Source organism: Enterobacter sp. ku-bf2 (assembly GCF_001742765.1).
Taxonomy (GTDB): domain Bacteria; phylum Pseudomonadota; class Gammaproteobacteria; order Enterobacterales; family Enterobacteriaceae; genus Enterobacter; species Enterobacter quasiroggenkampii.
In genome coordinates this window covers 913,959-970,063 of record NZ_MDVW01000001.1, presented here as the reverse complement: position 1 = coordinate 970,063, position 56,105 = coordinate 913,959, and the positions used below count along the sequence as shown (strand labels likewise).

55 protein-coding genes (2 of these 55 cut by a window edge) are annotated in these 56,105 nt (G+C 57.1%); 23 read left to right on the top strand and 32 right to left on the bottom strand.

Features of this window, described 5'->3' with window-relative positions; genetic code table 11:
- A protein-coding gene (locus BFG58_RS04595; protein WP_069719356.1) for an SDR family oxidoreductase crosses the window boundary here: on the top strand, positions 1-1,036 show its 3' portion. Its footprint begins 20 nt before the window's first position; only the last 1,036 of its 1,056 coding nucleotides appear in the window; its start codon lies off the left edge, out of view; the stop codon is at positions 1,034-1,036.
- A gap of 75 nt (positions 1,037-1,111) precedes the next feature.
- Positions 1,112-1,558 carry a hypothetical protein gene (locus BFG58_RS04590; RefSeq protein WP_063621482.1) on the top strand — a complete coding sequence of 149 codons (447 nt, stop codon included), beginning with the start codon at positions 1,112-1,114 and terminating at the stop codon, positions 1,556-1,558.
- A gap of 66 nt (positions 1,559-1,624) precedes the next feature.
- Here the strand turns inward: BFG58_RS04590 and BFG58_RS04585 are convergent, their stop codons facing one another.
- Positions 1,625-2,605: a nitronate monooxygenase family protein gene (locus BFG58_RS04585; RefSeq protein ID WP_063621483.1), complete on the bottom strand. Its 981-nt coding sequence runs from the start codon at positions 2,603-2,605 to the stop codon at positions 1,625-1,627.
- A gap of 134 nt (positions 2,606-2,739) precedes the next feature.
- On the opposite strand from BFG58_RS04585, the gene BFG58_RS04580 reads away from it, so the two are divergent.
- A complete protein-coding gene (locus tag BFG58_RS04580) occupies positions 2,740-3,624 on the top strand; it encodes a LysR family transcriptional regulator (RefSeq protein WP_069719355.1) in 885 nt (294 codons plus the stop codon).
- Here the strand turns inward: BFG58_RS04580 and BFG58_RS04575 are convergent.
- Entirely contained in the window at positions 3,596-5,050 is a 1,455-nt protein-coding gene (locus BFG58_RS04575) for a PLP-dependent aminotransferase family protein (protein ID WP_069719354.1), read from the bottom strand. The genes BFG58_RS04580 and BFG58_RS04575 overlap by 29 nt on opposite strands.
- Positions 5,051-5,146: 96 nt before the next feature.
- On the opposite strand from BFG58_RS04575, the gene BFG58_RS04570 reads away from it, so the two are divergent.
- Complete coding sequence (locus BFG58_RS04570) at positions 5,147-5,914, top strand: arylamine N-acetyltransferase (protein ID WP_069719353.1); 768 nt, start codon at positions 5,147-5,149, stop codon at positions 5,912-5,914.
- 18 nt (positions 5,915-5,932) lie between these two features.
- Here the strand turns inward: BFG58_RS04570 and BFG58_RS04565 are convergent, their stop codons facing one another.
- From BFG58_RS04565 to BFG58_RS04550, 4 genes are all read right to left on the bottom strand, one after another.
- Entirely contained in the window at positions 5,933-9,010 is a 3,078-nt protein-coding gene (locus tag BFG58_RS04565; protein ID WP_069719352.1) for an efflux RND transporter permease subunit, read from the bottom strand.
- Positions 9,007-10,155 (bottom strand): efflux RND transporter periplasmic adaptor subunit, encoded by a 1,149-nt coding sequence (locus BFG58_RS04560; RefSeq protein ID WP_069719351.1) that lies wholly within the window; start codon positions 10,153-10,155, stop codon positions 9,007-9,009. Before BFG58_RS04560 ends, BFG58_RS04565 begins: the two co-directional genes overlap by 4 nt.
- Positions 10,156-10,233: 78 nt before the next feature.
- Positions 10,234-11,430 (bottom strand): cell wall metabolism sensor histidine kinase WalK, encoded by a 1,197-nt coding sequence (locus tag BFG58_RS04555; protein ID WP_045910367.1) that lies wholly within the window; start codon positions 11,428-11,430, stop codon positions 10,234-10,236.
- Positions 11,427-12,122 carry a response regulator gene (locus BFG58_RS04550; RefSeq protein ID WP_045910368.1) on the bottom strand — a complete coding sequence of 232 codons (696 nt, stop codon included), beginning with the start codon at positions 12,120-12,122 and terminating at the stop codon, positions 11,427-11,429. The genes BFG58_RS04555 and BFG58_RS04550 overlap by 4 nt, the downstream gene beginning before the upstream one ends.
- A 124-nt stretch (positions 12,123-12,246) precedes the next feature.
- Between BFG58_RS04550 and BFG58_RS04545 the strand changes: the two genes are divergently transcribed.
- The gene (locus tag BFG58_RS04545; RefSeq protein WP_069719350.1) at positions 12,247-13,032 is read left to right on the top strand and encodes a MipA/OmpV family protein; all 786 of its coding nucleotides are present in this window, start codon (positions 12,247-12,249) and stop codon (positions 13,030-13,032) included.
- Positions 13,033-13,069: 37 nt separating this feature from the next.
- Here the strand turns inward: BFG58_RS04545 and yajD are convergent, their stop codons facing one another.
- Both yajD and BFG58_RS04535 read right to left on the bottom strand, forming a co-directional pair.
- On the bottom strand, positions 13,070-13,417 hold the full coding sequence (gene yajD / locus BFG58_RS04540) for an HNH nuclease YajD (protein ID WP_003857471.1): 348 nt from the start codon (positions 13,415-13,417) through the stop codon (positions 13,070-13,072).
- A gap of 77 nt (positions 13,418-13,494) precedes the next feature.
- Positions 13,495-14,388 (bottom strand): PhzF family phenazine biosynthesis protein, encoded by an 894-nt coding sequence (locus BFG58_RS04535; RefSeq protein WP_069719349.1) that lies wholly within the window; start codon positions 14,386-14,388, stop codon positions 13,495-13,497.
- A 196-nt stretch (positions 14,389-14,584) separates the two neighbouring features.
- Here BFG58_RS04535 and BFG58_RS04530 point away from each other — a divergent pair, with 196 nt between their 5' ends.
- Positions 14,585-15,610: an LLM class flavin-dependent oxidoreductase gene (locus tag BFG58_RS04530; RefSeq protein ID WP_069719348.1), complete on the top strand. Its 1,026-nt coding sequence runs from the start codon at positions 14,585-14,587 to the stop codon at positions 15,608-15,610.
- A 25-nt stretch (positions 15,611-15,635) separates the two neighbouring features.
- On the top strand, positions 15,636-16,583 hold the full coding sequence (locus BFG58_RS04525; protein ID WP_069719347.1) for a zinc-dependent alcohol dehydrogenase family protein: 948 nt from the start codon (positions 15,636-15,638) through the stop codon (positions 16,581-16,583).
- Positions 16,584-16,586: 3 nt separating this feature from the next.
- On the opposite strand, the gene BFG58_RS04520 is transcribed toward BFG58_RS04525, so the two are convergent.
- On the bottom strand, positions 16,587-17,621 hold the full coding sequence (locus BFG58_RS04520; protein ID WP_032651092.1) for an AI-2E family transporter: 1,035 nt from the start codon (positions 17,619-17,621) through the stop codon (positions 16,587-16,589).
- A 421-nt stretch (positions 17,622-18,042) separates the two neighbouring features.
- Here BFG58_RS04520 and mdtJ point away from each other — a divergent pair, with 421 nt between their 5' ends.
- The 3 genes from mdtJ (at position 18,043) to BFG58_RS04505 (ending at position 20,968) form a co-directional block, all read left to right on the top strand.
- Positions 18,043-18,405, top strand: a complete 363-nt coding sequence (gene mdtJ, locus BFG58_RS04515; protein ID WP_008502463.1) for a multidrug/spermidine efflux SMR transporter subunit MdtJ — start codon at positions 18,043-18,045, stop codon at positions 18,403-18,405.
- The gene (gene mdtI, locus BFG58_RS04510; protein ID WP_045910373.1) at positions 18,392-18,721 is read left to right on the top strand and encodes a multidrug/spermidine efflux SMR transporter subunit MdtI; all 330 of its coding nucleotides are present in this window, start codon (positions 18,392-18,394) and stop codon (positions 18,719-18,721) included. Before mdtJ ends, mdtI begins: the two co-directional genes overlap by 14 nt.
- An 84-nt stretch (positions 18,722-18,805) precedes the next feature.
- Complete coding sequence (locus BFG58_RS04505) at positions 18,806-20,968, top strand: bifunctional diguanylate cyclase/phosphodiesterase (protein WP_069719346.1); 2,163 nt, start codon at positions 18,806-18,808, stop codon at positions 20,966-20,968.
- Between the two features lies 1 nt (position 20,969).
- On the opposite strand, the gene BFG58_RS04500 is transcribed toward BFG58_RS04505, so the two are convergent.
- The 8 genes from BFG58_RS04500 to puuD all read right to left on the bottom strand — a co-directional run bounded on the left by BFG58_RS04500 (position 20,970) and on the right by puuD (position 30,305).
- Entirely contained in the window at positions 20,970-21,791 is an 822-nt protein-coding gene (locus BFG58_RS04500; RefSeq protein WP_045910375.1) for a serine protease, read from the bottom strand.
- Between the two features lie 279 nt (positions 21,792-22,070).
- A complete protein-coding gene (gene asr, locus BFG58_RS04495; protein ID WP_045910376.1) occupies positions 22,071-22,541 on the bottom strand; it encodes an acid resistance repetitive basic protein Asr in 471 nt (156 codons plus the stop codon).
- A gap of 552 nt (positions 22,542-23,093) precedes the next feature.
- Positions 23,094-24,581 carry a carboxypeptidase M32 gene (locus BFG58_RS04490; RefSeq protein WP_069719345.1) on the bottom strand — a complete coding sequence of 496 codons (1,488 nt, stop codon included), beginning with the start codon at positions 24,579-24,581 and terminating at the stop codon, positions 23,094-23,096.
- A gap of 150 nt (positions 24,582-24,731) precedes the next feature.
- Complete coding sequence (puuE, locus tag BFG58_RS04485) at positions 24,732-26,003, bottom strand: 4-aminobutyrate transaminase (RefSeq protein ID WP_069719344.1); 1,272 nt, start codon at positions 26,001-26,003, stop codon at positions 24,732-24,734.
- 26 nt (positions 26,004-26,029) lie between these two features.
- Complete coding sequence (locus BFG58_RS04480) at positions 26,030-27,310, bottom strand: FAD-binding oxidoreductase (protein ID WP_069719343.1); 1,281 nt, start codon at positions 27,308-27,310, stop codon at positions 26,030-26,032.
- A complete protein-coding gene (puuC, locus tag BFG58_RS04475; RefSeq protein ID WP_069719342.1) occupies positions 27,307-28,800 on the bottom strand; it encodes an aldehyde dehydrogenase PuuC in 1,494 nt (497 codons plus the stop codon). Before puuC ends, BFG58_RS04480 begins: the two co-directional genes overlap by 4 nt.
- A gap of 157 nt (positions 28,801-28,957) precedes the next feature.
- Entirely contained in the window at positions 28,958-29,515 is a 558-nt protein-coding gene (puuR, locus tag BFG58_RS04470; RefSeq protein ID WP_008502454.1) for an HTH-type transcriptional regulator PuuR, read from the bottom strand.
- A 25-nt stretch (positions 29,516-29,540) separates the two neighbouring features.
- Complete coding sequence (gene puuD / locus BFG58_RS04465) at positions 29,541-30,305, bottom strand: gamma-glutamyl-gamma-aminobutyrate hydrolase (RefSeq protein WP_045910614.1); 765 nt, start codon at positions 30,303-30,305, stop codon at positions 29,541-29,543.
- 213 nt (positions 30,306-30,518) lie between these two features.
- On the opposite strand from puuD, the gene BFG58_RS04460 reads away from it, so the two are divergent.
- Positions 30,519-31,937 (top strand): glutamine synthetase family protein, encoded by a 1,419-nt coding sequence (locus BFG58_RS04460; protein WP_069719341.1) that lies wholly within the window; start codon positions 30,519-30,521, stop codon positions 31,935-31,937.
- Positions 31,938-32,293: 356 nt separating this feature from the next.
- The gene (locus BFG58_RS04450; protein WP_008502450.1) at positions 32,294-33,685 is read left to right on the top strand and encodes an APC family permease; all 1,392 of its coding nucleotides are present in this window, start codon (positions 32,294-32,296) and stop codon (positions 33,683-33,685) included.
- A 64-nt stretch (positions 33,686-33,749) separates the two neighbouring features.
- On the opposite strand, the gene BFG58_RS04445 is transcribed toward BFG58_RS04450, so the two are convergent.
- Entirely contained in the window at positions 33,750-35,003 is a 1,254-nt protein-coding gene (locus BFG58_RS04445) for an MFS transporter (RefSeq protein ID WP_048030688.1), read from the bottom strand.
- A 121-nt stretch (positions 35,004-35,124) separates the two neighbouring features.
- Between BFG58_RS04445 and BFG58_RS04440 the strand changes: the two genes are divergently transcribed.
- The 3 genes from BFG58_RS04440 (at position 35,125) to bioD (ending at position 38,198) form a co-directional block, all read left to right on the top strand.
- On the top strand, positions 35,125-36,057 hold the full coding sequence (locus tag BFG58_RS04440; protein ID WP_045910383.1) for a LysR family transcriptional regulator: 933 nt from the start codon (positions 35,125-35,127) through the stop codon (positions 36,055-36,057).
- A 94-nt stretch (positions 36,058-36,151) separates the two neighbouring features.
- Positions 36,152-37,372: a sugar metabolism global transcriptional regulator Mlc gene (gene mlc, locus BFG58_RS04435; RefSeq protein WP_069719339.1), complete on the top strand. Its 1,221-nt coding sequence runs from the start codon at positions 36,152-36,154 to the stop codon at positions 37,370-37,372.
- Between the two features lie 130 nt (positions 37,373-37,502).
- Positions 37,503-38,198 (top strand): dethiobiotin synthase, encoded by a 696-nt coding sequence (gene bioD, locus BFG58_RS04430; protein ID WP_045910385.1) that lies wholly within the window; start codon positions 37,503-37,505, stop codon positions 38,196-38,198.
- Here bioD and clcB read toward each other — a convergent pair.
- The 6 genes from clcB to BFG58_RS04400 all read right to left on the bottom strand — a co-directional run bounded on the left by clcB (position 38,133) and on the right by BFG58_RS04400 (position 44,202).
- Complete coding sequence (gene clcB / locus BFG58_RS04425; RefSeq protein WP_069719338.1) at positions 38,133-39,443, bottom strand: voltage-gated ClC-type chloride channel ClcB; 1,311 nt, start codon at positions 39,441-39,443, stop codon at positions 38,133-38,135. The two genes, bioD and clcB, sit on opposite strands and share 66 nt — an antisense overlap.
- A 102-nt stretch (positions 39,444-39,545) precedes the next feature.
- Entirely contained in the window at positions 39,546-40,694 is a 1,149-nt protein-coding gene (gene osmV / locus BFG58_RS04420) for an osmoprotectant ABC transporter ATP-binding protein OsmV (protein ID WP_069719337.1), read from the bottom strand.
- Complete coding sequence (gene osmW / locus BFG58_RS04415) at positions 40,694-41,341, bottom strand: osmoprotectant ABC transporter permease OsmW (RefSeq protein WP_014169860.1); 648 nt, start codon at positions 41,339-41,341, stop codon at positions 40,694-40,696. The genes osmV and osmW overlap by 1 nt, the downstream gene beginning before the upstream one ends.
- Positions 41,342-41,349: 8 nt before the next feature.
- The gene (gene osmX / locus BFG58_RS04410; protein ID WP_045910387.1) at positions 41,350-42,249 is read right to left on the bottom strand and encodes an osmoprotectant ABC transporter substrate-binding protein OsmX; all 900 of its coding nucleotides are present in this window, start codon (positions 42,247-42,249) and stop codon (positions 41,350-41,352) included.
- An 18-nt stretch (positions 42,250-42,267) separates the two neighbouring features.
- The gene (gene osmY / locus BFG58_RS04405) at positions 42,268-42,978 is read right to left on the bottom strand and encodes an osmoprotectant ABC transporter permease OsmY (RefSeq protein ID WP_025911451.1); all 711 of its coding nucleotides are present in this window, start codon (positions 42,976-42,978) and stop codon (positions 42,268-42,270) included.
- Between the two features lie 276 nt (positions 42,979-43,254).
- The gene (locus tag BFG58_RS04400) at positions 43,255-44,202 is read right to left on the bottom strand and encodes an NAD-dependent epimerase/dehydratase family protein (protein WP_069719336.1); all 948 of its coding nucleotides are present in this window, start codon (positions 44,200-44,202) and stop codon (positions 43,255-43,257) included.
- A gap of 91 nt (positions 44,203-44,293) precedes the next feature.
- Here BFG58_RS04400 and BFG58_RS22995 point away from each other — a divergent pair, with 91 nt between their 5' ends.
- On the top strand, positions 44,294-44,743 hold the full coding sequence (locus tag BFG58_RS22995) for a MerR family transcriptional regulator (protein ID WP_083261456.1): 450 nt from the start codon (positions 44,294-44,296) through the stop codon (positions 44,741-44,743).
- On the opposite strand, the gene BFG58_RS04390 is transcribed toward BFG58_RS22995, so the two are convergent.
- The 4 genes from BFG58_RS04390 to BFG58_RS04375 all read right to left on the bottom strand — a co-directional run bounded on the left by BFG58_RS04390 (position 44,693) and on the right by BFG58_RS04375 (position 48,658).
- Positions 44,693-45,430, bottom strand: coding sequence for a YoaK family protein (locus tag BFG58_RS04390; protein ID WP_048222910.1), 738 nt, complete (start codon positions 45,428-45,430; stop codon positions 44,693-44,695). The two genes, BFG58_RS22995 and BFG58_RS04390, sit on opposite strands and share 51 nt — an antisense overlap.
- Positions 45,431-45,588: 158 nt before the next feature.
- On the bottom strand, positions 45,589-46,212 hold the full coding sequence (locus BFG58_RS04385) for a glutathione S-transferase family protein (RefSeq protein ID WP_045910392.1): 624 nt from the start codon (positions 46,210-46,212) through the stop codon (positions 45,589-45,591).
- 84 nt (positions 46,213-46,296) lie between these two features.
- Positions 46,297-47,481: an MFS transporter gene (locus BFG58_RS04380; protein WP_069719334.1), complete on the bottom strand. Its 1,185-nt coding sequence runs from the start codon at positions 47,479-47,481 to the stop codon at positions 46,297-46,299.
- 49 nt (positions 47,482-47,530) lie between these two features.
- Complete coding sequence (locus BFG58_RS04375; protein WP_069719333.1) at positions 47,531-48,658, bottom strand: alpha/beta hydrolase; 1,128 nt, start codon at positions 48,656-48,658, stop codon at positions 47,531-47,533.
- A 114-nt stretch (positions 48,659-48,772) separates the two neighbouring features.
- On the opposite strand from BFG58_RS04375, the gene BFG58_RS04370 reads away from it, so the two are divergent.
- Positions 48,773-49,657 (top strand): LysR family transcriptional regulator, encoded by an 885-nt coding sequence (locus tag BFG58_RS04370; protein ID WP_023311521.1) that lies wholly within the window; start codon positions 48,773-48,775, stop codon positions 49,655-49,657.
- Between the two features lie 65 nt (positions 49,658-49,722).
- Here the strand turns inward: BFG58_RS04370 and BFG58_RS04365 are convergent, their stop codons facing one another.
- Positions 49,723-49,959 carry a tautomerase family protein gene (locus BFG58_RS04365; RefSeq protein ID WP_032674674.1) on the bottom strand — a complete coding sequence of 79 codons (237 nt, stop codon included), beginning with the start codon at positions 49,957-49,959 and terminating at the stop codon, positions 49,723-49,725.
- A gap of 61 nt (positions 49,960-50,020) precedes the next feature.
- Between BFG58_RS04365 and BFG58_RS04360 the strand changes: the two genes are divergently transcribed.
- Together BFG58_RS04360 and BFG58_RS04355 are read left to right on the top strand one after the other, a co-directional pair.
- Positions 50,021-50,524 carry a helix-turn-helix domain-containing protein gene (locus tag BFG58_RS04360; protein WP_023311523.1) on the top strand — a complete coding sequence of 168 codons (504 nt, stop codon included), beginning with the start codon at positions 50,021-50,023 and terminating at the stop codon, positions 50,522-50,524.
- A 398-nt stretch (positions 50,525-50,922) separates the two neighbouring features.
- A complete protein-coding gene (locus BFG58_RS04355) occupies positions 50,923-51,378 on the top strand; it encodes a hypothetical protein (RefSeq protein ID WP_069719332.1) in 456 nt (151 codons plus the stop codon).
- Between the two features lie 43 nt (positions 51,379-51,421).
- Here the strand turns inward: BFG58_RS04355 and BFG58_RS04350 are convergent, their stop codons facing one another.
- A complete protein-coding gene (locus BFG58_RS04350) occupies positions 51,422-51,832 on the bottom strand; it encodes an SgcJ/EcaC family oxidoreductase (RefSeq protein WP_069719331.1) in 411 nt (136 codons plus the stop codon).
- Positions 51,833-52,116: 284 nt separating this feature from the next.
- On the opposite strand from BFG58_RS04350, the gene BFG58_RS04345 reads away from it, so the two are divergent.
- Both BFG58_RS04345 and BFG58_RS04340 read left to right on the top strand, forming a co-directional pair.
- The gene (locus BFG58_RS04345; RefSeq protein ID WP_254665190.1) at positions 52,117-52,452 is read left to right on the top strand and encodes a hypothetical protein; all 336 of its coding nucleotides are present in this window, start codon (positions 52,117-52,119) and stop codon (positions 52,450-52,452) included.
- A 138-nt stretch (positions 52,453-52,590) separates the two neighbouring features.
- Positions 52,591-53,301, top strand: coding sequence for a YnfC family lipoprotein (locus BFG58_RS04340; protein ID WP_069719330.1), 711 nt, complete (start codon positions 52,591-52,593; stop codon positions 53,299-53,301).
- A 218-nt stretch (positions 53,302-53,519) separates the two neighbouring features.
- Here BFG58_RS04340 and BFG58_RS04335 read toward each other — a convergent pair whose 3' ends face one another.
- Positions 53,520-53,837: a YebG family protein gene (locus BFG58_RS04335; protein ID WP_045335983.1), complete on the bottom strand. Its 318-nt coding sequence runs from the start codon at positions 53,835-53,837 to the stop codon at positions 53,520-53,522.
- 70 nt (positions 53,838-53,907) lie between these two features.
- Complete coding sequence (locus tag BFG58_RS04330) at positions 53,908-54,261, bottom strand: helix-turn-helix domain-containing protein (protein ID WP_025911432.1); 354 nt, start codon at positions 54,259-54,261, stop codon at positions 53,908-53,910.
- 337 nt (positions 54,262-54,598) lie between these two features.
- Here BFG58_RS04330 and BFG58_RS04325 point away from each other — a divergent pair, with 337 nt between their 5' ends.
- Positions 54,599-55,774 (top strand): efflux RND transporter periplasmic adaptor subunit, encoded by a 1,176-nt coding sequence (locus BFG58_RS04325; protein ID WP_023292563.1) that lies wholly within the window; start codon positions 54,599-54,601, stop codon positions 55,772-55,774.
- Between the two features lie 24 nt (positions 55,775-55,798).
- On the top strand, positions 55,799-56,105 hold the beginning of the coding sequence (gene oqxB, locus BFG58_RS04320) for a multidrug efflux RND transporter permease subunit OqxB (protein ID WP_021241210.1). It continues 2,849 nt past the right edge of the window; only the first 307 of its 3,156 coding nucleotides appear in the window; the start codon lies at positions 55,799-55,801; its stop codon lies off the right edge, out of view.

The window sequence follows — 56,105 nt, the reverse complement described above, 5'->3', positions numbered from 1 at the left end:
CAACGTCGCCCTGGTCGCGGGCGCCAGCGGCATTGTCGGCAGACAGATGGTCAACACGCTCCTGCACCATCAGTGGCAGGTGATCGGCCTTAGCCGCCATGCCGGGTCGCATCCTGACGGCATTCCGATGGTCAAGATCGATTTACTGGATGAAAAGGACAGCGCCCGGGCGCTGCGCTCCCTGGACGGTACCACCCATCTCTTTTACAGCGCCTGGGCGAACGCGGCGAACTGGGAAGACATGGTTGAGCCGAACGTCACCATGCTGCGTAATCTGGTCAGCATCCTCGAAAAAACGGCACCTTTGCAGACGGTAAGCCTGATGCAGGGGTACAAGGTCTACGGCGCGCATCTGGGGCCGTTTAAAACCCCGGCGCGCGAAAGCGATCCCGGCGTACCGGGTGCCGAATTTAACGCCGCGCAGCTTGCGTGGCTCAGCCAGTTTCAGCGGGGAAAGCGCTGGCACTGGAATGCCATCAGGCCGGGCGTGGTAGGGAGTGCGGTACCGGGCAATGCCATGAACCTTGCGCTGAGCATTGCCCTGTACGCCTCCCTGTGCAAGGCGCTGGGTTTACCGTTGCGTTTTCCCGGTTCGGAACAGACCTGGCACAGTATCGTTGACCATATCGACGCCGGGCTGCTGGCCGACGCCACTCTGTGGGCCGCCGCGTCACCTGCGGCACAGAATCAGGCGTTCAACGTGAATAATGGCGATATCTGGCGCTGGAGCGAGCTCTGGCCGCGCATCGCACGCTGGTTTGACCTGGACTCTGCACCGCCGGTGAGGCTGTCATTTCATCAGCTGTTTACGGACTATCGCGGCGTATGGCGCGAGCTTGCCGGAGAGCGGCTGGTGGAAGCGGATATTCTGCAGTTGAGCGACGGGCGGTTTGCCGATTTTGTCTTTAGCTGGAACTACGACATGTTTGGTGACGGGAGCAAGCTGCGCAGGGCGGGCTTTACGCAAATGCAGGCGACGGATGAGATGTTTTTCCACCTGTTCGCGCAGTTGAGAGCCGCGCGGATTATTCCCTGACCGTAAGGGTTGTTGTCATCAACGATCGGCGCGTTATACTCACGCGTTAAAATGAATGTATTGTGGGGCAGGGATATGCACGAAAGTCTAAAAATGATATCAGTTGCTCTGCCCCTCATTGCGCTTCTCATTCTGTTAAGCTTTTTGGTCAGACGCATTCGCCAGGCAAAACGCATCATTACAGACCGTAACGGGATGAAAAAGATCTCTGCCAGTCCCTCAATATTTGGCGGGAATGGAGGTAAAACCTGGTTTTATGATGACCAGTTTTTATATGAAGTTAAAAACAACGCCACCCGTAAAATTGCGCTGGCTAATATCATTAAAATCGGGCCGGGGAATACCGAGATAAACAGCAGACGGGTCTGGATTGTTATTTACCGTGATGGTGCAAATGAAAAGCAGGTGCAGTTTTATAACAATCTTACCCTCTGGAATCATAACTTCACGGCTTTTCTGGTAGCGGTAAAACGTGCCAATCCTGACGCTGTGGTTAAAGAACGCGCAATCCTCAATGTGTGAAAAAGAACCGCAGACGGTTTGCGGACGCTGCTCCTGTGCAGCGCCCATAGCATCAGGGTTAAGGGCTTACTCAACCGTTAACGCATCGACAACCTCGGCCACGCTTTTCACGCTGTGGATATTCCCGATCCCCGTGCCGAGCGCGATATACCCTTCATCGGTATTATTTTCCAGCATGCCCAGGCGCAGGCCCCGTAATCCGCCCATCGCCTTGCCCAGCGCTTCGTTGCTTGCGCCCGCTTTATCCATCGCCGCCAGTTTTTCCGCCAGCTTGCCGGGAAGAGAACGATAGTAGTGGGGGACGGTACGGAAAAGCAGCAGGTCCAGGCCGTTGGCGGCAACAATTTTCTCTTTGACCCCCTGCGGCACGCGGCTTTCTTCGGTACTGATAAAGACCGAACCGGCAAACACGCCTTCCGCCCCCAATGCATGCGCCGCTCTGGCGGTGCGATTATCGGTAATACCGCCCGCGGCCATCACCGGGACGTGCTTCACGGCGTCGGCAATCAGCGGCACGATGGAAAAGGTCCCCAGCGCCGTCGCGGGTAACGTCCCACCCTCGTCAAAACCGGTGGCGACGATGATGTCTGCCCCCATCTCTTCAGCCAGAAGGGTGTTTTCCGGCGTGGGATTGATGTCGCGGTAGATAATGGCGATACCTGCCTCTTTTAACTCATTGAACAGCGCGGGAATAATGCTGCCTTCCCCATAGCCCGTATACACCACGGCCCTGACGCCTTCCTCTTTTACCACCTTAAGAATTGGCCCGGTCCAGACGTCATTAACGGCGGTGGGGATCAGGTTGACGCCGAAGGGTTTTTCGGTCAGCCGTTTGGTTTTACGAATTTCTTCCCGCATTTTTTCAGCGGTTGCTTCCGGCGTGGAGACCGCGGTATCGGCGGTTAACCCAGCGTTGGGGCCCAGCACGCCGAGTCCTCCGGCATTGCTGACCGCGGCCACTAAACGGGCATCAGTAAGCCAGGATAACGGTCCCTGAATAACGGGCTTTTCGATACCCAGGATCTGACAGATACGGTTATTTTTCATAGCAGACTCTCCCTTACGTTTGAATGAGGGAGAGTGTAGAGAGTAAGATTGTTAGGAAAAATAGCCAGAAAGATTCATCACTGTTATAAAATCAATAACAATCATTTTCTCCCGCTCGCGGTAAGACATCCCTTATGCAAATAAACCTCTTTGAATCTATTCGGATTTTTATTGAAATTGTCGACTCGGGGAGCCTTACCCAGGCGGCAGAGAATCTGCAGGTCCATCGACCGGCAGTGACCAAAGCGCTGCAGCTTCTGGAACAACACAGTTGCACGCGGCTCCTGCAGCGCACAACGCGTCGGATTAGCCTGACGCCGGATGGGGAAGCGTTTTATCGCCGCAGTAAACCCCTGCTGGCGCAGGCGGATGAATTAGTGGAGTCGTTTGGTTCGGACCGTGCAATACACGGCCAGCTGCGAGTCGATATGCCTGTCTCTTTTGCAACGCTGCGGGTGATACCCAATCTGCCTGATTTTTATCGTCAGCATCCCGAGATCGAGATCATTCTGAGCAGCTCTGACCGCCGTCGGGATATGCTGCGGGATGGCCTGGACTGCGTGCTGCGGGTGGGCGAGCTGGACGACGGCGATTATATCGCGCGTAAAGTCGGGAACATTAAAATCACGACCTGTGCCAGCCCGGCCTGGCTGGCAAAACACGGTACGCCAGAAACGCTGGAGGATTTACGCAAGCATCAGGCCATCAACTGGATTAACAACAGCAGCAGGCACATTCAGCCGTGGACGTTTACCACGCCAGAGGGCGTCGCGGAGATCGCGCTACCCGGTAAGCTGGTGGTGGATAACTCCGAGGCCTACATCGCGGCAGGCCTGGCCGGGCTGGGGGTAATGCAGGGGATGAATCTCTTTCTTCAGCCTTACATTGACCGCGGCCTGCTGGTTGAGGTCTTGCCAGCCTGTCGCTCGCCGGACCGCAAACTGTCACTGCTCTACCCACACCGTCATCTCTCCCGCAAGGTGCGGGTATTTACCGAGTGGCTGGAGAGTCTGGTGTGAAAGCGGCCAGCTCATGGCATAGCGCACCAATCTGCTCCACGGCATTGAGCAGGCGGGGCGTCGGTTCGTTTGCACAGTTTAGCCGCAGAAAGTGCGTGAGTTCTGCGCCAGGAGAAAACAGGGGACCGGGGCTGACGCCAATACCCCGCGCCAGCGCGCGACGATGCACCTCCAGCGCGTTGACCTGCGGAGGAAGTTCGACCCACAACAGAAAGCCAGCTGCGGGCACGTTTACGCGGGTACCGGGGGGAAAACTGGCCCCGACCTGCGCCACGACGGCGGCGATTCCCTCAGCGGTCCGCCGCTTTAGCCGACGCAGGTGACGGTCGTAGTCGCCGCTTGCCAGCATCTCGCTCGTCGCGGCTTCCAGCAGCGGCGCACCTGCCCACTCTCCGGCCATGCGGGCCTGCAAGACCTGCGTGTAATAGCGTCCGGCGGCAATCCAGCCGATTCGCCACCCCGGCGCAAGCGTTTTAGACAGGGAGCTGCAGTAAATCACATTCCCGCTCTGGTCGAAGGCTTTGCAGGCCGGAGGACGTTGCCCGTCACCGACCAGGTCACCGTAAACGTCGTCCTCAATTAGAGGAATACCGGCTTCTTCAAGCAGAGCAACCAGTTCCTGCTTGCGCGCGACGGGCATGCTGGCACCCAATGGGTTTTGCACGGTGGGCGAGGCCAGAACGGCCGCAGGACGGTGGCAGCGGATGGCGTCAGCCAGCGGTTCCAGTAACAGGCCTTCAGCAGGATCGGTGGGGATTTCTAAGGCCTTCAGGCCTAAATCCTCCAGCAGCAGGAGCGTGCCGAAGTAGGCGGGCTGCTCAATCGCCACCACATCACCTGGCTGACACACGGCCCGCAGGGCCAGGCGCAGCGCCTGCGTCGCGCCCGCGGTGATAATAAGATCGTCCGCGCCGAAACGGGCTCCCCACTGCGCAGCGCGCGCGGCAATCTTACTTCGCAAGTCTGCTCTTCCCGGAGGCAGGCTGTAGCTCTGCCCATGCGCGTCCAGACGACGGCCCGCGGAGTGCAACGCCCGCTGCAGCGCCTCCCCGGGCAGCCACGCGGGATCGGGCAGGGCGGCGCCCAGCGGGACAAGACGGGCTTCTGCACTGCTGAACAGCGACCGGGCCACGGCGGACAGGGTGACGGGGACCGGGCCAGCCGGGGAACGCGCGGGCTCCGCACGCTGAGGCTGGCTGATCTGGCGAATGTAGTAACCCGAACGCGGACGCGCAACGATCAGCCCCTCGGCCTCAAGGCAGCGAAGGGCCTCCAGCGCCGTCGGAAGGCTAACGTGCTCGCGCTCGGCCAGTTTTCGCGCGGAGATCATCCGGTCACCGGCTCGCAATGCGCCTGAAGAGAGCGTGAGGCGTAGACTCTCAGCAATCCGGCGATAGTGTGGTGAGGAGGTAGACGGGGCAGACATGGGTATCTGTTCAGGCTAATTTTCGATAAAACTGACTATACAGCCAATGATGCGCGCCATCTATAGTGTCCGGCATGTTCAGGACAAGGAGGCATTATGCACAGCGATAATTTCGACATTTCCTCGTATTTCAAACGCATAAACTACACCGGACCGGCGGCGGCCGATACTACTACCCTGCGTGCGCTGATGCGTCATCAGCTCTTTTCCGTTCCCTTTGAAAATCTGGACGTGCAAGCGGGTAAAATTGTCTCGCTGGCGCCAGACGACATTGCCGATAAGGTGTTAAAGAAAGGACGCGGCGGCTACTGCTATGAGGTGAACGGGCTTTTTGCCATGGCGATGGAGGCACTTGGTATTCCTTACCGTTTCGTGGCGGCGCGTCCGATGTTCTACCCTGCACGGCGGCCAAAAACCCATATGGCGTTAATCGCTGAAGTGGAGAGCAGGCAGTGGCTTTGCGATCTCGGGTTCGGCAGCTACGGCATCCGCGCGCCAATGGCGCTGGACACGCTTGACGTGGATATCCCCCAGGATTTCGACACGTTTCGCCTGAGCCGCAGCGCAGAGGGTGAGTATCTGCTCGAGGCGAAGGTGGAAGGCGAATGGGCCCGACAATACGGCTTCGATCTCACGCCTCAGGAGTGGATTGATTTCGTCCCGGCCAACTACCTGAACTCCACGCACCCGGATGCGATCTTTGTGCAGAAGCGGGTGGTGGTGCAGCACAGCCCGGAAGGACGCCAGATTTTACTGGGCGATATGCTGAAAACCATCACGGCGAACGGCACTGAAACGCGGCAGCTGGCGGAGGATGAAATCCGCCATGTCCTGACAGACCGTTTTGCGCTCACCGCCGCGTAATCGGAGAAAAATGGAGACTCAGCCCGGCCCGTCGGCTGTGGCTTTGCGCTGAGCCCCCCACTGTAACAGCAGGCTAAACGACGCGGGTAACACGGTCAGCGTCACCAGCGTCGCAGCCAGCAGCCCGCCGATGATGGCATAGGCCATTGGGCCCCAGAAGACCTGGTGAGAGATGGGGATCATCCCCAGAATGGCGGCACAGGCAGTCAGACAGATGGGTCTGGCCCTGTGCTCCGCGGCCGCCATAATCGCGGCATCATTTGCCATCCCCTGAGCAAGATTGCTGTCAACCTCGCTAATCAATATTACCGCGTTACGCACGATCATCCCCGCCAGGGCGATGACGCCCAGCAGCGCGACAAACCCCATCGGCGTTCCGCCAGGCAGCATAGCCAGCACGATCCCCGGTAAACCAAACGGGGCCATCAGGAGCGCCAGCAGCATCCGGGAATATCGCCGCAGCTGAAGCATCAGCAGCAACAGCATGATGACCAGCGTTACCGGAAGAACGGTAAATACGGAGCTGTTCCCCTTATTCGATTCGGCAACCGCGCCGCCTTCTTCAATGCTGTAACCTGCGGGCAGGTTCGCGCACAGTTTATCCACCGTCGGACGCAGCGCGGCGGATACCGCTTCAGCCCTCAGCCCCGGGGCGAGGTCGGTTTGCACCGTGATAAAGGGCACACGCTGCCGACGCCAGATGACCGGATCGTCCACGCCCCAAACCGGCGTTGCGACGGCGCTGAGCGGAATTTTTTTACCGTCATTCCCCTGAATCGTGAGTGAGGAGAGGGTGGCGGTGCTCTGGCGCGCGCTGTCCTTGGCCCTGAGCACCACGTCGACAAGGCGGTCATTATCTCTGATGGACGTGACAACGCTGCCGGACCAGACGGTATTCAGCGTGCGGGCGAGGCTTTCTGACGATATTCCCGCCGCTCTGGCCGCCGTCTGATTTACCTCAAGGGTAATGACTCTCTCCGGCTCTCCGGCCGTCTGGTTAACGTCGCGTGAGAACGGGGAGCGGCCAATCGCGTCCGTGAGACGGTTCGCAAACGCCCGGACCTGCAGATAATCCGGCCCGCTCACCCGGTATTTGATGGGCCAGCCGACGGGAGGCCCCAGCTCAAGGGGCGACACGCGCGTGATGATGTCGCTAAATTGCGTCGCCAGGATCGTGTTGAGCTGTGCGTGCAGACGATCCCGCGCCGCAAGATCCTTCGCGACCACAACCATCTGGGCGATATTTTCATTTTCCAGCAGCACGTCCATCGGCAGGTAAAAACGGATGGCGCCTGAGCCAACGTACGTCGAAAAGCGATCGATATTGCTATTGTCGGCCAGCGCTTTTTCCAGCTTTTCCACCTCTCTGAGCGTTTCCGGCTGCGACGCGTTGGCCGGAAGCGTCAGGCTGACCAGCAGCTCGGGCCGGTCCGAGGCGGGGAAAAACTCGCCTTGCATAAACGTCGTGCCGTACGCTGACAGCCCCAGCGCGGCAAGCGCAATCAGTACGGTAGCGAGCCGGTGGCGGAGCGCCAGGCGTAAAAGCCGTCCATACCCGCGCGCGATCCTTCCCGGTCCTGCCGCGTGATGTCTGACTTTTTCCGGCAGCAGCCACGTGCCTGTTAGCGGCGAAAACAGGATCGCGACGGCCCAGGAACAGAGCAGGGCGATGAGCACCACCGCAAACAGAGAGAAGCAGTATTCACCGGCGCTGGAGGCCGCAAAACCAACGGGAATAAAACCGGCAATCATGACCAGAGTACCGGTGAGCATCGGGAAGGCCGTCGTTTTGAATGCATAGGTGGCCGCGTGTCGACGGGAATCCCCGGCTTCCAGCCGGGAGACCATCGTTTCGACGGCGATCATGGCGTCATCCACCAGCAGGCCCAGGGCAATGATCAGCGCCCCGAGCGAGATACGCTGAAGGCCAATACCGGCGAGCATCATGCCGACAAACGTCATGGCAAGCACCAGCGGAATGGCCGTCGCCACCACCAGTCCGGCCCGCAAACCCAGCGAGACAAATGAAACCGCCAGCACGATAACAACGGCTTCGATAAGTACCCGGATAAACCCGCTTACCGCGTCACTGACCACCGCTGACTGATCGGCGACTTTCACCATCTCGATACCGTGCGGCAGCCCGGCGCTGAGGGTCGCCATTTTTGCGTTCAGCGCAGCACCGAAACGCAGCATGTTGCCTGTCGGCGCCATCGACACCGCCAGCCCGATAGCCGGTTTGCCGTTCACCCGGTAGGCCGGGGCCGGTGGCTCAGCGATTTCCCGGGTGACGGTGGCAATGTCGGTCAGCGGAATATAGCGATTGTTAACGTGCAGCGTGACGGCGCGTAAACTCGCTTCGGTGGTGAGCGCTCCGCTGACCTTTATCGCCATGTTCTCCTGCCCGGTACGCATCGTTCCTGCCGGGACAACGGCGTTTTGCGCCCGGAGGGCGTCGGTAACCTCCTGAATATCCAGCCCCATACCGGCCAGGCGCGCCGGAGAAAAGGCGAGAACCCACTGCTCCTGCTGTTCGCCCAGCAGGGTGGTTTTACCCATATCCGGCAGAGACATGAGCTCGCGCCGTATTGTCTCTGCGCGATCCCGCACCTCCCGCAGCGTAAAACCTTCGGGAATAAAGGCGTAAATTGTGCCGAACGTGTCGTCAAACTCGTCATCCACGGCAGGACCCTGCACCCCTTCGGGCAGGGACGGCGCGATGTCCTGCATTTTTTTGCGAACCTGATACCAGATATCGGGCACGCTTTGCGGGGGCGTATCATCACGGAGGTTGACGTGGATAACGGTGCGTCCGGCACGGGTTTCACTTTCGAGATAGTCCAGCCAGGGCGTTTCCTGCAGCTTTTTTTCAAGCGTATCGGTCAGCAGGCGGGTGGTATCCGTCACGGAGGCTCCCGGCCACTGTGCGGAGACGACGGCCGTTTTAATGGTGAATGCCGGATCTTCATTACGCGGCAGCTTTTCATAGCAGAACACGCCCATCGCAATTACCAGCAGCATGAAAAAGCTGACCATCTGATGGTTCTTCAGCGCCCAGGCGGAGAGGTTAAATTTGGTTTCCGATTCTGTGTTCATGGCTGAACCTCTCCGGCCATCACCGCCTCGCAGGATCGTAATGTGCTCACGCCCGCCGTAATCACCCGATCGCCTGGCTCAAGGCCGGAGGCAATCATGACGGAGGAGGCTGTATAGCCGACGGGCACCACCACGCGCAGCTGCGCCTGCGACCGCGGGGTAATGACGAAAACGGCCGGTTTGTCGCCGACGCGGGTCAGCGCCGACGCGGGAAGCGCGTACCCGTGCGGGGCGTCGGAGGGCAACGTCACAGTGACGCTGGCGCCGAGCGCCATGGCCTCCGGCGGGTTTTGCAGGGTAGCTCTGACGCGCCACGTGCGGGTCTGAGGATCGGCCTGCGGGGTGATATCCCGCAGTACGGCAGACGCCTGCACCGACGGGTCGCTGAGGAGGGAAACCTGCAAAATCGCTTTATCCAGAGACGGGATCGCATCGGGCGCGGCAATGTCAAACGCCACGTCGCGGGCTTCCCCGGTCGCCAGCGTCAGCACGGACTGGCCGTCGCTGACAACCTGTCCCGCAGAGGCGCTCACGGCCGTGATGACGCCCGCTTGCGGCGCGATCAGGTGCGTCCAGCCGAGACTTTCGCGGGCATTTCGCCATGCGGCCTCGCTGCTTTTTAAGCGCGCGCGAGCGACAAGCCAGTCAGCCCGGGCGCTGTCGAGCTGCGTGCGGGCTATCGCGCCTGTTGGCATAAGCTTTTGCATGCGACTGACGTTAAGCGCGGCGACCTGGGCTGAGGCTTTGGCGCCTTCATAGTCGGCCGCGGCGCTGTCGAGCTGGTTTTGCCCGGTCGTATTATCAAGCGTGGCCAGCAGCTGTCCGGCAGTGACCCGGTCGCCAATATCAACGCTACGCGTCAGTATCCGGCCTCCGGTGCGAAAGCTCAGGGTCGTTTCATCGTGGGCATGGATCTCACCGGTTCTTTCCAGCGCGGGAAGGGAGTGGGCGGTGCCAACGACGACGTAGCGTACCTTACGCACTGGGTCAGGTTTGTTTTCGTGTTTATCACCGCAGCCGGTCAGCGGAAAAATCGCCAGCGCAAGCAGGGCCAGGGGAAGAAAATGCAGCCAGGAAAGGGTGCGCGCCACGCCGTACAAATGATGCAGGCAGTGGCGGAGGGAGAGAAAAAATTCGTCTGACATAACGCCGCTCCATAAAGGGAATGGCGTTATTAAATGCGCGCTACGTCGAGAAAGATTCGATGTTCTGTCAAGGCTTTATCAAGAGTGGAGATTTTCATTATCGGACGGATGCCAGGGCAACAAAATGCACACCGCGAGGCCGCCGGTTTCCGGTAATGACGCGCTAATCTCACCCCCATGCGCCTGGCAAATCGCCCGGGCGATGGACAAACCAAGGCCGCTGCCGCCGGAATGCCGCGCGCGGGACTGCTCCTCGCGGCTAAAGCGTTTAAACATTTCCGGTAGGAACTGAGGCGACACGCCCGGCCCGTCATCGGTGAATTCGAGGATGTAATGCCCGCTGGCGTAATGCAGAGCCACCTCAAGGTGGCCGCCTTCGCGTCCGTAACGTAGCGCATTTTCCATGAGGATGGTAACGACCTGTCCCATACGGAACGCATCGCCCCGGAAGGGGCTGGTGTGCGGGTTACGCAGCGTTATCCTGAAATGATGCGCATCCGCCTGGGGCATGATCCAGGCAGCCCGCTCCTGAATCAGCTCATCCAGACAGAACGGCTGGTCCTCCAGCACAAGGTTACCCGCGTCTGCCAAAGAGAGAAGGTGGAGTTCATCGGTGAGGCGGTTGAGGTGCTGGAGCTGTTTCATCACCATGCCCAGCTGCGCCGGGCTGGCATCAAACACGCCGTCTAGCATGCCCTGCAGACGCCCGATGGCGGCCGTCAGGGGCGAGCGCAGCTCGTGCGCCATCGCGACGTGCGAGGCGCGGAGCTCTTTCTCATAGCGGGCGAGTTGTCCCGTCATAGAGTTAAAGTCGGTCGCAAAGCTGACCATTTCTGCCGGTGCATCTTTGATCAGCTCAGCCTGACGGCCAAACTGACCTTCGGCGACATCCTTTGCCGCATCGCGAAGTCGGCTGAACTGCAGTGCCAGCGGGCGGGCGTGTTTGAGCCCCATCACCACAATAAACGGGATCATCACCAGCACCAGCAGGGCCACCGTGACCCAGTCCGCTGAGGCGATGGACGGCGTGGAATAGCTCAGGCCCCACCAGGTGTCCACAATCGAGTGGAAGCGGGCCGGGTTGGCCTGCGGGTTCTGGCTGAGCGTCAGAAACTCCTGCCGGACCGCTGGCGGCATCCTGCCCATGATCCAGTAGTTCTGGACCGCATAGCGCAGCCACATGCAGGTGGCAATGACGATCACGCTGCCGATGGCCAGCGCTAAAATGCGCGCGCAAATCCAGCGCCACAGAGAGGCGTGTCGGTTTTTTATCATGGCTGTCTGAACCTGTAACCCACGCCGCGCACGTTGATCAGCACGCCGGAAATACCCACCGCTTCGAGTTTTTTACGCAGGTTATAAATATGGGTGTCCACCACGCGCTCCAGCGCCTCGCTTTCCGGCAAGCAGTGTTCCAGTAAATACTGGCGGGAGAACGGGTGCGCAGGCGAGCGCAGCAGCGTTGCCAGAAGCGAGAATTCCGTTGGCGTAAGATCGAGCATCACAGGCGTGTCGTCGCCGTTGTCCACGCACGCCACAATGGCGGCGACATCCACCGCCAGCGTTTGCCAGCGAAGGATCTTTTCCTCTGTCTCTTTTTTACTGCTGCGCCGCAGCACCGCCTGCACCCGCGCCACCACTTCGCCCGGATGATAAGGCTTCACAACGTAATCATCGGCACCGTAACGCAGGGCGCCAATGCGATCGGGAGTATCCCCCATGGCCGTGACCATGATCACCGGCACATCGCTTTTACGACGCAGGCCCGCCAGCACCTCGGTGCCGTTAAGTCCCGGCAGCATTACATCCAGCAGGATGAGGTCGGGCTTCCACCGCTGCGCCATATCCAGGCCGGAAAGACCGTCCCCGGTAATGGTCACGTCGTAATTTTCACGCCGTAAATAGGCTTCGAGCACGCCAGCCGCGTCGGCGTCATCTTCAATAATCAGCACTCTTCTGGATAACATCCGTTCACCTTGACCATTTCTTAACACTATCCCGACGATTCATTGATTCAGCCAAATCATACTGCGCCAACATTGTATGGCTGTCCCTGTCTCAGGAGACGCCAGCGTCTGTAAGGAGAGCAGTATGATAGCGATAAAAAAAGTCCTGTATATGTCCGTCCCGCTTCTGATGATCTTGGCAGCCGCCGCGCAGGCGGATGATGGCACCGCGTCTGATTCCTTAACCGTCGGGCTGGGAGGGCAATATGCCCCGCGTTACTCAGGCTCAGACAAGCAGGTTTGGCAGGTGGTTCCTGTGCTGCAGGGACGCAAAGGCGCTTTCTTTGTTGATGCACAAAAAGGGGTGGGATATGACCTGCAAAACGACAGCGGTTGGTATTTCGAACACACGCTGGGCTACGACCCCGGAAGGGCTGATAAAAATTCTGGCTGGCGTGAGGGTGCAAACAACCTGAAAGGGATGGGGGACATTAATGCCACCCTGAATACCGGCCTTGCCGTGGGCTGGCAGGCCGCGCCATGGCTGAGCATGGAAGGCAAAACGACGCTGCCGTTAACCGACAGTCAGGGGGCAAGCTATCAGGCCTCCGTTACGCTGATCCCGGTACAAAATAACCAGGACACGATAGCCTTTCAGTCTGCGGCCCTGTTTGGCGACAGCCGTTATATGAATACCTGGTATGGCGTCAGTGAGCAGCAGAGCCGCCGCACCGGCTATCGCCGCTATTCAGCGCCGGGTGGATTTTATGGCGTCGACACCAGCCTGACCTGGAGCCATCAGTTCGATGCTCACTGGGGAACTGTCCTCAGCGCGGACTATACCTGGCTTGGCGATCGTGCGAATAACAGCCCGATCGTGATGCGGCGCAATGAGGGGTCTGCAACCGCCGCTATCACCTGGACATTTTAAATTCGCGCCGCACGATGTGAGCGAGGGGGCGAGAGGATTACTTCTTCTTATCCATCATCGCCTTTAAATCGGCAAACGGGTTAAACGTGGCGACGCCCACGTCTTTTTGCGCGTCTTCCCCGGCCACCACGGTGGTGCCGTACTGATCTGCTTCGGTGTATTTCGAATGCTCGTGATCGTGGCAAAACAGGCACAACAGCTCCCAGTTGCTGCCATCTTCCGGGTTGTTGGTATGGTCGTGATCGATATGGTGAACCGTGAGTTCACGCAGATTGGAATAGACAAACTCGCGCGAGCAGCGTCCACACACCCATGGATAGATTTTTAATGCTTTTTCGCGATAGCCGCTTTCCAGCCGCGCGTAGTTTTTGGGGATCAAAGCCATTGCCGGTTTTACCTGTCATAAAAATAGTGAGCCAATATATCTCATCAGGCACTGTAAATGTATATACGCTTCCTCCGTTAGAGTGAGAATGTGCCTTCAAGCGTAATGACGCATTTTCCGCCGACGCGAACCACCGCCTTTCCTGAGGTGGCATCGTATCCCGTGAACAGTACGCTTGCTCGTCCCATATCGACCCCCTGACTGACTGTCAGGTCAAGCGTCGTTTTGTCGCGGTGTAATGCCAGTAGCGCCGTAACAGCGGCGGTCGCGCTGCCTGTTGCAGGATCTTCCGTCATTCGGGGCGTAAACATGCGTGCTTGCACATCGCAGGGCGCATCGGAATCTGAATCCAGGGTATAGGCATAGAGTGAAACTGCACCGTCCAGTGGTAACGTCGCACGAAAACCCTGTAAATTGGGCACGCATCGACGGAGCGCCTCGCGAGAGGCCAGCTCGGCTATCAGGAAGGGCAGACCCACCGACGCGACGACGGGCATATGTACCTCGGTACGGATATCTTCTGAGTTCAGGGACAAGCAGGCAGCCACCTTTTCCGGGCTAACTTCAGAGCGGCAGGAGAGTGCCTCTGGCACCAGGAGTTCTGCACCCGTCACCGTATCGTTGTCACGCAACAGGCGCACGGGTACCAGGCCAGCGATTTCCTCGAAGTGCAGTGTATCAGGCAGGTGCTGATGATTCATCGCAGTGTGATGAGCGAGCACGTAGGCGGTACCCACATTCGGGTGCCCGGCGAAGGGGATCTCGCGCGAGGGCGTAAAAATTCGGACGCGTGCTGTATTGGATGGGTTGTCTGGCGGCAGCACAAACGTCGTTTCGCTGTAACCAAACTCAACGGCGACCTGCTGCATTTGTGCTTTACTCATGCCCTCCGCATCGAGTACGACGGCAACAGGATTACCCAGAAACGGCGTGTCAGTAAAAACATCCGCCACAACATAGCGTCTTTTCATTTTTTATCCAGTGTGGAAGGTCCCGACCTATAGTAGTAACGTTAATTCAAACGGATAACCAACGGGTTTTTACCTGAGGGACATGAAACTATTTCAATCAATTTATTTGAATCATTCCGTTAAATAAACGGCATTTATTCTTACCGGGTAATGCGTAAAGTGGACAGAACGCAATGCATTATCAGGACACAGGGTTATGAAAAAGATCGGGTTTTTATCGTTTGGTCACTGGACGCCTTCGCCGCAGTCCGGCACGCGCTCGGCGGCTGACACGCTGCTGCAGTCCATCGATTTAGCCGTCGCGGCTGAAGAGCTGGGGGCAGACGGCGCTTATTTCCGCGTGCATCACTTCGCGCGACAGCTTAGCTCACCGTTCCCTCTGCTGGCCGCTATTGGCGCAAAAACGAAGACCATCGAAATCGGCACCGGCGTGATTGATATGCGCTATGAAAATCCGATGTACATGGCTGAAGATGCGGGCGCGGCGGACCTGATTTCCGGCGGTCGCCTGCAGTTGGGCATCAGCCGTGGCTCCCCGGAGCAGGTTATTGATGGCTGGCGTCATTTCGGCTATGCCCCGCAGGAAGGGGAAAACGAGTCGGATATGGCACGTCGTCATACCGAGGTGCTGCTTGAGGTGCTGCGTGGGGAAGGGTTTGCCAAACCGAACCCGCAGCCAATGTTCCCGAATCCGCCGGGGCTGCTGCGCCTGGAGCCTTATTCAGAAGGGCTGCGCGAGCGTATCTGGTGGGGTGCCGGTTCTAATGCGACGGCCGTGTGGGCCGCAAAACTGGGCATGAACCTGCAAAGCTCAACGCTGAAGGACGATGAAACCGGTGAGCCGTTCCATATTCAGCAGGCAAAACAGATCCGCGCGTACCGTCAGGCCTGGAAAGAGGCTGGGCATACGCGTGAGCCGCGGGTATCGGTCAGCCGCAGTATTTTTGCGCTGATGGACGACCGTGACCGGATGTATTTCGGGGCCAGCCGCAACGACAGCGATAGCGTGGGTTATCTTGATGAGAAAACGCGCGCCATCTTCGGGCGCAGCTATGCCGCGGAGCCGGACAAGCTGGTTGAACAGCTGAAAAAGGACGAGGCGATTGCCGAGGCGGACACGCTCTTACTGACCGTGCCGAACCAGCTGGGTGTGGATTATAATGCGCACGTGATTGAGTCTATTCTCAAACATGTCGCACCGGCGATGGGCTGGCGCGAGTAGTTCCGCTATCAGCCTTGAGATCGTAATGGAAAATCTGGCCCTCTGGTATCGCCGGTTTGGCGAGCCAGAATCTGTTCTGCAACCTGAAACCGCGCCGCCGGGCGCGCTTACGCCGGGACAGCTCCGCGTGCGGATGCTGTTTTCTCCGGTCAACGCGTCCGATCTTATCCCCATCACCGGTGCCTATCGCCACAGAACCCCGTTACCGGCGGTCGCGGGGTATGAAGGTGTCGGTGTTGTCACCGAGGCGCCCGCCTCGTTTAAGCATCTGGTGGGGCAGCGCGTCCTGCCGCTGCGCGGTCAGGGCACCTGGCAGCGCTATGTGGATTGCCCGGCAGAGTATGCGATACCCGTTCCGGACACCGTCGACGCACATCTGGCCGCGCGGGCCTATATTAACCCGCTGGCGGCGCAGATGATGCTGACCCGCTACCCGCCGCGTGGAAAGCGAGTCTTGCTCACGGCTGCCGGATCGGATTGCGCCATTCTGCTGGGACAGTGGGCGCGTCAGGCGGGGGCGGAAGCGGTGTATGGCATTCACCGTTCTGCCGTGCATGCTGAACGACTGGAGGCGATGGGCATCACGCCTGTCGCACAGCATGACGCAAACAGAATCGGCACCGTCGCTGCCCGTAGCGATATCGTCTACGATGCCACCGGCGGGCCGCTTGCGGAAACGATCCTCAGCGTGATGCCCGAGCAGGGCATGTTTGTCTGCTACGGGCTGCTCTCCGGGCAAACCTTCACACAGCGGCGGCCTGCGCCGCGCGTGGCGTGGTTCCATATCCGAAACGGTCTGGATGCGCTCAGCGTTGAGGCGTGGCGCGCGGAGTTCGATCGCATCTGGCTGAGGTTGCCCGACAGTGAGTACAGCGACGTTATGGTGTACCCGCTGGCAGAGTGGCGAAGGGCGCTCAGCGCTTATCGTGAAGGTGGAAGGACCCGCAAGCCCCTCCTGTCGATGGCGGAATGACGGCTAGTGATGGCTCATATCGCTCAGCAGCACGGCGATACTTTGCCCGCCCGCCGTCTGCTCCAGACCAATCTTGACGATGATGGTGAGCGGAACGGAGAGCAGCATCCCAACGGGCCCGAGCAGCCAGCCCCAGAATATCAGGGACAAAAAGACCACCAGCGTGGACAGCCCCAGGCCCCGGCCCATCATGCGGGGTTCCAGTATGTTACCGAACACCAGATTGATGACCAGGTATCCGGCCAGCAGGATCAGCGCGTCATAAAGCCCGCTGAAAACCAGCACCTGAAGAATAGGGGGGATCGCCGCCAGCACGGAGCCGATGTTGGGAATGTAGTTAAGCGCAAACGCCAGTAACCCCCAGACGAATGCAAAGCGGACGTCCAGCGCCAGAAGCATCACCCAGACGACAACGCCTGTCACCAGGCTAATGGCCGTTTTCAGCACCAGATAGCGGGAGACGCTGTCCAGCGCGCGTTGAATCGCCCCCATTCCTTCGACCGGACGGACCATTATCTGCTGCAGCTTTGCAGGAAGCTGCGGCACCTCCAGCAGCATAAACACCACCGTTAAAAACAGCAGGAAAATGGAGGTCATGGCATTGGAAAGCTGAGCCAGCAGGCTGGTGACGATCGTCATCGCCGCATTGGGGTCGATATATTTCAGCAGTTCTTCAACCGAGACTTCGATACCCGCGCGTTGCAGCCAGGGCTCCAGCTGCAGCAGCGGTATTGCCAGCGAAGAGCGGTATTTCGGCAGCGTTCGCGCCAGTTCATTGAGCGAGGTCCCCAGATAAGCCACCAGCAGTACCATCGCCACAATAATGATGCTGATCAGCAGCGTGATGGCCAGCACGCGCGGGATGCGTAGCCGCGTCATGCGCTGAACCAGCGGGTTGAGGATCACCGCAATAAACAGGGCCAGAATAAAGGGCACAATAATGTCGGCGGCAAAGCGCACGCCTGTCAATATGATCACCAGCATGCCCAGCATGATGACAATTTTTAACCCGTTCAGGGTAATGATGGGTTTAGCCATGGTGACTCCGAAATTTTCTTTATATTTATAATAAAGGTGAAAGGCATTGCAATAAACTAACCAAAATCAAACGGAGTGGGTAAAGAATTGCAAAGACTTTGAGTAAAATCCTGGCTTATGGTACAAATTCGGTGTGTTTAACTACCGAGGACAATTTTCATCCGCAAAGACGAGAAGCAACAACGCGGATAATTGTAATTTTATGGACAATATGTTCAGGACGTACTCTTCAAACAATACTGCTGTATACTCCACCTCTTTCTGCCTGCTTTCTGGTGAGCAACACTGGCGCACCGCACTATAGTCATTTCTTCTGCCTGAGCTGGCGCTAAGCGCTTAGCTGACTGATTTCAATTCGTATTTTTGGGTTTGCTGCACGCAGCGGGCCACGATGGATTATATTCTCAAGCAGGAGAAAAACATGTTTTACTGGATTTTATTAGCCCTGGCTATTATCGCTGAAATTACCGGCACGCTGTCGATGAAGTGGGCTAGCGTCAGCGATGGCAACACCGGTTTTATTTTGATGCTGGTGATGATTTCGCTTTCGTATATTTTCCTCTCGTTTGCGGTGAAAAAAATTGCGCTGGGCGTCGCGTATGCCCTGTGGGAAGGGATCGGTATTTTGTTGATTACGCTGTTCAGCGTGCTGATATTTGACGAAACATTAACAACAATGAAGGTCGCCGGGTTAACGACGCTGGTCGCGGGTATTGTGCTGATTAAATCAGGTACCCGTAAGCCGTCTAAAGTGCAGAAGGAGCAGAACCATGCAACAGTTTGAGTGGGTTCATGCGGCCTGGCTGGGGTTCGCCATCGTGCTGGAAATTCTGGCGAACGTTCTGCTGAAATTCTCCGATGGTTTTCGCCGTAAATTCTACGGCCTGATGTCGATTGCCGCGGTTCTGGGGGCGTTCAGCGCGCTGTCCCAGGCGGTAAAAGGGATCGATCTTTCGGTTGCTTATGCGTTGTGGGGCGGTTTTGGTATCGCCGCGACGCTAGCTGCAGGCTGGGTGCTTTTCGGTCAGCGTTTAAATAACAAGGGCTGGATGGGACTCATCTTGCTGCTTGCAGGTATGATTATGATAAAACTTGCCTGACGTTCATAAAGCCATCCTTTACAGGCAGCGAAATTCGCTGCCTGTATTACGCTTAGAAAAGCAAAACCTTAAAGAGGATGGCTGATGTATCGCACATTAAGCTGGCGCAATATTCCCACCGCGAGAACGTTGTTTGCCATGGTCTTTATGGCGGGCATCGGCTTAATCATCTCCGTCGTCGCACTCCTCTATCTTTCCCTGCATCTTATCAGCACCAAAACCAATGAAATTGATGAACACCGCACGGCGCTTTCCGTGCAGGGGGCCATTCAGACATCGGTTAACCGCGTCTCCTCGCTGGTGCTGGATAACGCCGTCTGGGACGATGCGGTGCGGGAGGTCTACCGTCCCACGCTCGATACCGATTGGCTGTATAACACCTGGGGCGCGGGCTTTAAAATCAACAACCTCTATGATGGCACCTTCGTGCTTGATGAGCATTTCAATGTCATCTGGGGATCGTTTCAAAGTCAGCCTTTTCAGGAGACGAATCTCGTTTTTTTCGGTAAGGGGCTGAAAGCCCTGATTGCTCAGCACGCGCGCGCCTTATCAAGCGATAAAAATATCTATGCCGGGATCAGCAAAACGCGAAGCGGCGTCGCCTTTGTGGGCATTGGGCTGATTCGCCCGATGGTCGGAAGATTACAGGTGACCGACGAAACGCGCCGCTATCTGGTGATCACCCGTCATCTGAACGCCAGAATCTTAGCCGACCTGGGGGCGACCTTTCAGATCGATAACCTGCACTTTACGCCGGAAAAAATTAACGAACTGAGTATGCCGCTGCGCAGTTCGGCAGGGGAGCTGCTGGGCTATCTTAACTGGCAGGCACGGCTTCCGGGGGCGCAGGCCGCCCGGGCGGCATCCTCTGATATCACGCAGATTGTTGTGCTGGCATCGGCCCTGATCCTGCTCTTTATTCTGGTGAGCAGTGTGGGGCTGTACAAGCTTGCGCGAGGAGAAAGCCAGGCGCGTCTGGTGGCGAGAACGGACTGGCTAAGCCATCTGCCGAACCGACGAGCGCTCATCGAAGCGCTGGATCGGGTGAGTCTACGCGGGGATATCGACGTCAAAAGCGTGGTGTTTATCGATCTGGATGGTTTTAAAGACGTGAATGACATCTACGGCCACAGCGTGGGAGACGATCTCATTGTGGCGATTGCGAAAACGCTGAGCGAACGCGTGCCGCCAGGGGGAATGCTGGCGCGTATGGGCGGGGATGAGTTTGCCATGACCATCGGCGATGATGAGGCAGAGACACAGGCCACCGCCTTTGCCGTTTCGGTGCTGGATTTTCTCACTACCCCGATTCAGCTGGGGGAACGCACGATCCATATCGGAGCCAGTATCGGTATCGCCAGCGGAACCCTGATTGAATGCACCAGCTCCGAGCTGTTTCGCCGCGCCGATATTGCCATGTACCATGCCAAAATGAGCGGGAAAGGGCGTATCACCCACTACGACGCGGAGCTGAACAGCGCCCGGGAGCGCAAGCTGGCGATTGAAAATCAGATCCGTAACGGTCTGGAGCGCGATGAGTTTGAGGTCTGGTATCAGCCGATTATTGACGCCCGCAGCCAGAAAATGAGCAGCGTCGAGGCGCTGGTCCGCTGGCCACGTCGCCCGGACGGGCCGCTGGGCCCGGATACCTTCATCGCCATTGCGGAGACCAGCGGTCTGATTTACAAGCTGGGCCAGTTTGTGTTGCAGCGCGCCTGTCAGGATCTCCAGCCGTACGGTGACTTAACGCTTTCCGTTAACATTTCTCCCGCGCAATTCCGCGATCCCGCCTTCGAAGACAAAGTGGCCAGCGTGCTGGAGACCACTCATTTCCCTGCTAACCGACTGCAACTGGAGGTCACGGAGTCCTATGTGCTGGAAAACCCGGAGCGTGCCCGCATGGCGATAGCCAATCTTAAAGCGCTGGGCACCGCGGTGGCGCTGGATGACTTTGGCACCGGCTATTCCAGCATTGGCTATTTGCGGCGTTTTAACTTCGACACCATCAAGATTGATAAATCGCTGGCCGGGCTGGTGGACAACGATGAACAGGCGGCCGCGCTGGTAAGCGGCACGGTGCGGATCGCCAACGCGCTGGGGATGGCGGTGGTCGCCGAAGGGGTCGAGACCGAAAGACAAATGAAACTGCTGCGGCTGGCTGGCTGCGATCAACTGCAGGGTTTTTGGTTCAGCCAGCCGATGCCGATTGAGTCAATCAGGGCATTACATCAGGTCAGACGATGCTGATTTACTGCTGTGCCAGCGCTTCCAGCTTGTCGCGAAAACCGGTCACGGACAAGGCCCGGTTATCTGCGCGCCAGCGATCTTTCGCCGCCGGTGCAGAACTCTGCACACCGATCAACTGCCAGCCGTTATCTGTTTTCAGCATCAGCGGTGAGCCACTGTCACCCGGCAACGTATCGCACTGGTGCGAGAGTACGCTGGTTTGCGCCCAGCCCGTCACAATACAGTCGGAGTGCGTGTAAAGCGTATCCAGATGGTCGACAGGATAGCCGGACTGCGTCACCTTCCGGTCGGCGGCTTTCAGCGCGGCGGTGAGGGCGTCTTTGTCGCCGTCAAATAACGGCAGCGGCGTAATGCCGGAAGGGGGGTAGCGTAAAACGATGAGGCCAAAGTCCCATGAGGCGGCCGCCGGTGGCACGATCCAGCCGTCACCATCCGGTTTCAGGCGTTTGCCGAGAGACGGATCGACCCGGCCTTCAATGCCGTGAATTTCATAGCGCCAGGTGCCTTTTTGCGACACAAACCGCAAGGCCACCGCTTTATCCGGCTTGCCGTTTGGCGGCGTTAACAGACAGTGGCCTGCCGTCAGGGCAAGCTGTGGGGTAATCAGCGTCGCAGTACATAAGTTACCGCTGGCGGTTTCCAGTTGACCTATAGCATCCCAGGGCGCCTGGGTGGGATCGGCGACGCGCGTGCGATCGTCATGACCGAAAAAAAGCGTCTTTAGCTCTTTCGCGCTAATGGTGTCATCACCGCCATCATCCGCATGTGAGAATCCAGAAAAAAGACCAAACGTTCCCAGTAACAACACAACAGATTTACGCATATCACACTCTGGTGGGGGTAATTATGATTATTAAAAGTGAACCCTATGAAAATACTATAGACGGGACAGCGCTAAAGTGGGAGTAAAATCAGCGTGCTACAATCAGGAAAGATAAAAGTGGCTGGCGATGAGCGCGCATAAAATAAGCAGGATCAGAATCAGCTCAAACCGATAGCGTCGCAGCATACGCCCTCCGGATAAAAAAAACGGCGCGGAACCTGTTCCGGTTCGGCGCCGGTTTACCAACGTGCCCCGAAGGGCACGGTTTAGCTTGTACTCTTACGCAGCTGGCTGTGCAGCTGGTTTAGCAGCTTCGTGTTTTACTGCTTTTTTGTGATGCTTTTTAGCAGCCTGAGCTTTCTGTTCTACAGCCGGTTTAGCGGCTTTTTTGTGGTGGTGCTTTTTAGCAGCCTGCGCTTTCTGCTCTACAGCGGGTTTAGCGGCTTTTTTGTGGTGGTGCTTTTTAGCGGCCTGCGCTTTCTGCTCTACAGCCGGTTTAGCGGCTTTTTTGTGGTGCTTTTTGGCAGCCTGCGCTTTCTGCTCGGTTGGTGCTGCGGTTGCAGGTGCAGCGGCTTCTTTTTTCGCTGCAGCTTTGTGGTGTTTCTTATGATGAACCGCTTTTGCTGGGGCTGCGGTGGTGGTTGCAGCAGGTGCGGCAGCCGGTGCAGCAGTTGCGGTAGTGTCAGCAGCAAATGCAGCAGAAGACAGACCCATAGCAGCGGCAACAACCAGAGCTAATACTTTATTCATTCTCATACCCTCGAATTTGGTTTTTCATTTAACCCCACTGCGGGGCCGTTGAAATAACTATATCCCTGTAAACTCGGGGTTTCCGTGAGTGATTGGTATCGGCGTGTAACCATATGTACATTGCCGGGGTCTTGCACAGACGGCTTCTTCTCCCATGAGGGTGTGTACGGGCTGAGGTGAGGGGGAACATACGGCTGTAGTGGCCATTCCGTTCACTTCATGTTCCTTGCTACTCTGTAGGGGCATAACCTGTGAACGTGCCAGGGCGGCTCAATCGCCGCCGCCCTGGCAACCCGGGCTCCCGGCGGTAAATCGCCGCTGTGCGGTACCTTCGGCTAATTCCTTCCGGCTTATCGGGGACGGGCGGAGGTAACGTCCCTGTAAAGCCCGCCCTCTCGGCGCATCCATGCGCCTCGCCCCGGCCTGCAGGAAACGCCTCAGCGATTTACAGCCGGACCAGGGCATCGCTGCGGGGCAATCATTACGCTTCGAATATCTGTATCGCTTCTGCTTAAAAATTTACCTGAGGTCCCTCATCCCCGCCCAAACAGATTACAAATAGCGGGAGGTCAGATGTTCGCGGAAGTAACGGATGTTCAGATCCTCGCCCGTCGCCTGGGTGATTAACTGCGACGTGCTGAAGCGGCTGCCGTGCTGCCAGATGTTCTGACGCAGCCAGTCAAAGAGTGCGGAAAAATCACCCTCAGCGATGGAGGCCTGCAGACCCGGAAGCGCCGTTTTCGCGGCGTGGAACAACTGTGCGGCATACATGGCCCCCAGCGTATAGGATGGGAAGTAGCCAAAACCGCCGTCGGTCCAGTGAATATCCTGCATACAGCCGTTGCGGTAATTGTCTTTGGTGGATAACCCGAGCCAGGCCTGCATTTTCTCGTCCCACAGGGCAGGGATATCGTCCACTTCGATCTCGCCGTTGATCAGCGACCGCTCAATCTCATAGCGCAGCACCACGTGCGCCGGGTAGCTCACTTCGTCCGCATCGACGCGGATATAGCCCGGCTTCACGCGCTGGTTCCAGGCGATAAAGTTCTCTTCGCTGAACGCCGCCTGGCTGCCAAAGCGGGCATGCACCGCAGGGAGAAGATGCTTGAGGAAGGCTTCACTGCGTCCCAGTTGCATCTCAAAGAACAGGCTCTGGGATTCGTGGATCGCGGTTGAGCGGGCCAGCGCAATTGGCTGTCCTGCCCATGCGCGCGGCAGGTTTTGTTCGTAGCGCGCGTGTCCGGTTTCGTGGATCACGCCAAACAGCGCGCTGAGCAGTTCATCCTCGTCATAGCGCGTGGTGATGCGCACGTCCTCCGGTACGCCGCCGCAGAACGGGTGCGCGCTTACGTCCAGGCGACCACCGTTAAAATCGAAGCCGAGCATCTTCATGGCTTCCAGGCCCAGCTCACGCTGTGTTGCCGTCGGGAAAGGCCCCTGAGGAGGAACAAACGATCGCTGAGCCTGTTTTTCCACGACGTTTGCCAGCAGGTCCGGCAGCCAGGACTTCATGTCGCCGAATAGCACGTCCAGACGGGCGCTGGTCATGTCGGGTTCAAAAATATCCAGCAGCGCATCGTACGGCGTACAGCCTTTGGCTTCCGCCCGCAGGCGCGCCTCTTCACGGCTGAGTTTGACCACCTCTTTCAGGTTGGCGGAAAAACCCTGCCAGTCGTTGGCGGGACGTTGTGTGCGCCAGGCGTGTTCACACCTGCTGCCCGCCAGGGATTTGGCTTCCACCAGCGTTTCCGGCAGCAGCGAGGCCTGCTGATAGTGGCGCGTCATTTCCCGCAGGTTGGCCTGTTCGACGTCATTCAGATCTTCCCCTGCCGCCGCGGCTAACAGGTCGCCGACTTTTTTATCGGTCAGGAGCTGGTGCTGCAGGACGCTCATTTCCGCCAGCGCCTCACCTCGCGCGGCGCTGCCGCCTGGCGGCATCATGGTGAACATGTCCCAGCTGGCGATGGAGGAGAGGTGCGAGAAGCGGGAGAGACGCTGGAAGGTTTTCACAAGTGACTGATAGGCTGATGTTTTTTGCAATTCTTATTTCCTCATGCCGGGGATGTGTTTCAGGGAGCATACAATGAAACAGACCAAATTCCCCAACATTTCCCACGCGGAGGAAATCTGTGCAGATCTCCTCCGTTGAAACCGTCCCCGGCATTCCGGGAGACGGTTTTCGGTGGGCACTCAGGACTTATCGCGCATAACCTGTTGCAGGATCGCCAGCGCCTGGTTGAACTGGGCATCCGGGATGGTCAGCGGATAAAGGAAGCGGATCACGTTGCCGTACTGGCCGCAGATCAATAACAGCAGGCCCTGAGCGAGCGCCTTTTGCTGGATCGCCTGCGCGATGGCGGCTGAAGGTTCACGGCTCTCGGGATCAAAAAACTCCGCCGCAATCATCGATCCTCTTCCCCTTATCGCCACGAGCGCAGGGAAGGTGCTCTGAATCTCCTCCAGCGTGGATTTCAGCCGATCGCCCAGCTGACGAGCGCGCGCACACAGCGACTCGTTGTCGATAATCTTCAGCACCGCGTGCGCGGCGGCCACCGCAAGCGGGTTGCCGGCATAGGTTCCCCCCAGGCCGCCGGGAGCCGGTGCGTCCATGATGTCGGCGCGACCCACCACGCCGGACAGCGGCATTCCGCCTGCCAGGCTTTTAGCCATCGTCATCAGGTCGGGTTTGTCCGCGTAATGTTCCATGGCAAACAGCTTACCCGTACGGGCGAAGCCGCTCTGCACTTCGTCGGCAACCATCACGATCCCGTGCTCATCACAGATGCGGCGGATGGCGGCCACCAGCTCTGGCGGGGCGACGTTGAATCCGCCTTCACCCTGAATGGGTTCAAAAATAATCGCCGCCACCTGTTTCGCCTCAATATCTGCTTTGAACAGGCGTTCTATCGCCGTGATGGCATCCTGCGTCGTGATGCCGTGCAGCTCGGAGGGATACGGCACGTGATAAACCGACCCCGGGAAGGGACCAAATCCGAGCTTGTAAGGCGCGACCTTGCCGGTTAACGCCATGGTCATATAGGTTCGGCCGTGAAAACCTCCCCCGAAGGCAATCACACCCGGTCTGCCGGTGTGGGCCCGGGCGATTTTAATGGCATTTTCCACCGCTTCTGCGCCCGTGGTGAAGAACGCCGTTTTGGCCGGATTCTGCACCGGGGCCAGCTCGTTAAGTTTTTCGGCCAATGAAACGTAGCTTTCATACGGCACAATCTGGTAGGCCGTGTGGGTGAACTGGTGAAGCTGTTTTTCCACTGCGGCCACCAGTTCAGGATGACGATGGCCGGTATTCAGTACCGCGATCCCGGCGGCGAAATCAATATAGTCGTTGCCTTCCACGTCGGTAAGCGTGGCATTCTCCGCCGAGCGGGCAAAGAAATTACACATTACGCCAACGCCGCGCGGGGTGGCAGAAAGTCTGCGCTGATGAAATTCCTGATTACTCATGTCAGATACCCTTTTGTCGAAAACGGTCATACGCCAAGACGATCGCGCAGGCTGTAATACGCCGCGCCCATCGCCGTGAATGGAATCCGCAGGCTGCGACCGCCCGGGAAGGGGTAGTGCGGGAGGTTAGCAAACGCATCAAAGCGCTCAGCGTCACCGCGCAACAGTTCCGAGATCAGCCGTCCGGCCAGGTGAGTGCAGGTCACGCCGTGGCCGCTGTAGCCCTGCATGTAATAGATGTTTTTATCCAGACGACCAAACTGCGGCATACGCGACAGGGTCAGCAGGAAGTTGCCCGTCCAGCGGTAGTCGATTTTGACGCCTGCCAGTTGAGGGAAGGTTTTGAGCAGCTTTGGCATCACCAGGCGCTCGACATCGTCCGGATCGCGCGCGCCATAGACGACGCCACCACCGTACAGCAGGCGGTTGTCGGCGGTGAGACGGTAGTAATCCAGCAGGTAGTTACAATCTTCCACGCAGTAGTTATTGGGGATCAGCGTGCGGGCGACCTCTTCCGGCAGCGGGGCGGTGGTCACCACCTGGGTGCCGCAGGGCATGCTGCGTTTTGCCAGTTCCGGTTCGATCTTATCGCCCAGATAAGCATTCCCGGCGACGATCACGTAGCGGGCCGTCACCTGGCCATGCTGCGTGCTCACCACGGCCGGGCTGGTGTGCTGAATGGCGGTCACCGGGGACTGCTCATATACCCGCCCGCCGTTCAGGCGAATGGCGTCCGCTTCGCCGATCGCCAGGTTCAGCGGATGGATATGCCCCCCGCTGCGGTCCAGCAGCGCGCCGGTATAGCGTTCGCTGTCGACCTCCCGGCGGATGGCGCTGGCGTCCAGCAACTCGAGTTGCGTGTTGCCGTAGCGTTCCCAGTTGGCTTTTTGCTCCTCCAGCGTCTCCAGTTGCTTATGGTTTAGCGCCACAAACAGCCCGCCAGGACGATAGTCGCACTGGATCTGATAGCGCTGGATTCGCGCCCGAATGATTTCCCCGCCTTCAAACATCATGCTCCCGAGCATTCTGGCGGCATCGGGCCCGTAGTTTTTCTCGATCACGTCGATATCGCGGCTGTAGGAGTTAACCAGCTGGCCGCCGTTGCGTCCGCTGGCGCCGAAGCCGATGCGCGCCCCTTCAAGGAGCACCACGTCATAGCCCATTTCGGCGAGATGCAGCGCGGAGGAGAGGCCGGTATAGCCGCCGCCTACCACGCACACGTCACAGCTGATCGACTCGTTAAGCGTCGGGAAAGGTTCGTAAGCGTTCGCGCTGGCCGCGTAGTAGCTGGTGGTATGTTCGGTCATGATTGAGGCTCCAGGGCAATCCAGATGGTTTTCAGTTCGGTAAATTTTTCCAGCGCGTGCAGGGACTTATCGCGACCGTTGCCGCTCTGCTTATAGCCGCCAAAGGGAACGGTCATATCACCGTCGTTATAGTTATTGACGAAGACCGAGCCGGCCTTCAGGCGGCGGCTCATGCGGTGCGCCCGGGAGAGATCGCGGGTCCATACCGCCGCGCCAAGCCCGTATTCACTGTCGTTGGCCAGCGTTAAGGCGTCCTCTTCGGTTTTAAATCGGGTAACGACCAGCACCGGGCCGAAAATCTCTTCCCGGCACAGCGGGGAGTCGGACTCGAGGTCGACAAAAATGGTTGGACCGACTGCGGAAGGCCATGATTGTTCCCGCCCGTCCAGCAGCAGCGAGCCTTTCCGGGTTCCTTCGCGAATAAACGTGTGGACGGTATCGGCGTGCGCAGCGTCGATGAGCATGCCCATCGTGCTGTCGGGGTCGAGCGGATCGCCCGGCTGCCAGTGACGGGCCTGCGCTTTCAGCTTGGTCAGGAATTCATCGGCGATGCTCTCTTCGAGCAGCAGGCGGGTACCGGCGATACAGACTTGCCCCTGGTTGTAAAAAATCCCGGCGGCGGTCGCGCTCACGGCCTTGTCCAGGTCCGGACAGTCGGCAAAGATAATGTTGGCGCTCTTGCCGCCTGCCTCCAGCCAGACGCGCTTCATGTTGCTTTCTCCCGCGTCCTTCAACAGCTGCTTGCCGGTACGGGTAGAGCCGGTAAACGTCAGCACCTCGACCTCCGGATGACGTGCCAGCGCCTGGCCCGCTTCGTGGCCGTAACCGCTTATCACATTCAGCACGCCGTCCGGCAGGCCCGCCTCTTTCGCCAGTCCGGCCAGCCGCAGGGCGGTGAGCGGTGATTTCTCCGACGGTTTCAATACCACGCTATTGCCCGCGATCAGCGCCGGGCCCAGCTTCCAGCAGGCCAGCAGCAGCGGGAAGTTCCAGGGAACGATGGCCGCAACAACCCCGATCGGCTCGCGCACGATCATCGCCAGCTCGCCCGGCCCCGTAGGCGCCACTTCGCCGTAGACTTTATCCGCCGCTTCGGCGTACCAGCGAATGGCGCGCGCCGCGCCGGGAATATCGTCGCGCAGGCTGTGGCGGATGGGTTTACCGGTGTCCAGCGTTTCCAGTAAGGCCAGCTCTTCGCTATGGCGTTCCATCAAATCGGCGAGCGTATTTAGCACGGCCTTGCGCTGCGCCGGAGACGCCTGCGACCAGTCACCGCGCTCAAATACCTCACGCGCAGCCTGAACCGCGCGGTCCACGTCCGCCTGCTTGCCCCGTGCGACGTTCGCCAGCGTCTGCTGGGTCGCGGGATTGACGGTGTCAAACGTGGTGTTATCGGCGGCGTCACAATAGGCGCCGTTAATAAATAACCGGGTCTCAATGGCGCTGTTTTTTGCTTTATCCTGCCAGTAAGTCAGGTGCTGAAAATGCATATTCACTCCTTTCTTTCGCAATCAGATAAATAAAGGCATGGCCGTTTCAGGCAATACGAAGCCGTGGGGCATCCCGGGAATTAACCCGTTAAATGCCGACATTGATCGTTTTTATGTGTCCCGGCGTAAGCGCGCTTACGCCGGGACTGAGTGGTAATTAGAACGTGGTGGGGGTATGGGCACTGATAATGCGGCAGATGCCTGCCGAGGTGTTGCTGAAGCTGTGTGGTATGCCGGTATTGATGGCATAGCTCTGCCCCGCAACCAGGTGATATTGCTGGCCATTAATGGTCAACAATATTTCACCTTCCAGTATCGTACCGATCTCCTCACCCTGGTGTTTGATCCTCTCTCCGGTCGTGGTTCCAGGCTGGTAAGTTTCAAAAATCATCGCCAGCGTACGGTTCGGATTTCCGTTATGAACCAGCTTCATCGAAACCCCCTGACTGCCTATTTCGATAAGGTCTTCCTGATTAATAACCACCTGCGGTTCATCAGGTTTTTCCGGTTCCGAAAAGAATTCCGAGAGCGACAGCCCATAAACTTTCAGCAGCTTCTGTAGCGTACTGATGGCAGGACTGACTTTATCCTGCTCAATGGTGCTGATGGCACTGTGTGTTAACCCAGACAGTTCGGCGGCACGCCGCTGCGAGAGACCCAGCTGTTGGCGGATCTCAGACAGACGTTTCCCTGGCGCCAGTCCGTCATCGCTCATAGTTGCATTTCCTTTACGGTAGTGGTCAAAGCCGCTGCTTCTCAGCAATGTGGCTTTGACAGGCGGTGATAAAACCTTCAAACAACATACGTGACAGGGCGTACTCGCTGCTGTTCCATTCGGGGTGCCATTGCACACCGAGGGCAAAAGGGTGGTCATGAACGCTGACCGCTTCGACCAGCCCGTCCGTCGAGCGGGCCTCCACGCGAAGCCGTGGTCCTAACGTCCGTGCACCTTGCCCGTGTAACGAGTTTACCCAAAATGTGTTACAGCCTGGTATTAATTGAGACAGCAGTCCTCCCTCCTGAACCTGAACTTCATGAGACGGGGCGTATTGTAGCTCAACCGGCAGTTCAGGATCTTCCCGGTGCTCAAGCAGGTCGTTCTGCTCGAACAGGCGGCGATACAGCGTCCCTCCCGTTGCAACAACCAGTTCCTGCAGCCCCCGGCAGATGGCGAAAATGGGGATGCGCCTTTCGAGCGCGGCGGCAATCAGCGCCATACTCAGAAGATCTCGCCCGGGATCGGCGTTAGGCTCATCGCCGTTTTCACCATAAAGGTGCGGCTGCACATTACTTGGGCTGCCCGGCAGGTAAATCCCGTCCAGGGTTGGGAGCAGAGCGGTAAGGAGCTCTGGCTCTGCCAGCGCATGCGGTAAGGCAATCGGTAAGCCTCCCGCGTTAATAATGGCATTCAGGTACTTTTCTTGCAGGGTCTGGGTCTCATGACCCTTAAGCCTGTTTCTACACATCACCACGCCAATAACTGGCTTGTTCATTATATTTTCCATGATCGCCCTCACAAAGTGGACTAAATTTAGGCCATTACCGCCTGCAAAACGGCCTTTTCGTTCAATATTTTCTCAATCTAGCAACGGGATCTACCTTTTGCAAACTTAATTTAACATTTGACAAACAATTTATTTGCATACAGATTCGATAGGGTGGACATTATATTTGACAGTCCAGAGCAGCGAACGCAAATCCAAAAACGGTGGTAAATCATGGAAACCAATATCGTAGAAGTTGAGAACTTTGTGCAGCACACGGATGAGAGGCGGGGCAGCGCCTTTACGCAGGAAGTGAAGCGCTATTTAGAAAAGTATCCTGACACCCAGTTTATTGATGTCCTCCTGACCGACCTGAACGGCTGTTTTCGCGGCAAACGCATCCCGGTTGCCGGACTGAGCAAGCTTGAAAAAGGCTGCTATTTCCCGGCATCGGTTTTCGCCATGGACATTCTGGGTAACGTCGTGGAAGAGGCGGGCCTGGGGCAGGAGCTCGGCGAGCCGGACTGCATCTGCGTGCCGGTACCGGGCACCCTGACACCGTCCGCCGCCGACCCGGAATACATTGGTCAGGTGCAGCTCACCATGGTCGATGAAGATGGCGCTCCCTTTGACGTTGAGCCGCGGAACGTACTCAACCGACTCTGGCAGCAGCTGCGCCAGCGCGGTCTGTTCCCCGTGGTAGCGGTAGAGCTGGAGTTCTATTTACTTGACCGTAAACGCGATGCCGACGGCTATCTGCAGCCACCCTGCGCGCCGGGCACCGACGTGCGCAACACGCAGAGTCAGGTCTACTCGGTTGATAATCTTAACCATTTTGCTGACGTGCTGAACGACATTGACGAACTGGCGCAGCTGCAGCTGATCCCCGCTGACGGGGCTGTGGCTGAGGCCTCCCCGGGCCAGTTTGAGATTAACCTGCACCATACGGAAAACGTGCTCGATGCCTGCGACGATGCGCTGGCGCTAAAACGTCTTGTCAGGCAGATGGCGGAAAAACATAAGATGCACGCCACGTTTATGGCAAAGCCGTATGAAGAGCATGCGGGCAGCGGGATGCATATCCACATCAGCATGCAAAACAACCGAGGCGAAAACGTGCTCGCGGACGTCAACGGCGAGGATTCCGCGCTGCTGAAACGCGCGCTGGCCGGGATGATCGATCTGATGCCTGCGTCCATGGCGCTGCTGGCACCGAACGTCAACTCCTATCGCCGTTTCCAGCCGGGAATGTACGTGCCGACACAGGCGTCATGGGGACACAATAATCGCACCGTTGCCCTGCGTATCCCCTGCGGCGATCGCCATAACCATCGGGTCGAGTACCGGGTGGCGGGCGCTGACGCGAATCCGTATCTGGTGATGGCGGCGATTTTTGCCGGTATTTTACATGGGCTGGATAACGATTTACCCCTGCAGGAAGAAGTGGAAGGCAATGGTCTGGAGCAGGACGGACTGCCATTCCCGATTCGTCAGAGCGATGCGCTGTGGGAATTTATGCAAAACGATAGCCTTCGCGAGCGGCTGGGCGAACGTTTCTGCCACGTCTATCACGCCTGCAAAAACGATGAATTACTGCAGTTTGAACGCCTGATTACCGAAACTGAAATTGAGTGGATGCTCAAAAACGCCTGATGACGTGCCCCGGTAAGGGGCCGCTTTGTTTCATCTCATACGTATCACCAAACGGCCTGCGCGGAGCCTGGCCTAACTGTTTGCTGGCACGCCAGCTATCTCCCGGGAGTCGCGTTATGGAGCGCAGGCGGCACAGGGATTTTCTCAACGACACTGTGTGACGAGGTAGGAAATGATGCAGATGTTCAACTATCCGCAGGGCGAAGGGGGCCAGTCAGGCACCTGCTGTGAGTGCGAGCCAGAGACGGTGCGCTGGTACGATCGCGTGTGTTCTTTACAACTTCCCCCTTTGCTAAGCAGGTTTGCGTTAAGGACAGCGCGATTGCAAACCACGATAAGCATGGGGGGGACGGTTTATGGCGACTAACACCTCTCTTGACTCGCCGCGCATGGCCGGAAGAACCCGGCTGCGCAGTTCCCTCAAGCTCTGGCAGGTGGTCATGATGGGGCTGGCTTACCTCACCCCCATGACCGTGTTTGATACCTTCGGCATTGTGTCCGGTATCAGCAACGGCCACGTGCCCGCCTCGTATCTCCTGGCGCTGGCTGGCGTCATGTTTACCGCCATCAGCTACGGCAAACTGGTACGGCAGTTTCCGGAAGCGGGCTCCGCGTATACCTACACGCAGAAATCGATCGGCCCCCACTTAGGCTTTATGGTCGGCTGGTCATCGCTGCTGGACTATCTCTTCCTGCCGATGATTAACGTGCTGCTGGCGAAGATCTACCTTTCCGCGTTGTTCCCTGAAGTTCCGCCGTGGGTCTGGGTAGTGGGGTTTGTGACGATCCTGACGCTGGCGAACCTGAAGAGCGTGAATCTGGTCGCCAACTTCAACACCCTGTTTGTGCTGGTGCAGATCGCCATCATGGTGGTGTTTGTCATCCTCGTGGTGCACGGACTGCATAAGGGGGAGGGCGTCGGCACCGTCTGGTCGCTCCAGCCGTTTATCAGCGAGAACGCTCACCTGATCCCGATTATTACCGGCGCGACTATCGTCTGCTTCTCTTTCCTCGGCTTTGACGCGGTCACCACGCTGTCGGAAGAGACGCCAAATGCGGCGCGGGTGATCCCCAAAGCCATTTTCCTCACCGCTTTGTATGGCGGGCTGATATTCATTGTTGCCTCGTTTTTCATGCAGCTCTTTTTCCCGACGATCGCCCGCTTCAAGAACCCGGACGCCGCGCTGCCGGAAATCGCGCTGTACGTGGGCGGCAAGCTCTTCCAGTCGGTGTTTCTGTGTACCACGTTTGTGAATACGCTCGCTTCAGGCCTGGCCTCGCACGCCAGCGTCTCGCGCTTACTGTATGTGATGGGGCGTGACAACGTCTTTCCGGAGCGGGTGTTTGGCTACGTGCATCCGAAATGGCGTACGCCGGCCCTGAACGTCATTATGGTTGGGATAGTGGCGCTGTCGGCCCTGTACTTTGATCTCGTGACCGCGACGGCGCTGATCAACTTTGGCGCGCTGGTGGCGTTTACGTTTGTTAATCTCTCGGTGTACAACCATTTCTGGCGGCGTAAGGGGCTGAACAAAACGTGGAAAGATCGATTCCACTATCTCCTGCTGCCGCTCATTGGTGCCGTCACGGTCGGTGTGCTGTGGATAAATCTCGAAGCGACGTCCCTGACGCTTGGCCTCATCTGGGCGGCACTGGGGATCCTTTACCTGACATGGCTCACGCGCCGTTTCCGAAAACCGCCTCCGCAGTTTGAAGCCGGTAAGATAGAACAGGCCTGGGATTCCTGAACGAAAAACGGCACCAGTACGCTGGTGCCGTTTTTCGGGAAACGGACATCCGCCCGCAAGCCTATTATTTCAGACGTTTATGAAGACTTGCGCCCACCAGCAGTGCGGCACAGAGCATCAGCGCGATAAACCCGCCCACGCCGTTCCAGCCGTAGTTATGCCAGAAGACGCCGCCGAGCGTCCCGGCGATGCTGGACCCCAGGTAATAGCTAAACAGATAAAGAGACGATGCCTGACCTTTGGCGCGACGCGCGCGCGGGCCAATCCAACTGCTGGCGACCGAGTGGGCGGCGAAGAACCCCGCGGAAAAGAGCAACATGCCGGCAAAAATCAGCCACAGGGAGGAGAAGAGCGTCAGCAGCAGGCCGACCAGCATCACCGCCGTGAAGAACAGCATGACCGGGCCGCGTCCATAGCGGGCGGTCATCGCCCCGGCCTTTGGTGAACTCCACGTACCGGTCAAATAAGCCACCGAGAGTAAACCGACAATAGCCTGGTTCAGATGCCACGGTGAGAGCATCAGGCGATAGCCAATGTAGTTAAACAGCGTGACGAAGGCGCCCATCAGCAGGAAGCCGGTCAGGAACAGGCGCGGCAGCCCCTTGTCGCGCCAGTGCAGACGGAAGTTGATAAACAGCGTTTTCGGGCGCAGCGATGTCGGGCGGAAATGACGCGATTCCGGTAGAATTTTCCAGAACATCAGGGCGGATGCCAGCGCGAAACAGCCAATGACCGCCAGCGCAATCCGCCAGCTAAAGAAGTCCGTGAATACTCCGCTCAGCAGACGTCCGCTCATCCCGCCAATCGAGTTCCCGCTGATGTAAAGCCCCATAGAGAAGGCAACAAAGCTCGGGTGGATCTCCTCGCTGAGATAGGTCATCCCAACCGCCGCCACGCCGCTGAGCGAGAGCCCGATCAGCGCGCGCATCACCAGAATGCCGTGCCAGCTGGTCATCATGGTCGAGAGTAGCGTACAGACCGAAGCCAGCATCAGCGCGGTTACCATCACCGGTTTACGCCCAATGGCGTCGGAAAGAGGGCCGGTAAAGAGCAGGCCAATCGCCAGCATGCCGGTGGAAATGGAGAGTGAAACGCTGCTGCTGGCAGGCGATACGCCAAACTCATGGGAGAGCACGGGCAGGATCGGCTGAACGCAATAGAGCAGGGCGAAGGTGGCCAGACCGGCGGAAAAGAGCGCCAGCGTGACGCGCATAAATTGGGGGGTACCACGTTTAATGAACTGAACCGGCTGCGATGTTGCAGGTAAATCATTGATGTCGCTTGCCGGATCGATATCAATGGTAGTTGTACGACTCACACAGTTTCCTTGCTTAAACATCCCCGTGATTTCTGGTGACGGGTATGACCACCTCTTCAGGGTAGGAAAATGTAAATATTCTGTCTAATATATTAATAATCTCAAATGATACTTTAGAAATATGAATATCGAGCTGCGTCATCTTCGCTATTTTGTCGCCGTCGCCGAAGAGCTGCATTTTGGCCGCGCGGCAGCACGGCTGAATATCTCTCAACCCCCGTTAAGCCAGCAGATTCAGATCCTGGAGCAGCAGGTCGGCGCGCGCCTGCTGGCCCGAACCAACCGCAGCGTGAGCCTGACGGCGGCGGGCAAGCAATTTCTCATCGACAGCCGACAAATTCTGAGCATGGTTGAGGACGCCGCCGCCCGGGCAGAACGGCTGTATCTCGGGGAGGCCGGAGAGCTGCGCATTGGGTTTACCTCGTCCGCGCCGTTTATCAGCGCCGTCTCGGAAACGCTGTCGTCATTCCGCCGCCATTTCCCGGATGTTCATATTCAGACGCGCGAGATCAATACCCGCGAGCAGATTGCGCCGCTAAATGAAGGTTCGCTGGATTTGGGGCTGATGCGTAATACCCAACTGCCGGACTCGCTGGCGTGGGAGGTGATCCTGCGCGAGCCGCTGATGGCCATGATCCCACACGATCACCCGCTGGCGTCGCGTCCGACGGTGTCGCTGGCAGAGCTGGCAAAAGAGCCGTTTGTCTTTTTTGATCCGCAGGTCGGAACGGGCCTGTACGACGATATCCTGGGGCTGATGCGCCGCTACGATCTTGCCCCGGTCATTACCCAGGAAGTCGGGGAGGCAATGACCATTATCGGGCTGGTCGCCGCCGGGCTGGGCGTCTCTATTCTTCCGGCCTCCTTTAAACGGGTACAATTGCGCGAAATGCGCTGGGTGACCATCGCCGAAGAGGATGCCGTTTCAGAGATGTGGCTGGTCTGGGCAAAACATCGCGAACAGAGCCATGCCGCACAGCGCTTCAAACAGCAGTTGATGAACGCCTCCGCCGGGGGGCATTTTCAGGGAAAAGTGGGCAAAAATGTGCAGTAAATCACATGGCTAAGTAAATATTTGACGGCAGCCATGCAAGTGCTTCACCATAGCCAACAGTTTATTTCGAAGCTCGAAAATAAGGGAGTACGAGGTGGTCGCTGATAGTCAGCCAGGGCACATTGATCAGATTAAGCAGACCAACGCTGGCGCGGTATATCGCCTGATCGATCAGCTTGGTCCGGTTTCGCGTATCGATCTTTCGCGCCTGGCACAGCTGGCACCCGCCAGTATCACCAAGATTGTCCGCGAGATGCTGGAAGCGCACCTGGTTCAGGAGACGGAAATTCAGGAGCCGGGCAGCCGTGGCCGTCCGGCAGTCGGGCTGGTGGTGGAGACGGAAGCCTGGCACTACCTGTCGCTGCGCATCAGCCGCGGCGAGATCTTCCTTGCGCTGCGCGATCTGAGCAGCAAGCTGGTGGTAGAGGACCGTCTTGAACTGCCGCTCAACGCCGAGGAATCGCTCCTCGAGGCGATTGTCTCGCACATCGATCGCTTCTTTATCCGCCATCAGCAGAAGCTTGAACGCTTAACGGCGATTGCCATCACCATGCCGGGCATTATTGATACCGAAAATGGTATTGTCCACCGCATGCCGTTTTATGACGATGTCAAAGAGATGCCGCTGGGAGAGGTGCTGAAAAACCATACCGGCGTGCCGGTCTACATTCAGCATGACATCAGCGCCTGGACGATGGCGGAGGCGCTCTTCGGCGCGTCCCGCGGCGCGCGGGATGTGATTCAGGTGGTTATCGATCATAACGTCGGGGCGGGGGTGATTACCGACGGTCGTCTTCTCCACGCCGGAAGCAGCAGCCTGGTGGAAATTGGCCATACCCAGGTCGACCCGTACGGCAAGCGCTGCTACTGCGGCAACCACGGCTGTCTGGAAACCATTGCCAGCGTGGAAAGCGTGCTGGAGCTGGCGCAGGTCAGGCTCAGCCAGTCCATGAGCTCCTCGCTGCACGGACAACCCTTAACGGTGGATTCTCTCTGCGCCGCCGCGCGTCAGGGCGATCTGCTGGCGAAGGACATCATTACCGGGGTGGGGAATAACGTTGGCCGCATTCTGGCGATTATGGTGAACCTCTTCAACCCGCAAAAAATCCTCATTGGCTCACCGCTCAGCCAGGCGGCGGAGATCCTCTTCCCGGCGATTACGGCCTGTATTCAGCAGCAGTCGCTTCCCGCCTACAGCCGGAATATTGCGGTAGAAAGCACCCAGTTTTCCAATCAGGGCACGATGGCTGGCGCGGCGCTGGTCAAAGATGCCATGTATAATGGCTCGTTGTTGATCCGCCTTTTACAGGGCTAACTCTTTTCCGCAGATGTAAGAAAAATTGCGCTATCTCAAGCCGGGTAGCGCACGCATCCCGTAGACTTCCTCCACTGAATTATTTACCGGGTTTATATTTTCGAAGCATACCCAAGAGGTGGAGTGAGTCATGCTTAAGCGTTTCTTTGTTACTGGTACTGATACCTCTGTCGGCAAGACCGTCGTATCCCGCGCATTGCTGCAGGCGCTGGCAGCAAGCGGTAAACGCGTGGCAGGGTACAAACCGGTCGCAAAAGGGAGTAAAGAGACGCCAGAGGGATTGCGTAATAAAGACGCCCTGGTGCTGCAAAGCGTCTCGTCACTGGAGTTGCCTTATCATGCGGTCAATCCCATCGCGTTAAGCGAAGAGGAGAGCAGCGTGGCGCACAGCGGCCTGATTAACTATCCCCTGTTGTCCGACGGCCTGGCGAACCTGAGCGAGAAGGTGGACCACGTGGTGGTCGAAGGGACGGGCGGCTGGCGCAGCCTGATGAACGACCTGCGCCCGCTGTCGGAATGGGTGGTGCAGGAACAGCTTCCGGTGGTGATGGTGGTGGGGATCCAGGAAGGGTGCATCAACCACGCGCTGCTGACGGCGCAGGCGATTGCCAATGACGGCCTGCCGCTGATGGGCTGGGTGGCCAACCGCATCAACCCGGGCCTCGCGCACTATGCGGAGATCATCGACGTGCTGAGCGCTAAACTGCCCGGACCGCTGGTGGGTGAACTGCCTTATCTGCCTCGTGCCGAGCAGCGCGAGCTAGCGCAGTACATCGATCTCTCTGCCCTCGGTGGCGTGTTGACCGTAGACAGAGTCGTGGCGTAACGTCCGCGACAGCACGGACGCCAGCACGCAGGCGACCAGCAAACCGGGCAGTAAAAAATACTGTCCGGTCATTTCACAGACCATCAGCGCCGACATAATGGGCGCGTGCGTGGTCGCGGCGAGTAGCGTTGCCATCCCTGCCAGCCCCAGCAAAATTGCCGTCTCAGAACCCGGCAGCCACAGCGCGAAAAGCTGTGCAAACAGCATGCCTGTCGCCATGCCAACAAACAGCGTCGGCGTGAACACGCCGCCCGGCGCGCCCGACCCGCTGCTCGCCAGTACTGCCAGCAATTTACAGATTAACACCCCGGCAATCACCGACAGCAGCGGCGGCGCGAGCAGAAAAGCCTGCACCACGCTGTAGCCGTTCCCCCACACCTTCGGCGTCAGAAGAGACAGCAGTCCGACGATCGCACCGCCGAGCGCCAGCTGCCACGGCGGCGAAAGTTTGAGGCGCAGGAAAAGACCGTGGCTGAACGCCATCAGCCACATCAGCAGCGGCCCGCATAGACCCGCCACCAGCCCCATCGCGACCAGCAGGGCATAATCGGCCGCGGTGAGGATGCCGCTCAAATGGACCGCGTAGAGCGTGCCGGCACCCGGTGCCAGGAGCTGCGTGGTGAGAAGCGCCACCACCGCCGCGATAACCACGGGCCCGAGCGAGGCCAGCATCAGGGTGCCAAACAGAATCTCCGCAATGAAAAGGCTTCCGGCTAACGGAGCATGGTAGGCGCTGGCCATCCCGGCCGCGGCGCCGCAGGCGATCCATAACTTCCATTCGGATTTGGGCGTAAAGCGCCGGGCAAAAAAGGAGGCGGCGAGGGCGGCAAGCAGGATCATCGCCCCTTCACGCCCGATGGCGCTTCCGCTGGCGACGACCAGCAGCGAGGCAAGGGATTTCACCAGGCTGGCGCCGTAATCAAACTGACCGTCGCCGGTCTCCAGCGCTTCCATATAATCGGTAGGGGCATGAGGCCGCTGGGCAGTCAGCCGTTGCCATCCCCATAGTAACAGTCCCGCAGCCAGCCCGCCCAGCGCGGGCGTCAGCGCGCGCCGCCAGGGCGAGAGCGACGCGGCGGCATTCACCAGGCTGCCGCTGTCGTTGCTGAGAAGCAGCCACTCCAGCAGATACATGCTATGGCGGAATACCGCAACGGCCAGCGCGGCCAGCACGCCGGTGACGGTGGCAATCAGCAGTCGGCGAAACATCGCGCGGATGTCGGGGTACGTATGAAGACGTTGCATGAGTCGCGAGTAAACGGGGACGATACAATATTGTGGCGGGAAATCGCGGGGTTAGCAAAAGGTATGCGTGCGAAAAAGCCGGGCGATGCCCGGCCAGAAAGGTTAGCTCTCGCTATGAATATTGAGCGCCCGACGCGTACGCCCTGAACTGAGATACTCGGCAATATAGTCCTGAGAAATCTCACCGTTGTAGCGACCGTCCTCATCCACGATCGGCATCCAGCTGGTGTTGCTCTCATACAGACGAGAAAGCACCACGCGCAGGTTGTCTTCCGCTTTGCCGGTCATGCGGAACGGATGCAGGATGTCGGCGCAGGTTCCGCTGGCGTTACGCGCTTCGCGACGCTTCACAAAGCCCAGCGGTTTGCCGTGCTCGTCAACTACGGTAATCGCGCGAATATCGTTATCATCCATGGTCGCAAAGGCTTCAGGGAGCGGAGTAGAGCCCCGCACCGTAATGGTCGGCTGCTGGTCGGTGACGTCGCCCGCAGAGACCAGCAGCAGGCGCTTCAGCGTGCGGTCCTGACCGACAAACGAGCCGACAAACTCGTTCGCCGGTTTCGCCAACAGTTCGTCCGGGCTGGCGCACTGCACGATTTTCCCCTGACGGAACACCGCAATACGGTCGCCGAGCTTCAGGGCTTCGTCGATATCGTGGCTGACCAGCATGACGGTTTTTTTCAGCTTGCGCTGCATCTCCAGGAACTGGTTCTGGATCACCTCGCGGTTGATCGGGTCCACCGCGCCGAAAGGTTCATCCATCAGCAGTACCGGAGGATCCGCCGCCAGGGCGCGGATCACGCCGATGCGCTGCTGCTGGCCGCCGGACATCTCACGCGGATAGCGATTCAGGAACTTATGCGGATCCAGCGCCACCATATCCATCAGCTCTTCGGCGCGGGTTTTACAGCGCGCTTTATCCCAGCCCAGCATGCGCGGCACGACGGTAATGTTCTCTTCGATGGTCATGTTCGGGAACAGGCCAATCTGCTGGATCACGTAGCCGATGTTGCGGCGCAGGGTGACGGTGTCCATCCCGTTGGTGTCTTCGCCGTTAATCAGGATCGTCCCGCTGCTTGGGGTAATGAGGCGGTTGATCATCTTCAGGGTTGTGGTCTTCCCGCAGCCGGACGGGCCGAGCAGGACGCACATTTCCCCTTCGGGCACGTTCAGGTTGACGTTGTCGACGGCCTTAAAGGTCTGGCCGTGCTTCTGTGAAAAGTGTTTGGTGAGGTTTTCCAGTTTTATCATTATCGAATCCCCTTTGGAGTCAGAACCACCTGCAGACGGTGCAGCAGCCAGTCGAGCACAATCGCTAAAAGACAAATCATCAGCGCGCCCGCGATCAACATGCGGATATCACTTCCGCCGATGCCGTTGAGCAGCAGCAGGCCCAGACCGCCCGCGCCGATCACCGCGGCAATCGCCATCACGCCGATGTTCATCACCACGGCGGTGCGGATCCCGCCGAAAATCACCGGCAGCGCCATCGGGATTTCGACCCAGCGCAGGCGCTGCCAGAAGGTCATGCCGATGCCGCGTCCGGCTTCACGCAGGCCAGGCGGCAGGCTGTCGAGCGCCGTATGGGTGTTACGCACAATTGGCAGCAGCGAGTAGAGAAACACCGCCGTGATCGCGGGCAGGGCGCCAATCCCCTGACCGATCAGCGAAAACAGCGGGATCATCAGGCCAAACAGCGCAATGGAGGGAATGGTCAGCACGATGGTGGCAATCCCCAGCACCGGCGTTGCCAGCCACTTGTGGCGAACAATCAGAATGCCGAGCGGGACGCCGATGAGAATGGCTAAGCCCACGGCCAGCGCCACCAGCCACAGATGCTGCAGCGTCAGGGTTAACAGGTAGTCCCAGTTGTCCAGAATGTAGTGAATCGTCTCCATAGCGCCTCCTACAGCAGCTGTTTGCTACGCAGGAAATCACGGGCGACCTGCTGCGGTGACTGATGGTCGATATCCACCTTCTTGTTCAGTTCGGTGATAACGTCGTTGTTGAGCTGGGCAGAGAGGGTGTTGAGCGCCTCTTCCAGGCCCGGATTGGCCTCCAGCGTGTCCTTACGGACCACCGGGGTGACGGCATAGCTCGGGAAGAAGCCTTTATCGTCTTCCAGCACCTTGAGGTCGAAGCCTTTCACGCGCCCGTCGGTGGTGTAAATCAGCCCGGCGTCGACGAAGCCGTCGCGCACCGCGTTATAGACCAGGCCGGGGTCCATCTGACGGATCTGCGGGCGGTCCAGGTCCATCTTATAGGCGGCCTGAAGCGGCTTCATGCCGTCGCTGCGCCCGGCAAATTCAAGGTCTAAGCCCAGCAGCCAGTTTTTGTCCGGGTTGGTTTTACGGATCTGCTCAATCTTCGCCACCATGTCCGACATGGTGTTGATATGTTCCGCCTCGGCGCGCTTGCGCTGCATGGCGAACGCATAGGTGTTGTTCATGTCGGCGGGCTTGAGCCAGACCAGACCGTGCTTCGCGTCCAGACGTTTCACCGTCTCGTAAGACTCCTCTGGCGACATGCGCTTGTTGATGTGGTTAAAGATGATTAATGATGTGCCGGTGTACTCCCAGGTCATGTCAATCTGCTTGTTGATCATCGCATTACGGGAAATCACCGTGGCGATATTGGTTTGCGGCTGAACCTGGAATCCTTTCTTTTGCAGGTACTGCACGGTCATCGCCGAGAGAATGTGCTGCTCGGTAAAGCTCTTGGTTGCCAGAATCAGCGGGGCCGCCATCGCCTGGCTGGTGAACAGCACCGCTGCACACAGCGCCGTCAGGCCGGAAAACAGTCTCATAAAAGCTCCTTGTTATTGTTATCGAGCGAGATGGGGACTCATCACGCGACCCAGCGCCGCCAGCAGGGTATCGAGGATCAGTGCGAACAGGGCGGTAGCCGCCGCGCCGAGGATCAGGGTCGGGAAATCGTTCAGATAAATGCCGGGGAAAATCAGCTCGCCGTAGCTGCTGGCACCAATCAGGAACGCCAGCGGTGCGGTACCGACGTTAATGGCGGTGGCGATGCGGATCCCTGAGAGCATCACCGGCCAGGCGGCAGGCAGCTCAACCTGGCGCAGACGCTGCCATTTGGTCATCCCGATGCCGTTTGCCGCTTCCAGCAGCGACGGCGGGACCGAGCACAGCCCGGCATAGGTATTACGCACGATCGGCAACAGCGAGGCGAGGAACAGGGCGATGATGGCGGGCGTATCGCCGATGCCGATCACCACCATCGCCAGGGCTAGCACGGCCAGCGGTGGCAGCGTATTGCCGACGTTGAAGATTTGCATCACATATTCAGCGATACCCCGCGCGGCCGGGCGGCTCAGCAGAATGCCAGCCGGAATACCCACCAGCAGGGCAAAGAACATTGATGAGAAAACCAGAATCATATGCTGTTGCCCGAGATAGATCAGGTCAACCTGTCGCGCTCTGAGGGTCTCCAGCCCGATCCCCCAGACGAGGAGGGCGAGAACCACGATAATGGCGCCGACAAACAGCAGCGAACGTTTGAGTAATGGGTGCATTGCGGTGTGTCTCCCTGTGCGCATGCGTTATAGCAACCACCGGTTGCCTGTTGTTATGCCATGTTTCGGCAGGGGTAGATGACCTATAGCAAGCGTTTGGGAAGGGTTCCAGCGAAGGGGGAAAATCAGTAACCCTATGAAACTAGTGGCAACCTGAGGTCAGGCCTTATGGCGTAAGGCCTGATTGTGGGGCGGGCAGAATAGTCCTAAAGAAGAGATTTGAATGTGACGTTGTCACGAATAATACACCGCATTCCCGGTGACGCGGCGCCGTAATTACGCTGCACCGGGCTCTTTTGATTTCCACTCTTGCCAGATGTTCTCGAGTCCCTTCCGGTATGACGTAACGGTGAACGCAGGGAAATGCTCTTTAAACTTCGTCGAATCAAACAGGTTGTCAGCCTCGTACCGGGGCAACAGCTCGCGCATTTCGCGCGCGCCTTGCGAAAACAGCGCCGTCGCGGCGAAGGCCAACTTGCCGAGGACGGAGTAGTCCGCTGGCTGTCCAAAGACCTCACAGGCGAGAGTGACGAACTGCTGGTACGTCAGCCTTTCATCGCAGCAGGGCAAGTGCCACGTCTGCCCGTAGGCCTCAGGGGTATTGCCCAGCAGAGCGAGCGCGCGACTGGCATCCGGCGTCCAGATGAGGGTGCGAAGCGTGTCGTCACGCACCGGAACGCGCGGACGCTTATGCTGCTTCAGCCTGTCGATAATGAGCGTATTGGTGAAGCTCTGCGTTTTCTCAGGCCCGTAAAACTCCGGCGCCCGACCGATGAGGACGGGAATGTCGCCCCGTCGCATTTCGTCAAGCACCCGGTTTGCCATCAGGGCGCGCACGTGGCCTTTCCGCCCCCGGGGCGCAAAGCGCGTCTCTTCGGTTTGCGGCACGTTACTCTGGGGGTACATATAGGTGTTGTCGAAATAGACGAATTTTGCCCCCGCCTTACGCGTGGCCTCCAGGGCATTGTCCAGCATGGTCGGAAAATGACGCTCCCACAGCGCGGAATCAGGCGGCAGACCGGCGGTAAAATAGACCGTATCGCTACCGTTAATCGCCACCTGCGTCTGCTGCGCATCCAGGAGATCGGCTGCAACCGTGCTATCGCTGGCGTTGACTTTCTGCGGATGGCGGCTGACCAGCCTGATCTCGTCGGTATATTCGCGTTTAAGCTCGCGGGCAAGTTCACGGGCAATTTGCCCGCTGGCGCCCAGAATAGTGTGCATTTTAGCTCCTGATGAGATGACGATCCGGTTGACCGCATAAAAAGTTTAAGCTTAAAGTTAACTTTAAGGTCAATATGCCAGAGCGGACGAAATGAAAATTGGCGAGCTGTCGAAAATGACGGGAATTACCCCGTCGCGCATTCGGTTTTATGAGGCGGAAGGCTTACTGCCGCGACCCGTCAGGCAGGGGAACGGGTACCGTACCTATTCCGCTGATGCGGTTGCGCTGCTGAACATTATCGACAATGCACAACGGACCGGGTTCACCCTTGAGCAAATACGGCGCTTCTTGCCGCAGCCGCAACAGCGCTGGGATCATGAGGGACTGATCCAGTCCCTGAAGACACGCATTGCTGAAATAGAGGCGATGCAGAAGCAGCTGGAGGAAAACCGAAGGGAGCTGCTGGACCTGGTCACGAGTATCACCCACAGGCCGGAGGGCATCACCTGTGATGATAACATGCAGCGCCTGCTGTGGCAGTTGCAACCCTCAGACGCCAGCGCGAACCCGTCGAACCCGCGACGAGACGGTGATAATTGAGACGGTGGCGACAACCGCGAGCATCAACCCCAGCGCCAGCATGGCGTTGAAGCCAATCCATCTGAACAGCAGCAGCCCCGCAATACCACCTGTAATGAACGAAAACAGGGTGGTTAAGTGGGTTTTTAGCTGACTTTTTTGCGCCGCCGTATCTTTGGAGTAATCCCGGCGAAGCATCGCCACCATGACGGAGGCCAGGGAAATCCCCGCGTCCGTTAGCGTGCCGGTAATGTGCGTCGATCTTACCCGTCCGCCAGAAAGCTGCGTGGAGGTGGAATTATGAATGCCCATCAGAAAGCAGAGAAAAAGAATAATCTCGCGATTGCTGGTGAGCGCATGGAAATACATTTCGTAGAAGGAAACGCCGGTCAGTAATATCCCCTCGACAAAAAGGATCTGGCAAAAAACCAGCCTGACGTTATGGATAATACCCCATATGACGATCGTGCGCGCAATAATGGCGCCAGCCACAAAAGAGAGAATTATCGAGCCGAAGAAAATAATATCGCTCAGATCGGTAGAAGAAACTTCGCTGGATAACTGTGAGGTGTTGCCGGTCATGTGTGAGGGGAAAAAGCCAAATGCCCCGAGGGCGATGGCGTTCAGCAAACCTGCTGAGGTCGCCAGCCAGAGAGCAAGCCGGCGATCCTCCTGATGCGTTCGTTCTTTCTTGAGTTTAATCAGCAAGAATACCTCCGGGGTGAGCTTTGCCTGACTATTCAGGCTAGCAAAGCGGTGCAACAGGCTGTCCAGGATATGGCTTAATTATTATTCCCTCTGACGACAATCAGGGTTTCGTAATTAAAAAAACAGCCTCGTTGCGGTATTCATTCAGGCATTAAGTTTTACACCATGCCGTTATTGCCGTGACGCAAAAATGCCGGACGCTGGTTAAGACGCTCGAACCAGGCCTCAATGGCGGGCACGTCTGGCTTATCAAACGGCGTCATTTTCCAGCGATTCACCGACAGCCCAAGCACCACGTCAGCGAGGGTAAACGTCTCGCCCGCCGCAAAGGCCCCGGTGCGCTGCAGCTGTTGTTCCAGAATGGTGATGCAGTGGTTCCACTCCTTGATTCCTGCCGCAATACGCTCGGGGTCGTTAAAGGCCGGGTTTTTACGCCCCAGCGCCGGGAAGACATAGCGCCAGGCGTTGTTAAATTCAGTGGCCTGCCAGTCCATCCAGCGCTCTACGTTGGCACAGGCCTGCGGTTCTGCGGGCAGCAGATCGTGACGTTCGGCCTTGCGCGCCAGATAACGGCAGATGGAATTGGACTCCCACAACACGAAATCACCATCAATCAGCACCGGCACCATGGCGTTGGGGTTCAGGGCGCGGAAGGCATCCGTTTCCGTCGAGGCGAAACCGCTGCCGTAATCTTCCTGTTGATACGCGATGCCCGCTTCTTCGCAGGTCCAGAGCACTTTACGAACGTTGATGGAGGTGGTTTTGCCGAGGATGGTGATCATTGCGCAGGTGTCCTTTAATGGATGTTATTGTTTAAAAACAATACACGAACGGTGAAGAAAAGCGTCAAAAAATCATCCGGCGCGTTATTTGTGAAGACGCGAAAGCAGAAACGTTAGCGCTGCCGCAAAGAGGAGCACTATGCCACTCAATGCAAACGTGCTCTGCCAGCTATAACGATCGAACGCTATACCGCCCGCCGTTGAGCCGAGCGCAATGGCGAGCTGGATCACCGCAACCATCAGTCCACCGCCGGCTTCAGCATCCTTCGGCAGCGTTCGCGCAATCCACGTCCACCACCCCGTCGGTGCTGATGTTGCCAGCATCCCCCATAGGCCTGACAGCAGGGCCACAATCCACACGTTATGCCCGGCGAGAATCAACGCGACTGCGATGGCCGCCATCAGTAGAGGGATCGCGATCAGCGTTATGTAAAACGCGGCATTAAGCACCAGGGCAACGAAAAGGGTGCCCACAAAACCCGCAACGCCTATGGTGAGCAAAATCAGCGACAGCCCGGCTCCGCTCACCCGGGTGACGGTTTCAAGGAACGGGCGCAGATAGGTAAACAGCGCAAACTGCCCCACAAAGAACAGGCCGCAGGCCAGCAGACCAACGGAAACGGCAGGCTGGCGGAATAACCGAAAAACACTTCCTCGTGATGTACCGTTTTTACGCGCGTTCATGTCAGGCAGGCTTAAACACTGCCAGATGAACGCGACTATCGCCACGGGCACTAGACAAAGAAATGCGCCGCGCCAGCCAATAGTGACCCCAAGATAGCTGCCAAGCGGGGCGGCCACCACCGTTGCCAGCGCGTTACCGCCGTTGAAAATGGCCAGCGCGCGCGCAACCTTATGCGGCGGAACAAGGCGAATGGCCGTTGCGGCAGACATGGACCAGAACCCGCCTATAGCGATACCGATCAGCGCGCGGCCTGTCATGTAAACCAGATAGTTTGGGGCGAAAGCGATAATCATCCCCGAGAGCGCCATCAGGAGCGTCATGCCCAGAAGAAGGTGTTTGCGGTTTATATTCCCGGCAAGCCGGGAAAGGAAGAGGCTGGTCAGCACCGCCAGCGCGCCGGAAATCGCGATCCCCTGGCCAGCGAGACCCTCCGTAACGCCAAAATCTCTGGCAAGGGGGGTAAGCAGGCTGACGGGCATAAATTCCGAGGCAATCAGGACAAATACGCACAGGGTCATGGCAAAAACGCCACTCCAGTGTGCATGCTCTGTGTTCTGTGATGTGGTGCGGCTCAGTGTAGACATAGTCAGATTTCACAAAGAGCCACCCGTATAGGGCGGGTGGCGTAGAGGTTTATTTCAGGTTGGTTTTGAAGAACTGCTCAAACTGGCCGAAGGGGATCTTCCCGGCAACATTATCGTAGAGATCGACATGGTTTGCGCCCGGAACAATTACCAGTTCCTTCTGCTTGCTGCCGACCGCTTTAAACGCATCTTCAGCAAAGTAGCGGGAGTGTGCCTTTTCACCGGTTACGATAAGCGTTGGGATAGTAATTTCCCCGGCGTAGCTCAGCAGCGGCATATTCATAAATGATAATGGCGTGGTCGCGGTCCACGCGCCGGTGGAGTTGACGGAGCGCGCATGGAAGCCGCGCGGCATACGGTAGTAGTCAAAGAACTCTTTGAGTACCGGATTCGGGGTGTCAGGTAACGCCTCCGGCAGAATACGTTCAGCTGCCGTCACCTTGCCGTTCTCATCGACATAAATGTCATGGCCGCCGTGCGCGAAGGTACCGTTCTCAGCATCTTTCCAGCGCTGTGCGTTCAGATACTGCAGAACGGCACGGCGGTCAGACGTTGAATAGCGATCTTTCCCGTCGCCCACGCCGTGGCCCATCGCCCGGCTCATGTCATACATCACGCTGGTGGCGACCGCCTTCACGCGGGTGTCCATGGATGCTGCGTTGAGCGCCATACCGCCCCAGCCGCAGATGCCGAGAATACCAATGCGGTTACGATCAACCTCTTTCTGCAACCCGAGGAAGTCCACCGCCGCACTAAAGTCTTCGGTGTTGATATCCGGAGACGCTACGTTGCGCGGCTGGCCACCGCTTTCGCCCGTATACGACGGGTCGAACGCCAGGGTCACAAACCCATTTTCTGCCAGGGTTTGCGCATACAGGCCGCTGGACTGCTCTTTGACCGCGCCAAATGGCCCGCTGACCGCAATCGCCGCCAGCTTGCGGTCGCCGCGGTTTTTGGGAAGATACAGATCGCCTACCAAAGTGATCCCGTATCGGTTCTGGAAGGACACTTTACGGTGATCGACTTTGTCACTTTCGGCGAAGGTTTTATCCCATGTGCTCACCATCGAAACAGGCGCGTTTGGGTTGGTGGTTTCTGCATAACTCATTGTTGTCACTCCACTTAATGATGCACATAGCAGCATCGCAACGGACAGTTTTTGGGTAAATGTTTTCATAGAAATGAACCCTGGGTTGTTGTGTTGCGGTCATTATAGTTAGCAGAAATAGTGCTGATTAGAGGGCGAAAGCTGCTAGGATTCATATCATATTGTTATAAATGGGTGGGGATGATGGCGAAACGGGAAAACTATAATGAGCTGTACCTGTTCATGCAGGTGGTACGGGAGGGGAGCTTCACGGCGGCTGCGCTTCGGCTTGGGCTGGCGCAATCCGGGATCAGCCGCTCGGTTCGCGAGCTGGAAGAGCGATTGGGCGTTCAACTTCTGGTCCGCACCACGCGCAAGCTCTCGCTCACCCATGCCGGGGAACAGCTTTATCAGACCGCCGAGTCTGCATTCGATACGCTCGATACGGGTCTGGCGACCCTGGCACACTATCGTCAGACGCCGTCCGGCACGGTGCGTATTAATGCCAGCCAGCACGCTATCGATAAATGTCTGCTGCCAAAGCTCGCCATTTTTAAACAGCGTTACCCGGACATCAGGCTGGAACTGATGAATGAAAGCCGCTTCGTCGACATTATCGCCGAGCGGTTCGATGCGGGTGTCAGACTGGGGCCGGAAGTGGGGCAGGGAATGATTGCAGTGCGTATCACGCCTGATATGGAAATGGCCGCGGTGGCTGCCCCGGAACACTTCAGACGCTACGGTTTTCCGCAGACGCCAGCCGATTTAGTGGCTCATCCCTGCATTGCCTACCAGTTTGCCGACGGTAGTGACTATCAGTGGGAACTGGTGCAGGACGGGAAAAAAATCACCCATCGGCCAGAGGGGCAATGGGCGCTGTCTGACAGCTACATGGAAGCCGAGGCCGCCCGGCTGGGGCTTGGGCTGGCCTATGTCCCGGTGGAGCTGGTGGCTGACGATCTGGAGCGCGGAACGCTTATCCGGGTGTTGCAGCGCTATAGCCTGCGCATGGACGGGTTGTATCTCTATTATCCGCACCGCAACGTGTCGCCTGCCCTGAGGGCTGTGATCGATACGCTGAAAATTTAGGGCGGCATAACATGACGAGAGCGGACATTCAAACTGCCCGCCGGTGAGCTATGACTAAAAATAAATCAGGACCGCTGTGGTGAGGCAAATTTTGCAGCAATCATTTCAGATGTGGGCTGTATTCCCCCAAGACTCCACTGTTCCGGTTCATGCTCGTCAATACGGATCCATACTGAACGCCGGAATTCAGGATCGCCGTTTCCCTCAATTTCAACAATAAGGTCAGTCATACGACGTAGCAGTTCTTTTTTTTGCTCCGAATTCATAATTCCTTTAATGGTTTGCACATTTACGAAGGGCATTGTATTCTCCTTAAATAACTGAGTCTTTAAATCATACTCAGGTTACGAGGCAAACGAAGAGATGTCAAAAAATAAATCATTACCGTACTTATTACCTGAGCTTTGTGGGTTAGCGGCGGCCGCTGAGCTTCTTGGCGATCAATGGGTTTTGTTGATTCTGAGAGAGGCGTTTTATGGGGTAACACGCTTTGAAACGATACGGGATCATACAAAAATCACCAGGCAGACGCTGGCGAACCGGTTAAAAAAAATGACTGAACTCGGCCTGCTTTGCAAAATCCCTTATCAGGAAGAAGGGGCGCGTGAACGGTATGAGTATGTTCTCACCGCCAAAAGCCGCAGCCTTGCGCCGATTCTTTTCTCTTTGATGGAGTGGGGTCATAAAAACATACTGCACGACGCACCGCATATTGCGTTGACAGACAAAGAAAGTGGAGAAGTGGTGAATAGCGCCTATGTTACCGCCGACGGTAAGTTCGTTGACCCTAAAAACGTTCGGTTAACGTTTCACGACAGCCAATACTTAGCCGCCATGCCCCAGGCGCCTGACCATACTGACGCTTAAAGCTGCGGTTGAAGGACTGCCGGGAGTCAAAGCCCGGCGAGAGCGGTGATTGATACCCTTAAAATTTAGGGCAGCGTTGTCATTCTGGAAGGCGCCTCGCAAACCGCAAAGTAACCTTATGAAATTCAGCGTTATGTCTTTTCCTCTACGGGGCGCGGTCGTAAAGTGCCTGCGTTGCGGCACATCCGCAACCGGGCGTAGGAACCCGCATATACAGAGCGATATTTATATGTCGCGACAGCGCCGATCTCGTTAAAATTGCGGTGGCGCTGACGGAGCAGCCGCAAGGCTGGCCGTTTTCTCTGTGGGCGGTATTCCTACCTCTGTCAGCGCTACCCCCTCGAGCGTAGGAACTCATCGGGTGGTTCACCCCATTTATACACTGAGGATGCCTTACGATGGCGACTATCCCAACCCTGACTTACCTTCCATCTGACGAAAACGTCATTCTGCAACTTTTCTCCCGGCCGCTTCCGGCTGATGCCGATCTCTTTGACGTCGCCGACAACTGCGCCGCGCTGGTGAGCGTGCTGGTCGAAACCGATGATATCGCGAGCCGTACAGCGCTGTGCGAGCGTCTCCTTCAGGCCATGCGCAGGCTGCGTGAACTCTGTGATGTCGATCTTCCACCATACCTGATTGAACAGTTGATCATGGGTGAGAAAACCAACTCCTGCGTGCCCGACTGCTGGCAGGACACCTTAACGCAGGTGGACTATGTTCTGGCGCTGACGCAAGCCGTTATGGGGGGAACGCTACCCGCTCACGTCGCGAAAGAGCTGACGGGCCTGCTGCACGATATGGTGTGGCTGCTGGCTGAGTTTGTGAGGGAGCCGCGCATTACTGCGCATTAAGGGGCTGGCGTGGAGGGGCGGCAGAGCCCCTTTGAAAGTGTGATTAACGCGATCGGTTCCCGGTATCCAGAAGCGAAGTACCGTAGGAGTTGTCGATAGTACAAAGCCAGCGACCGTCGCTTTCCAGCCGAAAAACATAGGTCGCGCGGCGCGACATTTCCGTTATTCCACCCTGACCATCAGGAAAACGCAGAACGGTTTCCATGATAACGAGGGCATTGTCACCGCCTTCGATCACCTGCATCTCTCCTTGTTCCACAATCAATTGGTCCTGGAAATAATCCGAGATGGCAATAAACGCGTTGCGGATGTTTTCTTTGCCTTTAACCGTCATGCCTGGTTTGACCACCAGAGCCGCATCGTCGGCGTAGTACTCCATCAGGGCGTCATAGTTTTTGTTTGTGATGGCGTGGTCACAGGATTCGATGATCTGGTGTAGCGGATGTGGGGTCATGCGTATTTCCTCAGAGAGGGGGAAGTGTATTAACTTAACAGTCTTGCGTGTTTGTATAGCTACCAGGTTTTGTGGTTGGAAGGTTTAGCATAGAAGCGGATAGTTTTAAGGTTACGCCTGCTATGAATTGTGAGCTCAACGGGGTGATTTCTAAACTGATATCAAGTCATTAAAACCTTCATCTGTCAGGTTTTGTGTCAGCAGTCCCTACAGCAGGATAATAACTTCCTTGGGTAACTAAAGATTTTTTGCACAAAGTCGATAACTCCCCGGAAGACAGTCATTTGACGAAACAGTATTTATCAGGGGAAAAAAAGTTGAGATTTCTAACATTGTTTATCCTCCTTATTGCTATTACCCTACATGCCGAAGAACATGATTATGGCCCACCTGTCTCTGTATGCCTGAACAAACATACCATTCCCTATATCAACACGATGATTCCAGCTGAAAATATTGTTAATGACGCTTATCTGGCGTGCCAGGGTGTCGTTGATGAATGGAATCATGAGAGAGAATCCTTGCCCAAAGAAATGGTAATCAAGCAGAATAAGGAGTTGCGTGATATGTATATCAGGATGATTGAGATCCGTCGGAAAGCGAGTGCACACAAAAAATGAGGGACTCTTGTATCGATTGACTAGAACAAAAAGCAGACACTTAACGGGTGGCATGGAAACGCTTTGATTATTCGTAAAATATAAGAGCGCGAATTCACATCATCGTTGAAGACTATTTTATTAATAAAGGGATGACTTATGAAAGCAGGTGTTTTTTTAAATCTATTATTATTGACGTTATCATTTGATGTCGCGGCATTTACTCAATTCAAACCGGCGGTCTTAAATGCTGCTCTTTTATTCGATCATGATGCAACAACCGGGAACGTAAAACATAGCCTCCAGTGGATGCGGGATGTTACAGGTAAACTTCAGGTTATGACAGAAGTTAGATATGATCGCAGCGGATGCTTTACGAGTATCAACATGGTTGACAAGGCAAATGATCGAGAGTTTCATTTGGTCAATAAAGATGGCTTACTGACGTCACTTAAAGGCCAGCGTATTACCGGAAAAATAAATGAGCGCTGCGAAATTACTGAGCTTGAGAATGAAAAGGGTAATTACTTACTCAGTTATAATATACGTGGCTTGCTGGAAAAAATAATGGACAAAGATACGGGCGAAGTTGTAGAGCGATATGAATATCATAACAGCCAATTCCCCGTTCGCATAATAAACTACAAAGATCCAAAAGATGAACACATCGTTTACCCATCCGGGAGTGCGCAATTCCTTGACTCAGAATTAGTGTCGAAAAGAGAGGACATCACTTTCATGGTGAAGCAAAGCTGTGCTTACACCGCTGATGGTAATGCAGATAAATGCTCGCTGATAGCATCCACTAACGACGACTATCGTGACTCAAGCCTCGTATGGATTTCTAATCACAAAAATGAATATTTCTAAATTATATTAAAAGGACTAAACCCACGTCAGCTTATCCGAAAGGTTGATTAACGTCCTATTTTTTTATGTCAGTGCATCATCTCCTTAGCTCTTTCATCTCCTGCTTATGAAACGATGGTATCGTTAACATCAATCAGCAGGAGAGTACTACAGATAGCCAAAAAGCCGTAAGCAGTTATCTGCTTACGGCTTCCAGAACGGTGATGATTTTCTGACAATCAGGCCGCTTTCACAGCCCTGATTTTTTTCGTGTCAGCCGCATCGGAGTCAGTTGTATCCGCTACAGCTGGAGCAGTGAGATCGGGAAGCTTGCTGGTACGCAGAATATGCTGCACGGTCTCTTTCTGCTCGGCGAGATACAGGCCAAGATTTTCAGCCTGCGTTTCATCCATCTGCATTCCGCTTTGCAACAGCCAGTCGGTGAACGCGTCTGCCATATCGAGCAGCTTGTCGTGAGCGTCAGCCTCTTTCTTACTGGCAAATGTCATTTTCTCTTCACCTTTTCTTACGACAACAAATTTTGTTTCAACAGCCATCGTGCACCTCGCTATACTGTATTTATATACAGTATAGCAGCAACAGATCGATGTTGCAGCAAAATATGCATTACTGGCGAAGCTGCTGTGTTTCCGGGCCACCCATACTGCGTCGCCATGCCCCAGGCGCCTGACCATACTGACGCTTAAAGCTGCGGTTGAAGGATTGCTGGGAGTCAAAGCCCAGCGCGATGGCCACGTTCAGAATCGGTTCATCGCTGTGGGATAACCGCTCAACCGATTTTTGCAGCTTTTGCGCGCGAATATACCCGGCGAGAGGGTAGCCCGTATGCTCTTTGAACAGGCGCTGAAGGTGCCATTTCGAGTAGCCGGAACGCCTGGCGACGGTCTCAATGTCCAGGCGGCTGTCCAGGTTGTTGTCGATCCAGTCGAGTAAATCATGCATAAATGCGCCAGTGTTCATCTGGTTACCCCCACGCAGCGGATGAAAAAGTATCTTTGTCTGTTGCATTTAAAGGTGGCGCGTTTTTGCAGTAATTGCAAGTTTTATTGTTGCATTTAAATCCCTGACCGAAACGGGTCTTTTCACATCCACTCAAATAGCACATAAAGTGCAACAATTATTCTTGCACTTAGTTAAGCGCCTTCCTACAATCGCCGCGAATAGTGTATTCGCAACTGTTACAGTTTTGTGGCGATGAACGACACAAATGGCCTTAAGACAGCCCCCGGACAAAGGAAGTGGCGCGGTGCCTCCTGCTGCGTCTTGCCCGGTGGCGACAATTATCGGAATAAAAATAATGAGCCTGCAAAAAACCTGGGGTAATTCTCATCTGAGCGCGCTGGGGGCAATGTTGCTCTCCGTGCTGCTCGTCGGATGCGATAACAGCGTCGCGCAAAATGCCGCGCCACCTGCGCCTGCCGTGAGTGCCGCTGACGTGGTGGTGAAATCGATTAGCCAGTGGGATAGCTTTAACGGCCGGATTGAAGCGGTGGAGAGCGTTCAGCTGCGCCCGCGCGTGTCTGGCTATATTGATAAGGTGAATTACACCGACGGCCAGGAAGTGAAGAAGGGCGAGGTGCTGTTCACCATTGATGATCGTACCTATCGCGCCGCGCTGGAACAGGCGCAGGCAAACCTGGCGAGAGCCAAAACGCAGGCCAGCCTCGCGCAAAGTGAGGCTAACCGTACCGATAAGCTGATCAATACCCATCTGGTCTCACGGGAAGAGTGGGAGCAGCGACGTTCGGCTGCCGTTCAGGCGCAGGCCGACATTCGCGCCGCGCAGGCGGCGGTTGACGCAGCCCAGCTCAATCTGGACTTCACTAAAGTGACCGCGCCTATCGATGGTCGCGCCAGCCGGGCGCTGATCACCAGCGGGAACCTGGTGACTGCGGGCGACACCGCCAGCGTCCTCACCACGCTGGTCTCGCAGAAGACGGTGTACGTCTACTTTGACGTGGACGAGTCAACCTACCTTCACTATCAAAACCTGGCCCGCAGCGGGCAGGGGGCGTCCAGCAATCACACGGCGCTGCCGGTTGAGATTGGCCTGACGGGCGAGGAGGGCTATCCCCATCAGGGCAAAGTGGATTTCCTGGATAACCAGCTTACGCCGAGCACCGGGACCATCCGCATGCGCGCGCTGCTGGATAACTCACAGCGTCAGTTCACGCCGGGACTGTTTGCCCGCGTACGCCTGCCGGGCAGCGCGGAGTTCAAAGCCACGCTTATCGACGACAAGGCGGTGCTGACCGATCAGGATCGTAAATACGTCTATATCGTGGATAAAGAGGGGAAAGCGCAGCGTCGTGACATTACGCCGGGACGTCTGGCAGACGGTTTACGCATTGTGCGGCAGGGGCTGAACCCTGGTGACAAAGTCATCGTCGAGGGGTTACAGAAAGTGTTTATGCCGGGTATGCCGGTTAACGCCAAAACCGTTGCCATGACCGCCACCAGCGCCCTCAACTGATCCCTTGACCTGAGAATCCAACCCATGGACTTTTCCCGCTTTTTCATCGACAGGCCGATCTTTGCTGCCGTCCTGTCGATTCTGATTTTTATCACAGGGTTAATCGCCATCCCGCTGTTGCCGGTGAGCGAATATCCTGACGTCGTGCCGCCAAGCGTGCAGGTGCGCGCGGAGTACCCGGGCGCCAACCCGAAAGTGATTGCCGAGACCGTGGCGACGCCGCTGGAAGAGGCGATCAACGGCGTTGAGAACATGATGTACATGAAATCCGTCGCGGGTTCGGACGGCGTGCTGGTGACTACCGTGACCTTCCGTCCGGGAACTGACCCCG

Excerpts from the sequence above, each read along its gene's own strand:
- BFG58_RS04590 (WP_063621482.1), top strand. The coding sequence starts at position 1,112 with ATGCACGAAAGTCTAAAAATGATATCAGTTGCTCTGCCCCTCATTGCG.
- BFG58_RS04585 (WP_063621483.1), bottom strand. The coding sequence starts at position 2,605 with ATGAAAAATAACCGTATCTGTCAGATCCTGGGTATCGAAAAGCCCGTT.
- BFG58_RS04580 (WP_069719355.1), top strand. The coding sequence starts at position 2,740 with ATGCAAATAAACCTCTTTGAATCTATTCGGATTTTTATTGAAATTGTC.
- BFG58_RS04575 (WP_069719354.1), bottom strand. The coding sequence starts at position 5,050 with ATGTCTGCCCCGTCTACCTCCTCACCACACTATCGCCGGATTGCTGAG.
- BFG58_RS04570 (WP_069719353.1), top strand. The coding sequence starts at position 5,147 with ATGCACAGCGATAATTTCGACATTTCCTCGTATTTCAAACGCATAAAC.
- BFG58_RS04565 (WP_069719352.1), bottom strand. The coding sequence starts at position 9,010 with ATGAACACAGAATCGGAAACCAAATTTAACCTCTCCGCCTGGGCGCTG.
- BFG58_RS04560 (WP_069719351.1), bottom strand. The coding sequence starts at position 10,155 with ATGTCAGACGAATTTTTTCTCTCCCTCCGCCACTGCCTGCATCATTTG.
- BFG58_RS04555 (WP_045910367.1), bottom strand. The coding sequence starts at position 11,430 with ATGATAAAAAACCGACACGCCTCTCTGTGGCGCTGGATTTGCGCGCGC.
- BFG58_RS04550 (WP_045910368.1), bottom strand. The coding sequence starts at position 12,122 with ATGTTATCCAGAAGAGTGCTGATTATTGAAGATGACGCCGACGCGGCT.
- BFG58_RS04545 (WP_069719350.1), top strand. The coding sequence starts at position 12,247 with ATGATAGCGATAAAAAAAGTCCTGTATATGTCCGTCCCGCTTCTGATG.
- yajD (WP_003857471.1), bottom strand. The coding sequence starts at position 13,417 with ATGGCTTTGATCCCCAAAAACTACGCGCGGCTGGAAAGCGGCTATCGC.
- BFG58_RS04535 (WP_069719349.1), bottom strand. The coding sequence starts at position 14,388 with ATGAAAAGACGCTATGTTGTGGCGGATGTTTTTACTGACACGCCGTTT.
- BFG58_RS04530 (WP_069719348.1), top strand. The coding sequence starts at position 14,585 with ATGAAAAAGATCGGGTTTTTATCGTTTGGTCACTGGACGCCTTCGCCG.
- BFG58_RS04525 (WP_069719347.1), top strand. The coding sequence starts at position 15,636 with ATGGAAAATCTGGCCCTCTGGTATCGCCGGTTTGGCGAGCCAGAATCT.
- BFG58_RS04520 (WP_032651092.1), bottom strand. The coding sequence starts at position 17,621 with ATGGCTAAACCCATCATTACCCTGAACGGGTTAAAAATTGTCATCATG.
- mdtJ (WP_008502463.1), top strand. The coding sequence starts at position 18,043 with ATGTTTTACTGGATTTTATTAGCCCTGGCTATTATCGCTGAAATTACC.
- mdtI (WP_045910373.1), top strand. The coding sequence starts at position 18,392 with ATGCAACAGTTTGAGTGGGTTCATGCGGCCTGGCTGGGGTTCGCCATC.
- BFG58_RS04505 (WP_069719346.1), top strand. The coding sequence starts at position 18,806 with ATGTATCGCACATTAAGCTGGCGCAATATTCCCACCGCGAGAACGTTG.
- BFG58_RS04500 (WP_045910375.1), bottom strand. The coding sequence starts at position 21,791 with ATGCGTAAATCTGTTGTGTTGTTACTGGGAACGTTTGGTCTTTTTTCT.
- asr (WP_045910376.1), bottom strand. The coding sequence starts at position 22,541 with ATGAATAAAGTATTAGCTCTGGTTGTTGCCGCTGCTATGGGTCTGTCT.
- puuE (WP_069719344.1), bottom strand. The coding sequence starts at position 26,003 with ATGAGTAATCAGGAATTTCATCAGCGCAGACTTTCTGCCACCCCGCGC.
- BFG58_RS04480 (WP_069719343.1), bottom strand. The coding sequence starts at position 27,310 with ATGACCGAACATACCACCAGCTACTACGCGGCCAGCGCGAACGCTTAC.
- puuC (WP_069719342.1), bottom strand. The coding sequence starts at position 28,800 with ATGCATTTTCAGCACCTGACTTACTGGCAGGATAAAGCAAAAAACAGC.
- puuR (WP_008502454.1), bottom strand. The coding sequence starts at position 29,515 with ATGAGCGATGACGGACTGGCGCCAGGGAAACGTCTGTCTGAGATCCGC.
- puuD (WP_045910614.1), bottom strand. The coding sequence starts at position 30,305 with ATGGAAAATATAATGAACAAGCCAGTTATTGGCGTGGTGATGTGTAGA.
- BFG58_RS04460 (WP_069719341.1), top strand. The coding sequence starts at position 30,519 with ATGGAAACCAATATCGTAGAAGTTGAGAACTTTGTGCAGCACACGGAT.
- BFG58_RS04450 (WP_008502450.1), top strand. The coding sequence starts at position 32,294 with ATGGCGACTAACACCTCTCTTGACTCGCCGCGCATGGCCGGAAGAACC.
- BFG58_RS04440 (WP_045910383.1), top strand. The coding sequence starts at position 35,125 with ATGAATATCGAGCTGCGTCATCTTCGCTATTTTGTCGCCGTCGCCGAA.
- bioD (WP_045910385.1), top strand. The coding sequence starts at position 37,503 with ATGCTTAAGCGTTTCTTTGTTACTGGTACTGATACCTCTGTCGGCAAG.
- clcB (WP_069719338.1), bottom strand. The coding sequence starts at position 39,443 with ATGCAACGTCTTCATACGTACCCCGACATCCGCGCGATGTTTCGCCGA.
- osmV (WP_069719337.1), bottom strand. The coding sequence starts at position 40,694 with ATGATAAAACTGGAAAACCTCACCAAACACTTTTCACAGAAGCACGGC.
- osmW (WP_014169860.1), bottom strand. The coding sequence starts at position 41,341 with ATGGAGACGATTCACTACATTCTGGACAACTGGGACTACCTGTTAACC.
- osmX (WP_045910387.1), bottom strand. The coding sequence starts at position 42,249 with ATGAGACTGTTTTCCGGCCTGACGGCGCTGTGTGCAGCGGTGCTGTTC.
- osmY (WP_025911451.1), bottom strand. The coding sequence starts at position 42,978 with ATGCACCCATTACTCAAACGTTCGCTGCTGTTTGTCGGCGCCATTATC.
- BFG58_RS04400 (WP_069719336.1), bottom strand. The coding sequence starts at position 44,202 with ATGCACACTATTCTGGGCGCCAGCGGGCAAATTGCCCGTGAACTTGCC.
- BFG58_RS22995 (WP_083261456.1), top strand. The coding sequence starts at position 44,294 with ATGAAAATTGGCGAGCTGTCGAAAATGACGGGAATTACCCCGTCGCGC.
- BFG58_RS04385 (WP_045910392.1), bottom strand. The coding sequence starts at position 46,212 with ATGATCACCATCCTCGGCAAAACCACCTCCATCAACGTTCGTAAAGTG.
- BFG58_RS04380 (WP_069719334.1), bottom strand. The coding sequence starts at position 47,481 with ATGTCTACACTGAGCCGCACCACATCACAGAACACAGAGCATGCACAC.
- BFG58_RS04375 (WP_069719333.1), bottom strand. The coding sequence starts at position 48,658 with ATGAAAACATTTACCCAAAAACTGTCCGTTGCGATGCTGCTATGTGCA.
- BFG58_RS04370 (WP_023311521.1), top strand. The coding sequence starts at position 48,773 with ATGGCGAAACGGGAAAACTATAATGAGCTGTACCTGTTCATGCAGGTG.
- BFG58_RS04365 (WP_032674674.1), bottom strand. The coding sequence starts at position 49,959 with ATGCCCTTCGTAAATGTGCAAACCATTAAAGGAATTATGAATTCGGAG.
- BFG58_RS04360 (WP_023311523.1), top strand. The coding sequence starts at position 50,021 with ATGTCAAAAAATAAATCATTACCGTACTTATTACCTGAGCTTTGTGGG.
- BFG58_RS04355 (WP_069719332.1), top strand. The coding sequence starts at position 50,923 with ATGGCGACTATCCCAACCCTGACTTACCTTCCATCTGACGAAAACGTC.
- BFG58_RS04350 (WP_069719331.1), bottom strand. The coding sequence starts at position 51,832 with ATGACCCCACATCCGCTACACCAGATCATCGAATCCTGTGACCACGCC.
- BFG58_RS04340 (WP_069719330.1), top strand. The coding sequence starts at position 52,591 with ATGAAAGCAGGTGTTTTTTTAAATCTATTATTATTGACGTTATCATTT.
- BFG58_RS04335 (WP_045335983.1), bottom strand. The coding sequence starts at position 53,837 with ATGGCTGTTGAAACAAAATTTGTTGTCGTAAGAAAAGGTGAAGAGAAA.
- BFG58_RS04330 (WP_025911432.1), bottom strand. The coding sequence starts at position 54,261 with ATGAACACTGGCGCATTTATGCATGATTTACTCGACTGGATCGACAAC.
- BFG58_RS04325 (WP_023292563.1), top strand. The coding sequence starts at position 54,599 with ATGAGCCTGCAAAAAACCTGGGGTAATTCTCATCTGAGCGCGCTGGGG.